This is a genomic window from Ramlibacter pinisoli (genome assembly GCF_009758015.1).
GTDB lineage: Bacteria > Pseudomonadota > Gammaproteobacteria > Burkholderiales > Burkholderiaceae_C > Ramlibacter > Ramlibacter pinisoli.
The window spans coordinates 1,784,926-1,839,076 of sequence record NZ_WSEL01000009.1 but is presented as its reverse complement, the minus strand read 5'-3'; the positions used below and the strand labels follow the sequence as shown (position 1 = coordinate 1,839,076).

58 protein-coding genes and 2 tRNA genes (2 of these 60 running past the window's edge) are annotated in these 54,151 nt (G+C 68.8%); 24 read left to right on the top strand and 36 right to left on the bottom strand.

The window, feature by feature from the left end:
* Both GON04_RS23200 and GON04_RS23195 read right to left on the bottom strand, forming a co-directional pair.
* Positions 1-396, bottom strand: the 5' portion of a protein-coding gene (locus GON04_RS23200) for a TRAP transporter small permease subunit (protein ID WP_157400334.1). Its footprint begins 231 nt before the window's first position; the window shows 396 of its 627 coding nt (coding positions 1-396); its start codon is at positions 394-396; its stop codon lies off the left edge, out of view.
* A gap of 102 nt (positions 397-498) precedes the next feature.
* On the bottom strand, positions 499-1,614 hold the full coding sequence (locus GON04_RS23195) for a TRAP transporter substrate-binding protein (RefSeq protein WP_157400333.1): 1,116 nt from the start codon (positions 1,612-1,614) through the stop codon (positions 499-501).
* A 158-nt stretch (positions 1,615-1,772) separates the two neighbouring features.
* Here GON04_RS23195 and GON04_RS23190 point away from each other — a divergent pair, with 158 nt between their 5' ends.
* From GON04_RS23190 to GON04_RS23170, 5 genes are read left to right on the top strand one after another with little or no spacing between them, the layout of a single operon-like run.
* Positions 1,773-2,561 carry a fumarylacetoacetate hydrolase family protein gene (locus tag GON04_RS23190; protein ID WP_157400332.1) on the top strand — a complete coding sequence of 263 codons (789 nt, stop codon included), beginning with the start codon at positions 1,773-1,775 and terminating at the stop codon, positions 2,559-2,561.
* 31 nt (positions 2,562-2,592) lie between these two features.
* The gene (locus GON04_RS23185; protein ID WP_157400331.1) at positions 2,593-3,033 is read left to right on the top strand and encodes a rhodanese-like domain-containing protein; all 441 of its coding nucleotides are present in this window, start codon (positions 2,593-2,595) and stop codon (positions 3,031-3,033) included.
* Positions 3,034-3,057: 24 nt separating this feature from the next.
* Positions 3,058-4,284: a bifunctional glutamate N-acetyltransferase/amino-acid acetyltransferase ArgJ gene (gene argJ, locus GON04_RS23180; RefSeq protein ID WP_157400330.1), complete on the top strand. Its 1,227-nt coding sequence runs from the start codon at positions 3,058-3,060 to the stop codon at positions 4,282-4,284.
* A 5-nt stretch (positions 4,285-4,289) separates the two neighbouring features.
* Positions 4,290-5,177 carry an ATP-binding protein gene (locus GON04_RS23175; protein WP_157400846.1) on the top strand — a complete coding sequence of 296 codons (888 nt, stop codon included), beginning with the start codon at positions 4,290-4,292 and terminating at the stop codon, positions 5,175-5,177.
* Positions 5,178-5,182: 5 nt separating this feature from the next.
* Complete coding sequence (locus GON04_RS23170) at positions 5,183-5,644, top strand: NUDIX domain-containing protein (RefSeq protein WP_157400845.1); 462 nt, start codon at positions 5,183-5,185, stop codon at positions 5,642-5,644.
* A 4-nt stretch (positions 5,645-5,648) separates the two neighbouring features.
* On the opposite strand, the gene GON04_RS23165 is transcribed toward GON04_RS23170, so the two are convergent.
* The 8 genes from GON04_RS23165 to GON04_RS23130 all read right to left on the bottom strand — a co-directional run bounded on the left by GON04_RS23165 (position 5,649) and on the right by GON04_RS23130 (position 12,274).
* On the bottom strand, positions 5,649-5,852 hold the full coding sequence (locus GON04_RS23165; RefSeq protein WP_157400329.1) for a DNA gyrase inhibitor YacG: 204 nt from the start codon (positions 5,850-5,852) through the stop codon (positions 5,649-5,651).
* A gap of 8 nt (positions 5,853-5,860) precedes the next feature.
* Complete coding sequence (gene zapD, locus GON04_RS23160) at positions 5,861-6,616, bottom strand: cell division protein ZapD (protein ID WP_181653789.1); 756 nt, start codon at positions 6,614-6,616, stop codon at positions 5,861-5,863.
* Between the two features lie 37 nt (positions 6,617-6,653).
* The gene (coaE, locus tag GON04_RS23155) at positions 6,654-7,250 is read right to left on the bottom strand and encodes a dephospho-CoA kinase (RefSeq protein WP_157400327.1); all 597 of its coding nucleotides are present in this window, start codon (positions 7,248-7,250) and stop codon (positions 6,654-6,656) included.
* 7 nt (positions 7,251-7,257) lie between these two features.
* Positions 7,258-8,100 (bottom strand): prepilin peptidase, encoded by an 843-nt coding sequence (locus tag GON04_RS23150; protein WP_157400844.1) that lies wholly within the window; start codon positions 8,098-8,100, stop codon positions 7,258-7,260.
* Positions 8,097-9,314 carry a type II secretion system F family protein gene (locus tag GON04_RS23145; RefSeq protein WP_157400326.1) on the bottom strand — a complete coding sequence of 406 codons (1,218 nt, stop codon included), beginning with the start codon at positions 9,312-9,314 and terminating at the stop codon, positions 8,097-8,099. Before GON04_RS23145 ends, GON04_RS23150 begins: the two co-directional genes overlap by 4 nt.
* Positions 9,315-9,345: 31 nt before the next feature.
* Positions 9,346-11,088 (bottom strand): type IV-A pilus assembly ATPase PilB, encoded by a 1,743-nt coding sequence (gene pilB / locus GON04_RS23140; protein ID WP_157400325.1) that lies wholly within the window; start codon positions 11,086-11,088, stop codon positions 9,346-9,348.
* Positions 11,089-11,237: 149 nt separating this feature from the next.
* A tRNA-Pro gene (locus GON04_RS23135) sits at positions 11,238-11,314 on the bottom strand.
* 30 nt (positions 11,315-11,344) lie between these two features.
* Positions 11,345-12,274, bottom strand: a complete 930-nt coding sequence (locus GON04_RS23130; protein ID WP_370530028.1) for a polyprenyl synthetase family protein — start codon at positions 12,272-12,274, stop codon at positions 11,345-11,347.
* A gap of 205 nt (positions 12,275-12,479) precedes the next feature.
* Here GON04_RS23130 and rplU point away from each other — a divergent pair, with 205 nt between their 5' ends.
* The 4 genes from rplU to proB all read left to right on the top strand — a co-directional run bounded on the left by rplU (position 12,480) and on the right by proB (position 15,366).
* Positions 12,480-12,791: a 50S ribosomal protein L21 gene (rplU, locus tag GON04_RS23125; protein WP_157400323.1), complete on the top strand. Its 312-nt coding sequence runs from the start codon at positions 12,480-12,482 to the stop codon at positions 12,789-12,791.
* A 16-nt stretch (positions 12,792-12,807) separates the two neighbouring features.
* Positions 12,808-13,068, top strand: coding sequence for a 50S ribosomal protein L27 (gene rpmA / locus GON04_RS23120; protein WP_157400322.1), 261 nt, complete (start codon positions 12,808-12,810; stop codon positions 13,066-13,068).
* Between the two features lie 64 nt (positions 13,069-13,132).
* Positions 13,133-14,209, top strand: a complete 1,077-nt coding sequence (cgtA, locus tag GON04_RS23115; protein ID WP_157400321.1) for an Obg family GTPase CgtA — start codon at positions 13,133-13,135, stop codon at positions 14,207-14,209.
* Positions 14,209-15,366, top strand: a complete 1,158-nt coding sequence (proB, locus tag GON04_RS23110; RefSeq protein ID WP_157400320.1) for a glutamate 5-kinase — start codon at positions 14,209-14,211, stop codon at positions 15,364-15,366. Before cgtA ends, proB begins: the two co-directional genes overlap by 1 nt.
* 11 nt (positions 15,367-15,377) lie before the next feature.
* Here the strand turns inward: proB and GON04_RS23105 are convergent, their stop codons facing one another.
* Positions 15,378-15,893 (bottom strand): CNP1-like family protein, encoded by a 516-nt coding sequence (locus tag GON04_RS23105; protein ID WP_157400319.1) that lies wholly within the window; start codon positions 15,891-15,893, stop codon positions 15,378-15,380.
* Positions 15,883-16,527 (bottom strand): RNA pyrophosphohydrolase, encoded by a 645-nt coding sequence (locus GON04_RS23100; protein WP_157400318.1) that lies wholly within the window; start codon positions 16,525-16,527, stop codon positions 15,883-15,885. Before GON04_RS23100 ends, GON04_RS23105 begins: the two co-directional genes overlap by 11 nt.
* Before the next feature lie 88 nt (positions 16,528-16,615).
* Between GON04_RS23100 and GON04_RS23095 the strand changes: the two genes are divergently transcribed.
* Both GON04_RS23095 and GON04_RS23090 read left to right on the top strand, forming a co-directional pair.
* Positions 16,616-18,361, top strand: a complete 1,746-nt coding sequence (locus GON04_RS23095; protein ID WP_157400317.1) for a proline--tRNA ligase — start codon at positions 16,616-16,618, stop codon at positions 18,359-18,361.
* On the top strand, positions 18,358-19,017 hold the full coding sequence (locus GON04_RS23090) for a lytic transglycosylase domain-containing protein (protein WP_370530021.1): 660 nt from the start codon (positions 18,358-18,360) through the stop codon (positions 19,015-19,017). Before GON04_RS23095 ends, GON04_RS23090 begins: the two co-directional genes overlap by 4 nt.
* A 3-nt stretch (positions 19,018-19,020) precedes the next feature.
* Here GON04_RS23090 and GON04_RS23085 read toward each other — a convergent pair whose 3' ends face one another.
* The 5 genes from GON04_RS23085 to hemA form a co-directional block, all read right to left on the bottom strand.
* Complete coding sequence (locus tag GON04_RS23085) at positions 19,021-20,019, bottom strand: AAA family ATPase (RefSeq protein ID WP_157400316.1); 999 nt, start codon at positions 20,017-20,019, stop codon at positions 19,021-19,023.
* Between the two features lie 142 nt (positions 20,020-20,161).
* The gene (gene grxD, locus GON04_RS23080) at positions 20,162-20,497 is read right to left on the bottom strand and encodes a Grx4 family monothiol glutaredoxin (protein ID WP_157400315.1); all 336 of its coding nucleotides are present in this window, start codon (positions 20,495-20,497) and stop codon (positions 20,162-20,164) included.
* A 45-nt stretch (positions 20,498-20,542) separates the two neighbouring features.
* On the bottom strand, positions 20,543-21,367 hold the full coding sequence (gene prmC / locus GON04_RS23075; protein ID WP_157400314.1) for a peptide chain release factor N(5)-glutamine methyltransferase: 825 nt from the start codon (positions 21,365-21,367) through the stop codon (positions 20,543-20,545).
* A complete protein-coding gene (gene prfA / locus GON04_RS23070) occupies positions 21,364-22,461 on the bottom strand; it encodes a peptide chain release factor 1 (RefSeq protein WP_157400313.1) in 1,098 nt (365 codons plus the stop codon). The genes prmC and prfA overlap by 4 nt, the downstream gene beginning before the upstream one ends.
* A gap of 96 nt (positions 22,462-22,557) precedes the next feature.
* Positions 22,558-23,832, bottom strand: a complete 1,275-nt coding sequence (gene hemA, locus GON04_RS23065) for a glutamyl-tRNA reductase (protein WP_157400312.1) — start codon at positions 23,830-23,832, stop codon at positions 22,558-22,560.
* 62 nt (positions 23,833-23,894) lie between these two features.
* Between hemA and GON04_RS23060 the strand changes: the two genes are divergently transcribed.
* Genes GON04_RS23060 through queF form a run of 5 tightly spaced genes read left to right on the top strand, consistent with a single transcriptional unit; the run spans position 23,895 to position 27,588 of the window.
* Positions 23,895-24,170 carry a hypothetical protein gene (locus GON04_RS23060; protein WP_157400311.1) on the top strand — a complete coding sequence of 92 codons (276 nt, stop codon included), beginning with the start codon at positions 23,895-23,897 and terminating at the stop codon, positions 24,168-24,170.
* Between the two features lie 26 nt (positions 24,171-24,196).
* Complete coding sequence (gene yaaA, locus GON04_RS23055; protein WP_157400310.1) at positions 24,197-24,976, top strand: peroxide stress protein YaaA; 780 nt, start codon at positions 24,197-24,199, stop codon at positions 24,974-24,976.
* Positions 24,973-25,833 carry a 2OG-Fe(II) oxygenase gene (locus tag GON04_RS23050; protein WP_157400309.1) on the top strand — a complete coding sequence of 287 codons (861 nt, stop codon included), beginning with the start codon at positions 24,973-24,975 and terminating at the stop codon, positions 25,831-25,833. Before yaaA ends, GON04_RS23050 begins: the two co-directional genes overlap by 4 nt.
* A 16-nt stretch (positions 25,834-25,849) precedes the next feature.
* Positions 25,850-26,740 (top strand): alpha/beta fold hydrolase, encoded by an 891-nt coding sequence (locus GON04_RS23045; protein WP_157400308.1) that lies wholly within the window; start codon positions 25,850-25,852, stop codon positions 26,738-26,740.
* Positions 26,737-27,588, top strand: a complete 852-nt coding sequence (queF, locus tag GON04_RS23040) for an NADPH-dependent 7-cyano-7-deazaguanine reductase QueF (RefSeq protein WP_157400307.1) — start codon at positions 26,737-26,739, stop codon at positions 27,586-27,588. Before GON04_RS23045 ends, queF begins: the two co-directional genes overlap by 4 nt.
* Here queF and GON04_RS23035 read toward each other — a convergent pair.
* A complete protein-coding gene (locus GON04_RS23035) occupies positions 27,556-27,855 on the bottom strand; it encodes a hypothetical protein (protein ID WP_157400306.1) in 300 nt (99 codons plus the stop codon). The genes queF and GON04_RS23035 overlap by 33 nt on opposite strands.
* A 294-nt stretch (positions 27,856-28,149) precedes the next feature.
* Entirely contained in the window at positions 28,150-29,337 is a 1,188-nt protein-coding gene (locus GON04_RS23030) for a Y-family DNA polymerase (protein ID WP_157400842.1), read from the bottom strand.
* A 103-nt stretch (positions 29,338-29,440) separates the two neighbouring features.
* On the opposite strand from GON04_RS23030, the gene GON04_RS23025 reads away from it, so the two are divergent.
* Positions 29,441-29,788, top strand: a complete 348-nt coding sequence (locus GON04_RS23025) for a GFA family protein (protein WP_157400305.1) — start codon at positions 29,441-29,443, stop codon at positions 29,786-29,788.
* 21 nt (positions 29,789-29,809) lie between these two features.
* On the opposite strand, the gene GON04_RS23020 is transcribed toward GON04_RS23025, so the two are convergent.
* From GON04_RS23020 to GON04_RS23000, 5 genes are all read right to left on the bottom strand, one after another.
* Positions 29,810-30,982 (bottom strand): alpha-hydroxy acid oxidase, encoded by a 1,173-nt coding sequence (locus tag GON04_RS23020; protein WP_157400304.1) that lies wholly within the window; start codon positions 30,980-30,982, stop codon positions 29,810-29,812.
* Between the two features lie 139 nt (positions 30,983-31,121).
* Positions 31,122-32,117 carry a hypothetical protein gene (locus GON04_RS23015; protein ID WP_157400303.1) on the bottom strand — a complete coding sequence of 332 codons (996 nt, stop codon included), beginning with the start codon at positions 32,115-32,117 and terminating at the stop codon, positions 31,122-31,124.
* 18 nt (positions 32,118-32,135) lie between these two features.
* Positions 32,136-32,333, bottom strand: a complete 198-nt coding sequence (locus GON04_RS23010; RefSeq protein WP_157400302.1) for a hypothetical protein — start codon at positions 32,331-32,333, stop codon at positions 32,136-32,138.
* A 10-nt stretch (positions 32,334-32,343) separates the two neighbouring features.
* The gene (locus GON04_RS23005) at positions 32,344-34,317 is read right to left on the bottom strand and encodes a YcaO-like family protein (protein WP_157400301.1); all 1,974 of its coding nucleotides are present in this window, start codon (positions 34,315-34,317) and stop codon (positions 32,344-32,346) included.
* Positions 34,318-34,470: 153 nt separating this feature from the next.
* Positions 34,471-34,881: a VOC family protein gene (locus GON04_RS23000; RefSeq protein ID WP_157400300.1), complete on the bottom strand. Its 411-nt coding sequence runs from the start codon at positions 34,879-34,881 to the stop codon at positions 34,471-34,473.
* Positions 34,882-34,944: 63 nt separating this feature from the next.
* Here GON04_RS23000 and serS point away from each other — a divergent pair, with 63 nt between their 5' ends.
* Both serS and GON04_RS22990 read left to right on the top strand, forming a co-directional pair.
* Positions 34,945-36,255, top strand: a complete 1,311-nt coding sequence (gene serS, locus GON04_RS22995; RefSeq protein WP_157400299.1) for a serine--tRNA ligase — start codon at positions 34,945-34,947, stop codon at positions 36,253-36,255.
* A gap of 53 nt (positions 36,256-36,308) precedes the next feature.
* A tRNA-Ser gene (locus GON04_RS22990) sits at positions 36,309-36,399 on the top strand.
* A gap of 202 nt (positions 36,400-36,601) precedes the next feature.
* On the opposite strand, the gene GON04_RS22985 is transcribed toward GON04_RS22990, so the two are convergent.
* The 4 genes from GON04_RS22985 to GON04_RS22970 are packed head-to-tail and all read right to left on the bottom strand — an operon-like array spanning position 36,602 to position 40,492.
* Complete coding sequence (locus GON04_RS22985) at positions 36,602-37,444, bottom strand: amidohydrolase family protein (protein WP_157400298.1); 843 nt, start codon at positions 37,442-37,444, stop codon at positions 36,602-36,604.
* On the bottom strand, positions 37,441-38,415 hold the full coding sequence (locus GON04_RS22980) for a Bug family tripartite tricarboxylate transporter substrate binding protein (RefSeq protein WP_157400297.1): 975 nt from the start codon (positions 38,413-38,415) through the stop codon (positions 37,441-37,443). Before GON04_RS22980 ends, GON04_RS22985 begins: the two co-directional genes overlap by 4 nt.
* An 11-nt stretch (positions 38,416-38,426) precedes the next feature.
* Complete coding sequence (locus GON04_RS22975) at positions 38,427-39,512, bottom strand: mandelate racemase/muconate lactonizing enzyme family protein (RefSeq protein WP_157400296.1); 1,086 nt, start codon at positions 39,510-39,512, stop codon at positions 38,427-38,429.
* An 11-nt stretch (positions 39,513-39,523) separates the two neighbouring features.
* Positions 39,524-40,492 (bottom strand): tripartite tricarboxylate transporter substrate binding protein, encoded by a 969-nt coding sequence (locus tag GON04_RS22970; protein WP_157400295.1) that lies wholly within the window; start codon positions 40,490-40,492, stop codon positions 39,524-39,526.
* 88 nt (positions 40,493-40,580) lie between these two features.
* Between GON04_RS22970 and GON04_RS22965 the strand changes: the two genes are divergently transcribed.
* On the top strand, positions 40,581-41,486 hold the full coding sequence (locus GON04_RS22965) for a LysR family transcriptional regulator (protein ID WP_181653729.1): 906 nt from the start codon (positions 40,581-40,583) through the stop codon (positions 41,484-41,486).
* Positions 41,487-41,584: 98 nt separating this feature from the next.
* Here the strand turns inward: GON04_RS22965 and GON04_RS22960 are convergent, their stop codons facing one another.
* The 5 genes from GON04_RS22960 to GON04_RS22940 are packed head-to-tail and all read right to left on the bottom strand — an operon-like array spanning position 41,585 to position 46,791.
* Positions 41,585-42,568, bottom strand: coding sequence for a Bug family tripartite tricarboxylate transporter substrate binding protein (locus tag GON04_RS22960; protein ID WP_157400293.1), 984 nt, complete (start codon positions 42,566-42,568; stop codon positions 41,585-41,587).
* Between the two features lie 51 nt (positions 42,569-42,619).
* Positions 42,620-43,588, bottom strand: coding sequence for a Bug family tripartite tricarboxylate transporter substrate binding protein (locus GON04_RS22955; RefSeq protein WP_157400292.1), 969 nt, complete (start codon positions 43,586-43,588; stop codon positions 42,620-42,622).
* Positions 43,589-43,613: 25 nt separating this feature from the next.
* Complete coding sequence (locus tag GON04_RS22950) at positions 43,614-44,117, bottom strand: LeuD/DmdB family oxidoreductase small subunit (RefSeq protein ID WP_157400291.1); 504 nt, start codon at positions 44,115-44,117, stop codon at positions 43,614-43,616.
* Between the two features lie 12 nt (positions 44,118-44,129).
* The gene (locus tag GON04_RS22945; RefSeq protein WP_198349394.1) at positions 44,130-45,377 is read right to left on the bottom strand and encodes a 3-isopropylmalate dehydratase large subunit; all 1,248 of its coding nucleotides are present in this window, start codon (positions 45,375-45,377) and stop codon (positions 44,130-44,132) included.
* A 16-nt stretch (positions 45,378-45,393) separates the two neighbouring features.
* Positions 45,394-46,791, bottom strand: coding sequence for an MmgE/PrpD family protein (locus tag GON04_RS22940; protein ID WP_157400289.1), 1,398 nt, complete (start codon positions 46,789-46,791; stop codon positions 45,394-45,396).
* Positions 46,792-46,888: 97 nt separating this feature from the next.
* Here GON04_RS22940 and GON04_RS22935 point away from each other — a divergent pair, with 97 nt between their 5' ends.
* Positions 46,889-47,623 carry a GntR family transcriptional regulator gene (locus GON04_RS22935; protein ID WP_157400288.1) on the top strand — a complete coding sequence of 245 codons (735 nt, stop codon included), beginning with the start codon at positions 46,889-46,891 and terminating at the stop codon, positions 47,621-47,623.
* Positions 47,624-47,669: 46 nt separating this feature from the next.
* Here the strand turns inward: GON04_RS22935 and acuI are convergent, their stop codons facing one another.
* The 3 genes from acuI to GON04_RS22920 are packed head-to-tail and all read right to left on the bottom strand — an operon-like array spanning position 47,670 to position 50,792.
* On the bottom strand, positions 47,670-48,656 hold the full coding sequence (gene acuI, locus GON04_RS22930; protein WP_157400287.1) for an acrylyl-CoA reductase (NADPH): 987 nt from the start codon (positions 48,654-48,656) through the stop codon (positions 47,670-47,672).
* A gap of 29 nt (positions 48,657-48,685) precedes the next feature.
* On the bottom strand, positions 48,686-49,528 hold the full coding sequence (locus GON04_RS22925; protein ID WP_157400286.1) for a FadR/GntR family transcriptional regulator: 843 nt from the start codon (positions 49,526-49,528) through the stop codon (positions 48,686-48,688).
* Positions 49,529-49,559: 31 nt separating this feature from the next.
* Positions 49,560-50,792 carry an NUDIX hydrolase gene (locus tag GON04_RS22920; RefSeq protein WP_157400285.1) on the bottom strand — a complete coding sequence of 411 codons (1,233 nt, stop codon included), beginning with the start codon at positions 50,790-50,792 and terminating at the stop codon, positions 49,560-49,562.
* A gap of 84 nt (positions 50,793-50,876) precedes the next feature.
* Here GON04_RS22920 and GON04_RS22915 point away from each other — a divergent pair, with 84 nt between their 5' ends.
* The 3 genes from GON04_RS22915 to GON04_RS22905 all read left to right on the top strand — a co-directional run.
* A complete protein-coding gene (locus tag GON04_RS22915; protein WP_157400284.1) occupies positions 50,877-52,109 on the top strand; it encodes a CaiB/BaiF CoA transferase family protein in 1,233 nt (410 codons plus the stop codon).
* Positions 52,110-52,193: 84 nt separating this feature from the next.
* Complete coding sequence (locus GON04_RS22910; RefSeq protein WP_157400283.1) at positions 52,194-53,315, top strand: beta/alpha barrel domain-containing protein; 1,122 nt, start codon at positions 52,194-52,196, stop codon at positions 53,313-53,315.
* A gap of 11 nt (positions 53,316-53,326) precedes the next feature.
* Positions 53,327-54,151, top strand: partial view of an acyl-CoA dehydrogenase family protein gene (locus GON04_RS22905; RefSeq protein WP_181653727.1) — the 5' portion only. 321 nt of this gene lie beyond the right edge of the window; the window shows 825 of its 1,146 coding nt (coding positions 1-825); its start codon is at positions 53,327-53,329; the stop codon falls past the right edge of the window.

The window sequence follows — 54,151 nt, the reverse complement described above, 5'->3', positions numbered from 1 at the left end:
CAGCGGAGTGGCGTTGAAGGTGGTCTCCTTCATCGCCAGCGAATCGCCGAAGTAGCGCCAGCCGGCCCAGGTGAGCGCGACGATGCCGGGCAGGAAGAAGCCGATGTACAGCACCAGGTCGAGCGCCGCCTGGACGCGGGGGCGGAAGTTGCCGTACAGGAAGTCGCCCCGCACATGGCCGTCCTGCGCCAGGGCATAGGCCCCGCACATCATGAACAGCGCCCCGTAGAGCATGTTGCTGACGTCGAACACCCATGCCGTTGGCATGTTGATGATGTAACGCTTGAATACCTCGACCACCACGAGGACCATCAGCGCAATGATCAGCCAGGCGAACGCCTTGCCGATCCATGTGCTGGCGGTGTCCACGCCGTGCAACAGTTTCTGGATTGCCATGTTCTTCGTCTTCTCCTCATCGCTGTCGCGAACGGCTGATAAAAAGCCGGCCAGCCATCGGGGAACCCGGATGGCTGGCCGGCCGCCGGGGCGGTGCGGTCGTCAGGCCTTCTTGGTGCCGAAGTACCGGTTGTAGGCCATCTTGAAGTCCACCATGTAATCGTTCTGCCACTGACCGGCGCGCTGGGCGAACGCCTTCTGCGAATCCAGGACCTTGCTGAAGAAGGGGTTTTCCTTGGACTTGGCCGCGATGACCTTGTCCCACGCCTCGAGCTGCGCCTTCAGGATGGAATCGGGCGTCTTGTAGAAGTTGACCTTGTCCTTGGTCTTGAGCTCGATGTAGTCCTTGGAATTACGGTCGATCGCCTTCCAGCTCATGTCGGCGCTGGCGGCCTGCACGGCGTAGTCGATGATGGACTTGAGCTCCTGCGGCAGCGCGTTGTACTTGCCCTTGTTGAACAGGATCTCGAACTGCTCGCCGCTCTGGTGGAAGCTTTGCAGCATGCAGTTCTTGGCCACGTCCTGGAAGCCCAGCGCGCGGTCGGACGAGGCGTTGTTGAACTCGGCCGCGTCGATCAGGCCGCGGTCGAGGGCGGGCACGATCTCGCCGCCCGGCAGCGGGTTGACCGCCGAGCCCAGTTCGGTGAACACGTCGACGGCGAGGCCGACCGTGCGGAACTTCAGGCCCTTCATCTGGGAGACGTTGGACACCGGCTTCTTGAACCAGCCGAGCGGCTGGGTGGGCATGGGGCCGTACAGATACGAGACCACGTCCATGTTGATGGACTTGTAGATGTCCTCGAGCAGCGCCTTGCCGCCACCGTAGTAGTGCCAGGACAGCACCATGTTGGGGTCCATGCCGAACGCCGGGCCGGAGCCCCACAGCGCCAGCGCCGAGTTCTTGCCGTAGTGGTAGGCCACCACGCCGTGGCCGCCGTCGAGAGTGCCCTTGTTCACCGCTTCCAGCAGCTGGAAGGCGGGGACCACGGCGCCGGACGGCAGCACCTCGATCTTGAGCCGTCCGCCAGCCATGTCGTTCACCTTCTTGGCGAAGTCGTTGGCGAACTCGTGGAAGATGTCCTTGGCCGGCCAGGTGCTCTGGAAGCGGAACGAGGTGGTCTGCTGCGCGTTGGACACCATCGGCGCCGACATGGCGCCGGCGGCGACGGCCGCGCCCTTGAGCAGGCTGCGGCGGCGAGGGGTCTTGGGGGTGGTCATGGAATCTCCTTGTACCCGGCTGGTTGATCCGAATTTGTTAGCACGCTATCTTTGATAGGCCCTCGCGCGCACGGTAAGAGGGTTTACACCGAGGGTCGGACCTTCCGGGACGGCCGTGATACTTGCGGGGTTCGGATCACCCCAAGGAGAGAGAAAGAATGGATCGCAGGCATTTCTTCGGCACATCGGCAGCCGTGGCAGGCACGTCCCTGGCGGGCTGCGCGTCGGCCACGATGGGCAACAGCGCGGCAGGACGGACGCCGTTCGTCGTGCCCACCGTCGGCATTCCCATCGTGGGCAGCGACGAGGTGTTTCCGGTGCGCCGCATCTACTGCATCGGCAGAAACTATCGTGCCCACTCCATCGAGATGGGCTCGAACCCGGACCGTGAGCCGCCGTTCTTCTTCCAGAAGCCGACCGACGCCATCCAGTTCGTCGCCACGGGAACCGTCGCGGACCACCCCTACCCGAGCCTGACCAAGAACTACCACTACGAGGCCGAGCTGGTGGCCGTGCTGGGCAAGGGCGGGCGCAACATCCCCGTCGACAAGGCGCTGGACCTGGTCTACGGCTACACGCTGGGCCTGGACATGACGCGCCGCGACCTGCAGCGCGCCATGGGCGACGAGAAGAAGCCCTGGGAGATCGGCAAGAGCTTCGACCGTTCCGCCCCCATCGGCCCGGTTCACCGGCTGGCGCAGACCGGGCACTTCCGGCAGGGCGCGATCTGGCTCAAGGTCAACGGCCAGACCAAGCAGAACGCCAACCTGAACCAGATGATCTGGTCGGTGGCTGAGCAGATCAGCAAGCTGTCCGAGGCCAACGAGCTGTTCCCCGGCGACATCATCTATTCCGGCACGCCCGAGAACGTCGGGCCGGTGGTGCGCGGCGACGTCATCGAGATGCACATCGACGGCCTGCCCAACCTGAGCGTGCGCATCGTCTGATCGCCGGCCGGCGGGCTGGCAAAATCGTGGCATGTCCACGCTTGTCCCGCCCGCAGCCGTTCCCGCCGGCGTCCGTCCCGCCGCCGGCTATGCCGGCGACGTCTCGCCCGAAACCGCCCACGCCTGGTGGCAGGCCGGCGATGCCGTGCTCGTCGACGTCCGCTCCGATGCCGAGCGCGAGTGGGTCGGCTTCGTTCCCGGTGCGGTCGCCGTCACCTGGAAGCAGTGGCCCGGGATGGCCATGAACCCCGCGTTCGACCAGGAACTGCGCGCCGCCGTCCCGCCCGGCAAGAAGGCCGTGCTGTTCTGTCGCAGCGGGGTGCGTTCGATGAACGCCGCCCGCCGCGCGACCGAACTGGGCCTGGAGGCCTACAACATCCTCGAAGGCTTCGAAGGCGACGCCGATGCCCAGGGGCACCGCGGCCACAAGGGCGGCTGGCGCCTGCGCGGCCTGCCCTGGCGCCAGAACTGATCTCCACTTCCCCGACCTGACTCCATGGCCGTGAATCTCCAGCCGCCGCGTGCCGGCGACCTCCGACCCGTGCGCGGGCTCACCATCGGCGTGGCCGAGGCCGGCATCCGCAAGGCAGCCCGCAAGGACCTGACCGTGATGCTGCTCGAGCCCGGCGCCAGCGTCGGCGGCGTGTTCACCCGCAACCGGTTCTGCGCCGCGCCGGTGCAGGTCTGCCGCGAGCACCTGGCCTCGCCCGACATCCGCGCGCTGGTGATCAACACCGGCAATGCGAACGCCGGCACCGGCGACGAGGGGCTGGTGCGCGCGCGCGCCACCTGCATCGCGCTGGCCCGCCACCTGGAGGTGGCGCCGGAGCAGGTGCTGCCGTTCTCCACCGGCGTGATCATGGAGCCGCTGCCGCTGGATCGCATCGAGGCCGGGCTGCCGGCGGCGATCGGCGATGCCAGGCCCGATCACTGGCTGCGGGCGGCCGAGGGCATCATGACCACGGACACGGTGCCCAAGGCCTTCAGCACCAGCGTGCGCATCGGCGGCGAAGAGGTGGCCATCACGGGCATCAGCAAGGGCGCCGGCATGATCCGGCCCAACATGGCCACCATGCTCGGCTTCCTGGCCACGGACGCCTGCGTGGCGCAGCCGCTGATGCAGCAGCTCGCGTTCGAACTGGCGGAAGCCTCCTTCAACCGCGCCACCGTCGACGGCGACACGTCGACCAACGATTCCTTCGTCGTCATCGCGACCAACCGGGCGCGGCACGCACCGATCACTTCGCTGGACAGCGAGGAAGGACGGGCGCTGAAGGCGGCGCTGCTGGATGTGGCCCGCCGGCTGGCGCAGGCCATCGTGCGCGACGGCGAGGGCGCCACCAAGTTCATCACCGTGCGGGTCGAAGGCGGCCGCAGCGGCGCTGAATGCCGGCAAGTGGCCTACGCCATCGCCCATTCGCCGCTGGTCAAGACCGCGTTCTTCGCCAGCGACCCCAATCTCGGGCGGATCCTGGCGGCGGTCGGCTATGCCGGCATCGACGATCTCGACCAGGGCACCATCGACCTGTGGCTGGACGACGTGCACGTGGCGGTGCGCGGCGGCCGCAATCCGGCCTACCGGGAAGAGGACGGCCAGCGCGTGATGAAGCAGCAGGAGATCACGGTGCGGGTCGGCCTCGGCCGGGGAGCCGCGGCGGACACGGTCTGGACCTGCGACTTCAGCCACGAGTACGTGAGCATCAACGCGGACTACCGCTCATGAGCCGCATGGAGACCAACCCGGTGAGCGACCGCTTCGACACCCTCATCGTGCGCGCCATGCGCCTGATCGACCGCCTGGAGGCGGTGCTGCCGCAACCGCTCGGCGCACCCGACTGGGGTAGCGCCATCGCCTGGCGCTACCGCAAGCGCTCGAGCGGCCACGGTTCGCTCGAACCGGTGCGCCATGTCGCCGCCATCCGGCTCGGCGACCTGAAGGAAATCGAACCGCAGAAGGAGCGCATCCAGCGCAACACCGAGCAGTTCGTGGCCGGGCAGCCGGCCAACAACGTGCTGCTGACCGGCGCCCGCGGCACCGGCAAGAGCTCCCTGATCAAGGCCTGCCTGAACGAATACGCGGGCCGCGGGCTGCGGCTGATCGAGGTCGACAAGGCCGACCTCACCGACCTGCCGGACATCGTCGACGTGGTCTCCGGCCGGCCGGAGAAGTTCGTGGTGTTCTGCGACGACCTCAGCTTCGAGGAGGGGGAGGCCGGCTACAAGGCGCTGAAGTCCATTCTGGACGGCTCGGTGGCGGCGTCGACGCCCAACGTGCTGATCTACGCCACCAGCAACCGCCGGCACCTCCTTCCCGAGTACATGAAGGACAACCTCACCTACACCCACACCGAGGACGGCGAGGTCCACCCGGGCGAGGTGATCGAGGAGAAGATCTCGCTGTCCGAGCGGTTCGGTCTGTGGGTGAGCTTCTATCCGTTCAGCCAGGACGAGTACCTGGCCATCACGGCGCAATGGCTGTCGTCGTTCGGCGTGCCGCGCGACAGCATCGAGTCCGCGCGCGCGGAAGCGCTGGTCTGGGCGCTGGAGCGCGGTTCGCGCAGCGGGCGGGTGGCCTACCAGTTCGCGCGCGACTGGGCCGGCCGGCACGCGGCGTGAGCGGACTGCTCGTCGCCGACGGCGACCGGCCGCGCGAGGGCGGCCCCGACCGCAAGGAAGTGGAAGTCGCCGTGGGCGTGCTGGTGCGCGCCGACGGCCGCTTCCTGCTCACCAGCCGGCCCGAGGGCAAGGTCTACGCCGGCTACTGGGAGTTCCCCGGCGGCAAGGTCGAGCCCGGCGAGAGCGTGGAGGACGCGCTGCGCCGCGAGCTGGTCGAGGAGATCGGGGTGCGCATCGGCGCCGTGCATCCCTGGCGCGTCGAGCGGGTCGACTATCCGCACGCGCTGGTTCGGCTGAACTTCTGCAAGGTCTATGAGTGGGACGGCGAGCTGCACATGCACGAGGGCCAGCAGTTCGCCTGGGAAGAACTGCCGGTCGCCGTGGCGCCGGTCCTGCCCGGGACGGTGCCCGTGCTGCAGTGGTTCGCGCAGGAGCGCAGCTTCACCGGCGCCACGCACGCCGGCTAGCCGGCTACTGGAGCTTGGGATCGCCGAACGGCTGGTCGTCGGGCGGCGTTTCGTCCGGCACGCGGAAGCTCTCGCTGGCCCAGGCGCCGAGGTCCAGGTTCTTGCAGCGCTCGCTGCAGAACGGCCGGTAGGGGTTGGCCGGTGAATAGATGCTGTCGCCGCCGCAGGTGGGGCAGGCGACGATCCGGGGCCGGGGATCGTCGGGCATGGCCTTCCTCAGGAACACAGGGTGAGCTCGAAGCCCGCGTCCTCGTTGCTGCTGTGCAGCTTGTCGCTGCCTTCCTGGCGCATCAGGCGGACCGAGACCATCAGCCGGTTGCCGCTGATCTCGGGCACGAGGCGTTGGGCAGGGTCGATGCGCAGGCGCAGCAGCTGGAAGGTGCGCCCCTGCGGCAGGGTCTGCTGGAACTGGCCGCCGATCGCCATCACCTTTTGCGCCGTGCCCGAGTCGCGCAGCAGCTTCAGCAGCCGGTGGATGGACTCGGCGAAGGGGCCGAGCGGACGCGCCCAGCGCCCCAGGTCGGCCTGGCGGGTGGCGGCGTCGAGGTGTTGCCAGGCGTAGTAGCCCGGCAGGTCGAACTCGCAGGTGCCGCCCGGGATGCCGATGCGGCTGCGGATGCTCATGAGCCACTCGTTGTCGGTGAGCGACTGCCCGGCCTTGCCCGGCAGGTTGTTCAACGCGGTGAAGTTCGCATCGAGCTGCGACACCACCTCGTCGAGCACCGATTCCGCGACGCCGGGGTTGCCACGGTAGCTGTTGAGCACGCCCTTCTGCTTCTCGAGGTCCTTCATCACGTCCGACTTCAGGTCGGCGCGGGCCGCGACGTCCATGATCTCGAAGATGGTCGCGAGCGCGTAGTGGTGGTCGAGCGGATGCTCGCGCGGGACCAGTTCCCCGAGGCGCCGGAACAGGTGCTCCAGGCGGAGGTAGGTGCGGATGCGTTCGTTGAACGGGTATTCGTAGAGGATCACGCTCAAGGCTGCTGCGCGGCGTTCCGCGAACACACCATCATAGCCCGAACCCCCGCGCGACCTGTTCCACCTCGGCCCTCAGTTGGTCGAGCGTCAGGTCGTCGTTGACGATCACCACGTCGGCGGCACCCAGCCGCTGCCCGCGCGGCGCCTGGGCCGCGATGATGGCCTGCACCTGGGCTTCGGCCAGCCCGCTGCGGGCCTGCACCCGCGCGATCTGGGTGGCCGGCTGGCAGTCGACCACGAGCACGCGGTCGACCAGGGCGCGCCAGCGGCCGGATTCGACCAGCAGCGGGATGTCGAACACCACGCAGCGTGCGCCGGCCGCCTCGGCCATGGCGGCCTGGCGAGCAGTTTCGGCACCCACCAGGGGATGGATGATGGCCTCGAGGTCGCGCCGCGCCGCCGGGTCGGCGTAGACCTGGGCGCGCATCCGGTCGCGGTCGAGTGCGCCGTCGGGCGTGATGAAGTCGTTGCCGAAACGCGTCGCGATGGCCGGGATGGCGGCGCCGCCCGCTGCCGTGGTGGCCCGCGAGATGGCGTCGGCGTCGATCGCGGCGGCACCCAGCTCGCGCAGCATGTGCAGCACGGTGCTCTTGCCGCTCCCGATGCCGCCGGTCAGGCCGACTCTCATGGCACGCCTAGAGGCCGATGGTCCGCAGGATGGACTCGGGGCCGAACAGCAGGGCCGCGAAGCCGGCGCCGGCCAGGAACGGGCCGAACGGCACGTAGCCGCCAGGGCGCAGGCCACTCGCGAACTTCATGCCGATGCCGATCACGGCGCCGATGACCGAGGCCATCAGGATCATGGGCACCAGCGCCTCGGGCCCGAACCATGCGCCCAGTGCCGCGAAGAGCTTGAAATCGCCGTAGCCCATGCCTTCCTTGCCGGTGAGCAGCTTGAAGCCCTTGTACACCGCCCACAGGGACAGGTAGCCGGCGACCGCGCCCCAGAGCGACTGGCTGAGGGGCAGGGTGTTCCAGCGCAGCGCCGACGCGATGAGCCCGGCCCAGACCAGCGGCAACGTGATGTCGTCGGGCAGCAGCGTGGTGTCCCAGTCGATCAGCGCCAGCGCCAGCAGGGCGGCGCAGAAACCGCACCAGGCCAGGCCCTTCCAGGTCGCACCGTACTGCCAGACGCAGAAGGCGAAGAGGGCGGCCGTCGCCAGTTCGACCACGGGGTAGCGCCAGCCGATCGGCGTGCCGCACGACGAGCACTTGCCGCGCAGGGCAATGAAGCTCAGGACCGGGATGTTCTCGTACCAGCGGATGACGTGGCCGCACTGGCGGCAGCGCGAGCGTGGGCGCATCAGGTTGAACGGCTCCGACGGCTCCGGGTCCTTGCCCGCGAGGTCGGCGCATTCGGCCGCCCACTGCCTTTCCAGGATCCTGGGCAGCCGGAAGATGACAACGTTGAGGAAGCTGCCGACCAGCAGCCCGAGGACGCCGGCGAGCGCGGCGTCCACGACGGGCGAGACCATCAGACGACGGCGCCGAGCTTGAAGATCGGCAGGTACATCGAGACCACGATGCCGCCGATCAGGCCGCCGAGGAAGACGATGATGATGGGCTCCATCAGGCTGGACAGGCCGGCCACCATGTCGTCGACCTCGGCCTCGTAGAAGTCGGCGGCCTTGCTCAGCATGTGGTCGATGGAGCCGGACTCCTCGCCGATGGCGCACATCTGCAGCACCATGGTCGGGAACACGTTGGCGTTGGTCATCGCCGAGGTGAGGCTGGTGCCGGTGGACACCTCCTGCTGGATCTTGACGGTGGCCGATGCGTAGACCGAGTTGCCGGCCGCACCACCCACGGAGTCGAGCGCCTCCACCAGCGGCACGCCGGCGGCGAACATGGTGGCGAGCGTGCGGGTCCAGCGGGCGATGACGGACTTGTAGACCAGGTCGCCGAACACGGGGACCTTGAGCATCAGGCGGTCCATGAAGGACTGGACCTTCTCGTTGCGCTTCCAGGCCTGCATGAAGAAGTAGAGGCCGCCGCCGATGATGCCGAAGATCAGGTACCAGTACTTCACGAAGTACTCGCTGATGCCCATGACGAACAGGGTGGGCGCCGGCAGGTCGGCGCCGAACGACGTGAACACCTGCTTGAACGCCGGGATCACGAAGATCATGATGACCGTGACCACCACGAAGGCGACCACGACGACCGAGATCGGGTACATGAGCGCCGACTTGATCTTGGACTTGATCGCCTCGGTCTTCTCCATGTAGACGGCCAGGCGGTCGAGCAGCGCTTCCAGGATACCGGCGGCCTCGCCAGCTTCCACCAGGTTGCAGTACAGGCTGTTGAAGTACAGCGGGTACTTGCGGAAGGCGGCCGACAGCGACGTGCCGGTCTCGACGTCGGTGCGGATGTCGTTGAGCAGCTTGGTGACGCTGGCGTTGGCGTTGCCGCGGCCGACGATGTCGAACGCCTGCAGCAGCGGCACGCCGGCCTTCATCATGGTGGCGAGCTGGCGCGTGAAGATCGCGATGTCCTTGGGCTTGATCTTCTGGCCCGAGCGCATGCGGCGCTTCTTGATCTTGGTGGGGGAGACTCCCTGGCGCCGCAGCGCGGCCTGCACCTGGTTCTCGCCCGCCGCCCGGGTCTCGCCCTTGACCTGCTTGCCGTTGCGGTCGCGGCCTTCCCACTCGAAGACGAATTCCGTGATCTTGGTTGCTGTTGCCGTCGCCATGAAGCGCTTCTCCTCTGGTCCTTCCCGATGCCTACTCGTTGGTGCAGCCGAGCACTTCTTCGAGGGAAGTGACGCCCAGCTTCACCTTGTGAAGCCCCGATTCGCGCAGGCTCCTGACTCCTTCGCTGCGCGCTTGCGCTGCGATGTCCATCGAACTGCCGTCGCGCAGGATGATGCGCTGGATCTCGTCGCTGATCGGCATCACCTGGTAGATGCCGACACGGCCCTTGTAGCCGTTGTTGCACATGCTGCAGCCGACCGGGCGGTAGGGAGTCCAGCTGCCGTCGACCTCTTCCTCCTGGAAGCCCGCATCGAGCAGGGCCTCGTGCGGGATGTCGGCCGGCTGCTTGCAATTGGGACACAGCCGGCGCGCCAGGCGCTGGGCGGTGATGAGGATGACGCTCGAGGCGATGTTGAACGGCGCGATGCCCATGTTGCGCATGCGCGTGAGGGTGGTCGGCGCGTCGTTCGTGTGCAGCGTGGACAGCACCATGTGGCCGGTCTGGGCGGCCTTGATCGCGATGTCAGCCGTTTCCAGGTCGCGGATTTCGCCGACCATGATGACGTCCGGGTCCTGGCGCAGGAACGACTTCAGGGCGGCGGCGAACGTCAGCCCCGCCTTGTCGTTGACGTTGACCTGGTTGACGCCCGGCAGGTTGATTTCCGACGGGTCTTCGGCCGTGGAGATGTTGACACCCGGCTTGTTCAGGATGTTCAGGCAGGTGTAGAGCGACACCGTCTTGCCCGAACCGGTGGGGCCGGTGACCAGCACCATGCCGTAGGGGCGGGCGACGGCGCTGAGCAGGCGCTCCTTCTCCTGCGGCTCGTAGCCCAGGGCCTCGATGCCCAGCTTGGCGCTGCTCGGGTCCAGGATCCGGATCACGATCTTCTCGCCGAACAGGGTGGGCAGCGTGCTGACGCGGAAGTCGATCACCCGGTCGGGGCCGACCTTGAGTTTCATCCGGCCGTCCTGCGGCACCCGCTTCTCGGAGATGTCCATCCGCGAGATGACCTTGATGCGCGAGGCCAGCTTGTCCTTGATGGCCACCGGGGGGGTGGCGATCTCGCGCAGCTCGCCGTCGATGCGGAACCGCACCCGGTAGGTGTGCTCGTAGGGTTCGAAGTGGAGGTCCGACGCCCGCATGCTGAACGCGTCGAGCAGCATCTTGTGCAGGAACTTGACGACTGGGGCGTCCTCGACCTCGGAGCCCGAGCCGGACTTGTCCTCCTCGTCGACGACCGAGTCTTCCATCGTCGACTCGTCGAACTCGAAGTCGTCGCCGACGATGCTCTCCATGGCCTGCGTCGCGCTCGTCGCGTTCGCCTCGACCATCTTGGTCAGCTTGTCGTACTCCGCGATGATCCAGTCGACGCCCATCTGGGTCGCGAACTTGATCTTCTCGGCGGCCTCCTGGTCGGACGGGTCGGCGGTGGCGACGATCAGCCGGTTGTTGCGCTTGGCAAGCACCACCACCCGGTAGGCCTGGCAGATCTTGGCGTCGAGCAGCGCCTTGGGCAGCCGCTGCACGTCGACGGCCTCGAGGTCCAGCAGGGGAGCCCCGAACGCGGTGGACATGGTGTGGGCCAGGTCGGCCGCCGAGACCGAACCCGACCCGGTGAGTTCGGCAATGAAGCTGCTGCGGCTGGCCTGTGCCTTGCGATAGAGGTCCTCGGCGGACTTCTGGCCCAGCTTGCCGGCGGACACCAGTGCACGCGCCAGGCCCGGCAAGGCGAGCGATGGAGCTTCGGAAACTGCAGGATCGACGGCGGCCATCGTTGTGTGAGCAATCAGCTGCTTCCGGACGGGCCGGAAGAAAGCCAGCTGATCATCGCCGAAAGCCCATCCGGTGTAAATCGAGGTGTGGTAAGCAGCGCGAAGGCCGGGTGTCCGGCGTGCGCAGGAAGTCACGTGAGAAGGAAACCTGGTCGGGGTGAGAGGATTCGAACCTCCGGCCTCTACGTCCCGAACGTAGCGCTCTACCAGGCTAAGCTACACCCCGATGTGCCGCAACGGCGGCGTCGTGACTGGGTCAGTTGCGACGCTGCAGCAGTTGAGCCGCCAATTGTACCAAACCTTCGGCGTGCTGATTCGCCGGCAGGCGTTGCGCGTGGTCGATGGCCCGCTGCGCCTCCGCCGCAGCCGCCGAGCGCGTGACATCCAGCGCGCCCGTTTCGCGCACGATGCGGATGATGGAATCGAGTTCGTCCACGGCCCCGTGCTCGATCGCGTGGCGGATCAAGTCGCGTTGCGACGCGGAGCCGCGCTGCATGGCGGCAATCAGCGGCAGCGTGGCCTTGCCTTCGCGCAGATCGTCGCCGAGGTTCTTGCCCATCTCCTGCGCATCGCCGTCGTAGTCCAGCACGTCGTCGATCACCTGGAACGCCGTGCCCAGCGCCTGGCCGTAGCTGGCGCAGGCTTCCTCGATCGCCGGCGAGGCGCCCGCGAGCACCGCGCCCAGGCGGGCGCTGGCCTCGAACAGCTTGGCCGTCTTGGAGCGGATCACGCGCAGGTAGCCCGCCTCGTCGAGCGAGGCGTCGTGCATGTTCATCAGCTGCAGCACCTCGCCCTCGGCGATGACGTTGGTGGCGTCGGCCAGGATGGCCATGATGCGCATGTCGTTCGCGTCCAGCATCATCTGGAAGGCGCGCGAGTAGAGGAAGTCGCCCACCAGCACGCTGGCCGGATTGCCGAAGTTCTCGTTGGCGGTGGCGCGGCCGCGCCGCAGGGTCGATTCGTCCACCACGTCGTCGTGCAGCAGGGTGGCCGTATGGATGAATTCCACGACGGCGGCCAGCGTGAAGCGGTGCGGGCCGTGGTATCCCAGGGCCGCGCTCACCAGCAGGAGCAGCGCGGGGCGCAGCCGCTTGCCGCCGGCGGAGATGATGTACTGGGAGACTTGCCCGACCAGCGGGACACTGGAGCCGAGGCGGTGGGCGATGACCGCGTCCACCTCGAGCATGTCATCGGCGATCAAGGAGAGCACCGAGGCGGTGCTGGCGGAGGAGGCTGTCAAGGCGGGTACGGCAGTTCAGCCGATTATAGGAAGAGCCCCTACCCGGCTGGGCGCCTGCCGGCCAAGCCTTGTTAGTGACCGCATACCATGCTATGATCTTGGGCTCTCTGGGAAATCCGTCCCAGGGAGCTTCTCATTTCAGAGGTCTCACATGTACGCGGTCATAAAAACCGGCGGCAAGCAGTATCGCGTTGCCTCCGGCGAGAAAATCAAAGTAGAACAGATTGCTGCGGACGTAGGCCAGGAAATCGTGATCGACCAGGTGCTCGCAGTCGGCAACGGCGGCGACCTAAAGGTCGGCACTCCCCTGGTGTCCGGTGCAACGGTCAAGGCCACGGTCGTGGCCCATGGCAAGCACGACAAGGTTCGCATCTTCAAGATGCGCCGTCGCAAGCACTACCAGAAGCGCCAGGGGCATCGCCAGCAGTTCACCGAACTGCAGATCGGCGCCATCGCGGCCTGAACCAGGAGCAGATGACATGGCACAGAAAAAAGGCGGCGGCTCGACGCGCAACGGGCGGGATTCCCAGCCCAAGATGCTGGGCGTGAAGGCGTTCGGCGGCGAACTCATCACGGCTGGCTCGATCATCGTGCGCCAGCGCGGCACCAAGTTCCACCCCGGCACCAACGTCGGCGTGGGCAAGGACCACACGCTGTTCGCGCTGGTGGACGGCCACGTGTCGTTCAAGGTCCAGGGTTCGCTCAACAAGCACACCGTGAACGTCACCCCCGCAGCGTGAGGTAACCTCGCGCCGCAGGTCCGAAGCCCCGACTTGCTCGGGGCTTCGTTCTTTTTGACACACCATGAAATTCGTCGACGAAGCCTTCATCGATGTCGCCGCGGGCGACGGGGGGAACGGCTGCGTCTCGTTCCGGCACGAGAAGTACAAGGAGTTCGGCGGCCCCAACGGCGGTGACGGCGGCCGCGGTGGCCACGTCTTCGCCGTGGCGGATCCGGCCCTGAACACGCTGGTCGACTTCCGCTTCTCGCGTCGCCACGAGGCCAAGCGCGGCGAGCACGGCATGGGGTCGGACATGTTCGGTGCGGCCGGCTCCGACATCACGCTGAAGATGCCGGTCGGCACCATCATCACGGACGCCGAGACCGGCGAGGTGCTGCACGAGCTGCTCACCCCCGGCGAGACCATCGTCCTGGCCAAGGGGGGCGATGGCGGTTTCGGCAACATGCGCTTCAAGAGTTCCATCAACCGCGCGCCCCGGCAAAAGACGCCCGGCTGGCCGGGCGAGAAGAAGAACCTGAAGCTCGAACTCAAGGTGCTGGCAGACGTCGGGCTGCTGGGCATGCCGAACGCCGGCAAGTCGACGCTCATCGCGGCCATCTCCAATGCCCGCCCCAAGATCGCCGACTACCCGTTCACGACCCTGCACCCCAATCTCGGGGTGGTGCGCGTCGGTCCGGAGCAGAGCTTTGTCGTCGCCGACGTGCCCGGCCTGATCGAGGGTGCGGCCGAAGGCGCCGGGCTGGGGCACCAGTTCCTGCGCCACCTGCAACGCACCCGGCTGTTGCTGCACCTCGTGGACATCGCGCCATTCGACGACGCTGATCCGGTCGCGCAGGCCAAGGCCATCGTCGCCGAGCTGAAGAAGTACGACAAGGCGCTGCACGACAAGCCGCGCTGGCTGGTGTTGAACAAGCTGGACATGGTGCCCGCCGACGAACGCGAGGCACGGGTCAAGGACTTCATCAAGCGCATGCGCTACAAGGGGCCGGTGTTCCAGATCTCGGCGCTCACGCGCGAAGGCTGCGAGGAACTGGTCAAGTCGGTCTTCCAGCACGTGCACGCGCAACACGCGCGGGAGCAGGAGCCCAAGGACGTCGATCCGCGCTTCGCCGATGCGGCCGGCCAGGGAGAGGGCTGATGGCAACGCCGAGCGGTGAGGGCCTCGGGCCCGAGCAGCGCGACCTGCTGCGCGGTGCGCGGCGCATCGTCGTCAAGGTCGGCTCCAGCCTCGTCACCAACGAGGGCAGGGGCCTCGACGAAGGCGCGATCGGCGAGTGGTGCCGCCAGCTGGCACTGCTTGCGCGCGACGGCCGCGAAGTCATCATGGTGTCCAGCGGTGCCATCGCCGAAGGCATGAAGCGCCTGGGCTGGACCACGCGGCCACACGAGCTCAACGAACTGCAGGCCGCCGCGGCGGTCGGGCAGATGGGCCTGGCGCAGATGTACGAAAGCAAGCTGCGCGAGAACGGGCTGCGCTCGGCGCAGGTGCTGCTCACGCACGCCGACCTCGCCGACCGCGAGCGCTACTTGAATGCCCGGTCGACGCTGCTCACGCTGCTCTCGCTCGCGGTGCTGCCGGTCATCAACGAGAACGACACCGTCGTCAACGACGAGATCAAGTTCGGTGACAACGACACGCTCGGTGCGCTGGTGGCCAACCTGGTCGAGGCCGACCTGCTGGTCATCCTCACCGACCAGCGCGGCCTGTACACGGCCGACCCGCGCAAGGACCCCGCCGCCACCTTCGTCCACGTGGGGCGCGCCGGCGACGACGCGCTGGAGGCGATGGCCGGCGGGGCCGGTTCCAGCCTCGGCAGGGGCGGGATGATCACCAAGATCCTGGCGGCGCGCCGGGCCGCGCGGTCGGGCGCCTCGACCGTCATCGCTTGGGGTCGCGAGCGCGATGCGCTGCTGCGCCTGTGCGGCGGCGAAGGCATCGGCACGCTGCTGGTGGCACCCACGCAGAAGAGCCAGGCGCGCAAGCGCTGGATGGCCGACCACCTGCAGCTGCGCGGCGCCGTGCTGGTCGACGAGGGCGCCGTGGCCAAGCTGGTGGGGGAGGGCAAGAGCCTGTTGCCGATCGGCATGACCGCCGTCGACGGCGAGTTCTCGCGCGGCGACGTCATCGCGGTGCGGGACGCCGCGGGCCGCGAAGTGGCGCGGGGGCTGGCCAACTACGCCAGTGCCGAGGCCCGGCTGCTATGCCGCAAGCCGTCGGCCGAGATCGAGCGCTTGCTCGGCTACATGGCCGAGCCCGAGATGATCCATCGCACCAATCTGGTGGTCACGCGCTAAGAGGCGCGGCCTCAGCGCGAGTCGTTCAGGTGGCGGCCCTTGCTGGCGCTGGCCAGGTCGCGCTGGATCTGGGCGGCCGACACGTTGGCCACCTTGCCGGTGCAGGCGCCGTTTCTGGCGATGACCAGGCTGTGGCGCACCGGCGGGTTGTTGAACACTGTCTGCCAGTCGCTGGCGGCGGCCGGCACCCAGCCACCGTCGCTGCTCCGGCGCGCATAGACCTTCACCTCGCCACTGCTGCAGCGCAGGCCCTCGTAGAACGCGTTCAGTGCGCTGCCCTCGCCGCGTGCCACCACGACGTAACGCACGATCCCGTCGGCACCGACGGCGATGCTGTCCGGATCGATGCCCCAGCGAAGCTGCGACGGCTCGACGTCGATCGGCACCAGCCCCTGCGTGCGCAGCGAGGCGGGTGGTGCCGGCGCCGTCAGTTCCTTCCAGTCGGGATCGACCGGGACCAGCTGGGCGTGCGCCAGCGAGGCGGACAGGGCCAACACCAGGGCCGGCCCGCGCAGCTCACGACGCACGATTGCCTTCCGTCTGCTTGAGCGCCACCTGCGGGTCGGGTTCGAAGGTCGCGCCCGGCGGCAGCTCGAACCCCGGACCCGGGCCCGCTTCGGCCGAGGGGTCATGCGGGCCGCTGTCGCGCGACCGCATGCCGCTGCGCAGGTAGCGGTTGCGGTGGTCGTGGCGGGGCACGAAGCGCGCGAGTTCGGTCAGGGCCATCTCGTACACGCCGCGCTTGAATTCGACCACCACGTCCAGCGGGACCCAGTAGTCGTTCCAGCGCCAGGCGTCGAACTCGGGATGGTTGGTGGCGCGCAGGTTGAGGTTCCAGTCCTGGCCGGTCAGTTGCAGCAGGTACCAGATCTGCTTCTGGCCCTTGTAGTGGCCGCGGGCGTCGCGCCGGATGTAGCGGTCGGGCACTTCGTAGCGCAGCCAGTCGCGCGTGCGCGCGATGATGCGCACGTGCTCCGGCATGAGGCCGACTTCTTCATGCAGTTCGCGGTACATCGCCTGTTCCGGCGTTTCACCGCGGTCGATCCCGCCTTGCGGAAATTGCCAGCTGTGGGTGCGAATCCGCTTGCCCCAGAACACCTGGTTTTTCTGGTTGAGCAGGATGATGCCGACGTTGGGCCTGAAGCCGTCCCGGTCAAGCATAATCAAACCCCAATTTTTGAACTGAGACCATTATGCATGCCGCCTTGCCGGCACGCCAAGAGCTCAGCCGCCTTCCCCCTCCCCCCGCATGAAAGCCTCCCAGTTCCTCATTTCCACGCTCAAGGAAGCGCCTGCCGATGCGGAGGTGGTGAGTCACCAGTTGATGATGCGAGCCGGCATGATCAAGCGGCTCGGTGCCGGCATCTATTCATGGATGCCGATGGGGCTGCGCGTGCTGCGCAAGATCGAGGCGATCGTGCGCCAGGAAATGAACCGCGCCGGCGCCGTCGAACTGCTGATGCCGGTGGTGCAGCCGGCGGAATACTGGCAGGAGACCGGCCGCTGGTCGAAGATGGGGCCCGAGCTGATGCGGGTCAAGGATCGCCACGAGCGCGATTTCATCATCCAGCCCACCAGCGAGGAAGTGGTCACCGACATCGCCCGCCAGGAGCTGCGCAGCTACAAGCAGTTGCCGCGCAACCTGTACCACATCCAGACCAAGTTCCGTGACGAGCGGCGGCCGCGCTTCGGCGTGATGCGCAGCCGCGAGTTCATCATGAAGGACGCCTACAGCTTCGACCGCGACGCCGCCGGCGCCAAGGCGAGCTACCAGTCCATGGCCAAGGCCTACCGCGCGATCTTCGACCGCTTCGGCCTGCGTTACCGCGCCGTGGCCGCCGACAGCGGCGCCATCGGCGGCGACCTGTCCGAGGAGTTCCAGGTCATCGCGGCGACCGGCGAGGACGCCATCGTCTACTGCCCCGACAGCGAGTACGCGGCCAACATGGAGAAGGCCGAGGCGCTGGCGCCGCGCGAGCCGCGACCCGCGCCGCGCCAGGCGCTGGAGAAGGTGCCGACGCCGGGCAAGGCCACCTGCGCCGACGTCGCCACCTTCCTCGACCTGCCGCTGCAGCGCACGGTCAAGTCGCTCGTGCTCGCCACCGACCGCACCGACGATGCCGGGCAGGTGGTCGAGACCCAGGTCTGGCTGCTGCTGCTGCGCGGCGACCACGACATGAACGAGATCAAGGTCGGCAAGGTGCCGGGCCTGGACACCGGGTTCCGCTTCGCCACCGCCGGCGAGATCGTCGACCACTTCGGCACCAAGCCGGGCTACCTCGGGCCGCTCGACGTGCGCAAGCCGGTCCGGGTGGTCGCCGACCGCGAAGTGGCCGTCATGGCCGACTGGATCTGTGGATCCAACGAGGAAGACTTCCACACCGTCGGCGTCAACTGGGGCCGCGACCTGCCCGAGCCGCATGCCGTCGCCGACCTGCGCAACGTGGTCGAGGGCGATCCCTCCCCGGACGGCAAGGGCCGGCTGGTCATCGAGCGCGGCATCGAGGTCGGCCACATCTTCTACCTCGGCACCAAGTACAGCGCGCCGATGAACGCCAGCTTCCTCGACGAGGGCGGCAAGCCGCAACTCATGGAGATGGGCTGCTACGGCATCGGCGTCACGCGCCTGCCCGCCGCCGGCATCGAGCAGAACCACGATGCGCGCGGCATCATCTGGCCCGACGCGATCGCGCCGTTCACGGTGGTGGTGTGCCCGATCGGCATGGATCGCAGCGCCGAGGTCAAGGCGGCCGCCGAGAAGCTGCACGACGACCTGGCCGCGTCCGGCGTCGACGTCTTGCTGGACGACCGCGGCGAGCGCCCGGGCGCCATGTTCGCCGACTGGGAATTGATCGGCGTGCCGCACCGCGTCGTCATCTCCGACCGCGGCCTGAAGGAAGGGCAGCTCGAGTACCAGCACCGCCGCGACGCGGCCGCCACCAAGGTGCCGGCGGGCGAGGTGCTGTCTTTCCTGCGCGGCCGCCTGCAGGCGTGATCACCCGCCGGGCCTGCTGGCCGCCGCTGCTGGCAGCGCTCGGTGTCCTGGGGGCCGGGCCGGCACGGGCCGGAGGGCAGATCGAGGAGCCGCTGGCTGACTCGGTGCGCAGCGCCCTCGGGTCGGCCATCGCCAACGCCGCCCCGCCCGTTCCCGAGTTCCGCGACAGCGCCTCCTACCTGGCCTACCTGCGCTGGCTGGGTGCCATGAGCCCCCGGCTGGCGCGCCGCAAGCTCGAACTGCAGGACCGCAAGGAGTTCCTGCAGACGGTCTGGTACGAGAGCAGGCGCGCCGGCCTCGACACCGGATTGGTGCTGGGCCTGGTGCAGGTGGAAAGCGGCTTTCGCAAGCACGCCGTCAGCGCGGTCGGAGCGCGCGGCTACATGCAGGTGATGCCGTTCTGGAGCCGCCTGATCGGCGATGGCGACGCCAGCAAGCTGTTTCACATGCAGACCAATCTGCGCTTCGGTTGCGTCATCCTGCGCCACTACCTGGAGCGCGAGCGCGGTGACCTCTTCATGGCGCTCGGCCGCTACAACGGCAGCCGCGGCCAGGCCCCGTACCCCAATGCAGTGCTGTCGGCCAGCCGTAACTGGCAGTGGGTCGACCCCGGGCCGCCGCAGGCAGCGCCGCCCGCCCGCAGCGCCTCGACCTGACCGCTACTGGATGAAGCCCATGCGGCCCTTGGCGGAGCCGGCCTTGGGCAAGTCGTCCGCGGTGATCTGGCCCCGCTGGTCGAGGCGCGCATTGCCGAATCCGGTCATGAGGGCGCGCCGCATCTCGCGCGGGGCCAGTTCGGCGAGCTGGTCGAGCAGCTCTTGGGCCGGTTCCGGATCGAAGCGCTCGCCCCAGCCGTGCTCGTTGCGGATCGAGCAGTAGAGGTTGCGGGCGATCTGCCGCGCGGCCTCCGGCGAGGGCGGCTCGATCTCGAACACGTTCATGCGGTTCAGGATGGGCTCGGGGATGCAGCGCTCGTCGTTGGCGGTCATGATCCAGATCACCTGGCTGGCATCGATGGCCACCTCGGCGAACTCGTCCACGAACGACACGGCCGTGTCGTGCTCGAGCAAGCCGTAGAGCGCACCGAGCGGGTCGTACTGCGCGTCGGCGGCGGCCTTGTCGATCTCGTCGACCACCAGCACCGGATTGGCGTACTGGCCATCGACGATGGCCTCGAACACCTTGCCCGGCTTGGCACCTTTCCATTGCGAGGACGCGCCGGACAGCAGCCAGCCCGCCGTCATGGAGCTCATGGGAACCAGGTTCATGCCGGTACCCAGCAGTTCGGCCAGCTTGCGCGCGAAATGCGTCTTGCCGATGCCCGGGGGCCCGAGCAGCAGCATCGGTGTCACCTCGAGGCCGTCGCGGCAGTCCTGTGACAGCGCGACATGGCGCTTCACGTCGTCGAGCGCATCGGTGAAGTTGGGCAGTTCGTGGTACAGGGCAGCCATGTTCGGCACGCCGCTGGGCTTGACCTGGAAGCGCTCGGGGCCGCGCTCGAGCATGCGCTCGTAGGTGGAGCGCAGGTTCTCGTGGTCCTTGTTGGGCAGCTTGGCCAGCTTGCGCTCGACATCGTGCGGACGGAAGACGCTCCGCAGGTTGGCGATGGGAAGCTGGAACGAAGAGGATGGGTGGGGTACCAGACTGCGGCTGTCCATGCCTGCAACTCCTTCATCGACTGCTGTGTTGATTGCAGCATATGCCGTGCCAGAGCGCAACGGAAGCGGCCCGCTGCCGCGAGCCGCTGTCAGTCGAATACCGGTGAGGTTGGCAGCCGCGGCGCGCGACTGCTGACGCAGGTCAGCCCTGCGTGCCGGCCGTGGAACCCAGGACCTGCTGCAGTTCGCCGCTCTGGTACATCTCCATCATGATGTCCGAGCCGCCGATGAACTCGCCGCGCACGTACAGCTGCGGAATGGTCGGCCAGTTGCTGTAGTCCTTGATGGCCTGCCGGATCTCGTCGTCCTCGAGCACGTTGACCGTGGCCACCGCGCGCGGGTCGACGCCGCAAGCCTTCAGGATCTGGATCGCGCGGCCGGAAAAGCCGCACATGGGGAAACTGGCGCTGCCCTTCATGAACAGCAGGACGTCGTTGCTCTTGACCAGCTGGTCGATGCGTTGCTGAACGTCGCTCATCTCGAATTCTCCTTGCGGTGCGCCGTCCGCGCACATGAGACCCGATTATCCCCGTTCAAGCCAGCGGCCGCCCGAGCAGCGCTCGACACCCGCAAGGTCGCGCCGGGATCCGATGTCGGTAAAGCCGGCGTCGGCCAGCAGTTGCCGCACCGCTGCCGCCTGGTCCCAACCATGCTCCAGCAGCAGCCAGCCGCCCGGCTGCAGGTGCCCCGGGGCATCCGCCGCGATGCGGCGCAGGTCCGACAAGCCGTCGGTGCCGGCCACCAGGGCGCTGACCGGTTCATGGGCCAGGGCGGGAAGGTGCGGATCGCCCTGCGCGACGTAGGGCGGGTTGCTCACCACCAGGTCGTAGCGGCCCGCGCCCTGCAACCAGTCGGCCTGGACGAACCGGACGGGCAACTGCAGCCGCTGGGCGTTGGCGGCGGCCACTGCCAGCGCGTCGGCGCTGCGATCGACCGCGGTGACGTGGGCGTCGGGGCGGCGCGACTGGATGGCCAGGGCGATCGCGCCGCTGCCCGTGCCCAGGTCGATGACCGGCGGGGCCTGCCGGCCCGCCAGGGCCTCGAGCGCCCACTCGACGATGGTTTCGGTGTCGGGACGGGGAACCAGCACCCGATGGTCGACCTGCAGGGGCAGGCCGAAGAACTCCTTCTGCCCCACCAGGTAGGCCAGCGGCTCGCCAGCCAGGCGACGGCCGCAGGCGGCTTCGAATGCGGCGTGCGTCGTCGGCTCCAGGGCGTCGGCATCGTGGGTGATGAGCCAGGCCCGGTCGCCCTGCGGCCGGCCGAGGGCCTGCAGCAGCAGCAACTGGGCATCCAGCCGGGCCACGCCGGCGCCCATCGCCCACGCGAGGGCCTGGGCGACAGTCATGCCGCCGGGGCGCCCAGCCCCAGCTCCAGGTCTTCCAGCTGCTCGGCCTTGCGGGCCAGCAGCAGTCCGTCGATGAGCTCGTCGAGGTCGCCTTCCATCACGAACGACAGCTTGTACAGCGTGAGGTTGATGCGGTGGTCGGTCACCCGGCCCTGGGGAAAGTTGTAGGTCCGGATGCGGTCGCTGCGGTCGCCGCTGCCGATCAGGCCCTTGCGCGTGGCGGCTTCCTTGGCGGCCCGCTCGGTGCGCTCCTTGTCCTGGATGCGCGCGGCCAGCACCTGCAGCGCCTTGGCCTTGTTGCGGTGCTGGCTGCGGTCGTCCTGGCACTCGGCGACGATGCCGGTCGGGATGTGGGTGACGCGCACCGCCGAGTCGGTCTTGTTGATGTGCTGGCCGCCCGCCCCGCTGGCGCGGAAGGTGTCGATGCGCAGGTCGGCCGGATTGATCTGCACGGCCTGCGCCTCGTCCGGTTCGGCCAGTGCGGCCACCGTGCAGGCGCTGGTGTGGATGCGGCCCTGCGTTTCGGTGGCCGGCACCCGCTGCACCCGGTGGCCGCCCGATTCGAACTTGAGCTTGCCGTAGCTGCCGTCGCCCACCACCCGCACCACCACTTCCTTGTAGCCGCCGACCTCGCCCGGGCTCTCGCTCACCAGCTCGCAGCGCCAGCCCTGGCGCTCGGCGTACCGCGTGTACATGCGCAGCAGGTCACCGGCGAACAGGGCCGACTCGTCGCCGCCCGTGCCGGCCCGGATCTCCAGGAAGGTGTTGCGCACGTCGTCCGGGTCCTTGGGCAGCAGCAGCTTCTGCAGCTCGTCCTCCAGCTCCGGCAGTTCGGCCTCGAGCGTCGCGATCTCGTCGCGGGCCATCTCGGCCATGTCGGGGTCGTCCAGCAGTTCGCGGGTCGAGGCGAGCTGGGCCTCGCGGTCGCGCAGGTGCTGGAAGCGGCCGGCCACCTCGCTGACCTCGGCGTGTTCGCGGGTGAGGGCGCGAAAGCGCGCCATGTCCTGCACCACTTCGGGCTGCTGCAGGAAGAAATCGAGCTCCTGCAGGCGCACCGGGTAGCGCTCGAGTTGCTGGCGGAGGAAGGGCTTCAAGGGGTTGGGGAGTGTCGGCGTGGGGCGTTCAGGGGGCGGGACGTGTCCCGCGCAACGCTGAACGCTCAACGCTGGGCGGGCGCGGCACGGGCGCCGCTAACGGCCCTTGTTGCGCAGGAAGAAGTGCTGGATCGCCGTGCCGGCGCGTTCGCGCGCGGCCGCGTCGCCGGCGTGCAGCTCGGCCATGGCACCGTGCAGCATCTTCTGGGTCAGGCCGCGCGACAGCGCCTCCAGCACGTCATCGACGTTGTCGCCCCGCGCCAGCAACTTGCGCGCACGCGCCAGTTCGGCCGTGCGCCATTCGTCGGCCTGGGCGTTCAGCTGCCGGATGAGCGGAACGGCGCCGCGCTGGTCCATCCAGTGCAGGAAGCTCTGGACGCCGGCGTCGATGATGGCTTCGGCCTGGGCGACGGCGGCCTGGCGGTTGGCCTGACCGGTCTGCACCACATGGGCGAGGTCGTCGACGGTGTAGAGGTAGACGTCCTCGAGGGCCTTCACCTCGGGCTCGATGTCGCGCGGCACCGCCAGGTCGACCATGAACATGGGGCGGTGCCTGCGCGCCTTGACCGCCCGTTCGACCGCGCCGAGGCCGATGATGGGCAGCTGGCTGGCGGTCGAGCTCACCACGATGTCGAACTCGTGCAACCGGCCCGGCAGGTCGGCCAGGCGCATGACTTCGCCGCCGAAGCGGCTGGCCAGCTTCTCGCCGCGCTCGAGCGTGCGGTTGGCGATGGCGATGCCGGCCGGGTTGCGCGCGGCGAAGTGCGTGGCCGCCAGCTCGATCATCTCGCCGGCGCCGACGAAAAGCACCCGCACCTTGGTCAGGTCCTCGAACAGGCGGCCGGCCAGGCGCACGGCGGCGGCGGCCATGCTGATGGAATGCGCGCCGATCTCGGTGGCGCTGCGCACCTCCTTGGCCACCGCGAACGAGCGCTGGAACAGCTGGTTCAGCGTGGTGCCCAGGGCACCGGCCTGCTCGGCCGCGCGCACCGCGTCCTTCATCTGGCCCAGGATCTGGGCCTCGCCCAGCACCATCGAGTCGAGCCCGCTGGCGACCCGGAAGGCATGGCGCGCCGCCATGCCGTCGCGCAGCATGTAGGCGTGCGACCGCAGCAGGCCCGGCGGCACCCCGCCCGACTGGGCGAGCCAGTCGATGGTGGGCTCGAGGTCGTGCTCGGGCCCGGCGCAGTAGATCTCGGTGCGGTTGCAGGTGGACAGGATGGCCGCCTCGGGCTGGCGGGCCAGCCGGCCATGCAGGTTCGTGCGCAGGCCGTGCAGCGTCGGCTCGATCTGGTCGAGGGCGAACGCAAAACGACCGCGCAGGTCCAACGGCGCGGTCGTGTGGTTGATGCCCAATGCCCAGACAGCCATGTCAGCGATTATAAAATCCCGCGTCCTGTCAAGCACTTACGCTGGATCAAGACCCACCACGCATGGGCCCGTTCTACATCCTGTTGCATCTCATGAGCTTCCTGGCGCCGGCGGCCTTCCTGGCCCTGCTGTTGCCGCTCGCCGCTCGCGCCACCTTGCGCGCCACCGCAGGCCGCAGCCGTTTGATGCTGCAGGCCGGGCTGGTGTTCCTGGCCGGGGCCGGCGTGCTCGGCGCCGGGCTGTGGTGGTTCGGCGCCGACGGCCGGATGGCCACCTATGGCGCCCTCGTCCTGGTCGCGGCTGCCGTGCAATGGCTGACCCTGCGCGCGTGGCGCTGAGCCGAAACCCCCTGTTTCCAGTTTCCATGCTGTTCCTGCTGTCGCCCGCCAAGACGCTCGATTACGAGTCCCCCCTGCCGCCGGTGCGTCCCACCGAGCCGCTGTTCAGCGAGCGGTCGGCCCAGCTGATCGCCACCTTGCGCAAGAAGTCCGCCCGCCAGGTCGCCGGCCTGATGGACATCAGCCCGGCGCTCGCGACCCTGAACGTCGAGCGCTACCAGGCCTGGTCACCGCAGTTCACCGAGGCCAACTCGCGCCCCGCCGCGCTGGCCTTCGACGGCGACGTCTACGACGGGCTGCAGGCCCGCCGCCTGTCGCCCACCGACCTCGACTGGGCGCAGCAGCACCTGTGCATCCTGAGCGGCCTGTACGGCGTGCTGCGGCCCCTTGACCGCATGCAGCCGTACCGGCTCGAGATGGGCACGGCGCTCACCGTGGGCAAGGCCCGGAACCTGTACCAGTTCTGGGGGACCGGCATCGCCGACTACCTGAACGAGCGGCTGGCCGGCGACGCCTCGCCGGTGGTCGTGAACCTGGCCTCGCAGGAATACTTCCGCTCGGTCGACCTGCAACGGCTCAAGGCCCGGGTGGTGGAGTGCGTGTTCGAAGACGCCAAGGGCGACGGTCCGCACAAGGTGGTCAGCTTCTATGCCAAGAAGGCCCGCGGCCTGATGGCCCGCTACGCCATCCTCAACCGCCTGCAGACCCCGCGCCAGCTCGAGTCTTTCGACCTCGACGGCTACCGTTTCGCCGCCGCCGCCTCGGGCCCCGACCGGCTGGTGTTCCGTCGCACAATCCGGCCATGACGACCAAGACCCAGCAACACATCACGCCCGAGCTGCGGCAATGGATCGTGGCGCAGGCACAGGCCGGACACCCCGCCGAGGCCGCGCTCCAGTCGATGCTCGCGTCGGGCTGGCAGGAGGACGTGGCGATCGAGGCCATGGAGAGCACGCTGCGCACCCACCTGGAGGCGCAGGCGGTCGCCCAGGGGCTGCCGGCGGCCACCAAGGTGCCCGATCCCGGCCTGGAGGAGTCGCCGCTGTACGTCGACACCGGCGATCGCCGGGTGCACGTCCTGCAGAACATGTTCAACCCGCGCGTCGTGGTGTTCGGCAACCTGCTGTCCGACGAGGAGTGCGACGCCCTGATCGCGCTGGCCAAGCCGCGGCTGGCGCGCTCGCTGACCGTGGCCACCAAGACCGGCGGCGAGGAGGTCAACGCCGACCGCACCAGCAGCGGCATGTTCTTCGCCCGCGGTGAGACCGAGGTGGTGCGCCGCATCGAGGAGCGCATCGCACGCCTGCTGAACTGGCCGGTCGAGAACGGCGAGGGGCTGCAGGTGCTGCACTACCGTCCGGGTGCCGAGTACAAGCCGCACTACGACTACTTCGACCCCAACGAGCCCGGCACGCCCACCATCCTGCGCCGCGGCGGCCAGCGCGTGGGCACGCTGGTGATGTACCTGGCCGAGCCGGAGAAGGGCGGCGGCACCACCTTCCCGGACGTGCACCTGGAGGTCTATCCCAAGCGGGGACACGGCGTGTTCTTCAGCTACGACCGTCCGCATCCCTCCACCCGCACCCTGCACGGCGGCGCGCCGGTGCTGGCGGGCGAGAAGTGGATCGCCACCAAGTGGCTGCGCGAGGGCCGTTTCGAGTGAGCCCGGCGGCCTGCGCATGAAGGTCCAGGCCAACGGCATCCCCATCGAGGTCGAGGACACCGGCGAGGCCGACCGGCCCGCCGTGCTGCTGGTCATGGGCCTGGGGATGCAGCTGATCGCCTGGCCCGAACCGTTCGTGCAGGGCCTGCAGGCCGCCGGCTTCCGCGTGCTGCGCTTCGACAACCGCGACGCCGGCCTGTCGCAGCACTTCCCCCAGCTCGGCGTTCCCAACCTGCTGCTGGCGTCGCTGAAGCACCGCCTGGGCCTGCGCGTGCGCGCGCCCTACACGCTGCAGGCCATGGCCGCCGACAGCCTGGGCGTGCTGGCCGCGCTGGGGATCCGGGCCGCGCACGTGGTGGGCGTCAGCATGGGCGGCATGATCGCCCAGCGCATGGCGCTGGCGGCGCCCGAGAGCGTGCTGTCGCTCACCAGCATCATGAGCTCCAGCGGGGCGCGCCGCCTGCCCGGCCCGAAGCCGCAGGTGCTCAAGTTGCTGCTGGGCCGGCCCACCGGTCCCGGCGAGGACGCGCAGGTCGAGCACACCCTGCGGCTGCTGCGTGCCATCGGCAGTCCGGCCTTCCCGGCCGACGAGGACCAGGTACGGCAACGGGTGCGCGCGGCCGTGCGCCGCAGCAGCGATCCGCCGGGCGTGCTGCGGCAGATGGTGGCGGTGGCGGCCGACGGAACGCGCGCCAGGGAGTTGGCCGGCCTGCGGGTGCCGACGCTCGTCGTGCACGGCAAGGACGATCCGCTGGTTCCGTTCGCCTGCGGCCACGACACGGCGCGGCGCATCCGTGGCGCCCGGCTGGTGGCCATCGCGGGCATGGGCCATGACCTTCCGCCAGGGGTGGTCGATCTGCTGCTGCAGGCGGTGGTGCCGCACCTGCGGCAGACTGGTGGCCGATGACGCCCAACTCTCCCGAGCAATCCCTGCTCGGCAAGCCCGCCGCCTACCAGGACCAGTACGACGCAGGCCTGCTCTACCCTTTCTCGCGGGCGCCCAAGCGCGAGGAGCTCGGCATCGGCGCGCAGCCGCCGTTCTTCGGCGCCGACCTCTGGACCGCCTATGAGCTGAGCTGGCTCACCCCGCGCGGCAAGCCCGTGGTGGCGATCGCCCACGTCACCGTGCCCTGCGAGACGCCCAACATCGTCGAGAGCAAGTCGTTCAAGCTGTACCTGAACAGCTTCAGCAATTCGCGGTTCGCCACCCCCGAGGAGGTGCAGGCTCGGCTGCGCGCCGACCTGGCGGAGGCGCTGTGGCGCGGCAGTGGCGCGGCTGGCTCGATCGGCGTGCGGCTGCTGGCGCCCGACCAGTTCGAGCGCGAGCGGGTGCACGAACTGGATGGCGTGCTGCTGGACCGCCTGGACATCGAGTGCACCGACTACACGCCCCAGCCGGCGCTGCTGTCGGCCGCCTTCGACGAGCAGCCGGTCGACGAGGTGCTGGTGAGCAACCTGCTCAAGAGCAATTGCCTGGTGACGGGCCAGCCCGACTGGGGCAGCGTGCAGATCCGCTACGTGGGGCCGCAGATCGACCAGGGCGGGCTGCTGCGCTACCTGGTGAGCTTTCGCAACCACAACGAGTTCCACGAGCAGTGCGTGGAGCGCATCTTCACCGACATCCGCCGGCAGTGCCGGCCGACCAAGCTGGCCGTGTACGCCCGTTACACGCGCCGCGGCGGGCTGGACATCAACCCGTTCCGCACCAGCCACCCGCTCGCGCTACCCCCGAACGTCCGGACCGCGCGGCAGTGAGCGCGGCGCGGCGCACAGCCAGTCGCAGCGCAGGCGCTGCCGCCGGTGCGCCCGGGCCCGCCACGCGGTGTACACGTCGGGCGCCGAGATGGCGAACACGCACAGCGGCACGGTCCAGAGCTCGTCGAACGCGAATGCTGGCAGCCAGCCGATCCAGCCGGCCAGCCAGAGCATGAGCATGGTGTCCCAGAGGTGGTATTCGACCGGGTGCGAGGCACGGTGACCCACGTGCCATTGCTTGATGTGCTGCAGTTCGATCAGCGTCATGGTGTTCGTCGCTTCGTCGATGACTCCCGGGCCGGCGCGCCAGAGCTGGCGGTTCCATGAAATGTAGAAAGATCCGTGCCCGGTTCAAGAAGGGATTGGCGGCGCGGGGGCCGAAGCTGTAACGCGGCCTGCGCGAATGCTTCAAGGTAAGCGCGCGGCCCGCCGGCAGGTGTAGGCGCGCGGCGGACCGCGCGGTCAGGAGGCCCCTCGATCCGCCGCCGGGACGACGCACGCCCCAGGTGCGCCGGCACCGACCCTGGGCCGCCCTGGCCCGACGAGGAGAGTGTTTGCGGCTCAGCCGGCCTGGAACAGGTCGGGCGTGTATTCCTCGACCCGGTGCGCAGACGGCGGAATGTCGGCTGCCTCCGTCTCGCCGGCGCGCGCCAGCTTGCTCACCCGCACGCCCAGCAGCCGCAGCTTGCGATCCAGCGGCACGCGCTTGAGGCACTGGCCGGCCACCTGGCGGATGGTGCGGGCGTCGTCGGTGAAGTGCTCCACCGTCTGGTCGCGCGTGGCGATGCGGAAATCGTCGTAGCGCAGCTTGATGCCGATGGTCTTGCCGACATAGCCCTTGCGGCGCAGGTCGCCGGCCACGCGCACGCACAGGTCCGTGAAGATGGAGCCCAGCTCGGCGCGGTCGCGCACGGCGTGCAGGTCGCGTTCGAAGGTCGTCTCGCGGCTCATGGAGACCGGCTCGCTCTCCATGACCACCGGCCGGTCGTCGCGGCCCCAGGCGACTGCGTGCATCCAGGCGCCGGTGGAGCGGCCGAAGTTGTCCATCAGCCACTCGGGATCCTGGGCGGCCAGCTCGCCGATCGTGAACACGTGCAGTTGGTGCAGCTTGGCCTCCGCCTTGGGACCGATGCCGTTGATCTTGCGCACCGCCAGCGGCCAGATGCGCTTCTGCAGGTCGGCTTCGTGCACGATCGAGATGCCGTTGGGCTTGTCGAACTCGCTCGCCATCTTGGCGATGAGCTTGTTGGGCGCCACGCCGATCGAGCAGGTCAGGCCCGTCGCCTCCAGGATGGATTTCTGGATCAGCCGCGCCAGCACGCGGCCGCCTTCGCGCTGGCCGCCGGGCACCTCGGTGAAGTCGATGTACACCTCGTCGATGCCGCGGTCCTCGACCAGCGGGGCGATCTCGCGGATCACGCCCTTGAAGGTGCGCGAGTAGCGGCGCACCTCGTCGAAATCGACCGGCAGCACGATGGCCTGGGGGCACAGCTTGGCCGCCTTCATCATGCCCATGGCGGAGCCGACGCCGAACTGGCGCGCCGGGTAGGTGGCGGTGGTGATGACGCCGCGCCCCGTGTAGTCCTTCAGCAGCGGGAAGGCCTCGGGCGGGATGGCCGACAGGGGCTGGTCGGCATACCTCGCCCGCACCATCTCGTCGACCCGGCGCCGGCCGCCGCCGATGACCACCGGCAAGCCCTTGAGCTGCGGATAGCGCAGCAGTTCGACCGACGCGAAGAACGCGTCCATGTCGAGATGGGCGATGCGGCGCTGTGCTGTCACGCCCCGATTGTGGCGTCAGGCCGTCGCCCGCTTGCCACAATGGCGCCTCACCGCCCAGGAGATCGTCACGATGAAATACCGGGGAAGTTGCCATTGCGGCCGGGTGGCCTTCGAGGTCGAGGGCACGCTGGAAAGCGCCATGGCCTGCAACTGCTCGATGTGCCAGCGCAAGGGGTCGCTGCTGTGGTTCGTGCCGCATCAGCAACTGACGCTGCTGACGCCGGAGGCCGATGCCGCGACCTACCTGTTCAACAAGCACGTGGTCCGGCACCGGTTCTGCCCCGCCTGCGGCATCCATCCGTACGGCGAGGGGCCGGGCCCGGGCGGCGGCGCGATGGCCGCCGTCAACATCCGCTGCCTGGAAGGCATCGACCTGGAGTCGGTGCCGGTGACCCACTTCGACGGCCGCTCGCGCTAGCCGCGCGGTGGCCGCGAGCGCTCAGTAGCCGGCGGCGCGCCCGGTCGGGTAGGTGCCGGGCAGCAGGATCGACTTGTCGACCTGGGTGATGTCGGTGCGGCCGCAGAAGGCCATCGACAGGTCGAGCTCGTTGCGGATGATCTCCAGCGCCTTCTCCACCCCGGCCTGTCCCATGGCGCCCAGCCCGTAGAGCATGGCGCGGCCGATGTAGGTACCCCGGGCGCCCAGCGCCACCGCCTTGAGCACGTGCTGGCCGGAGCGGATGCCGCCGTCCATGTGCACCTCGATGCGGCGCCCCACGGCCTCGACGATCTCGGGCAGGGCCGAGATGGAGGAGGGCGCGCCATCGAGCTGGCGTCCGCCGTGGTTGGACACGATCAGGGCGTCGGCGCCCGAATCGACCGCCAGGCGGGCGTCCTCGACGTCCTGGATGCCCTTGAGGATGAGCTTGCCGCCCCAGCGCTGCTTGATCCATTCGACGTCGGCCCACGACAGCCGGGGGTCGAACTGCTTGGCGGTCCACTCCGACAGCGAGCCCATGTTCTCGACGCCCTTGACGTGGCCGACGATGTTGCCGAACTGGCGCCGCGGCGTGCCCAGCATGCCCAGGCACCACTGGGGCTTGGTCATGAGGTTCAGCATGTTGGCGACCGTGAGCTTGGGCGGCGCCGACAGGCCGTTCTTGATGTCCTTGTGGCGCTGGCCGAGGATCTGCAGGTCCAGCGTGACCACCAGGGCCGAACAGTTGGCCGCCTTGGCGCGGTCGATCAGGCGCTCGATGAAGCCGCGGTCGCGCATCACGTACAGCTGGAACCAGAACGGGTGGTTGTCGGTGCCCTTGGCCACGTCCTCGATCGAGCAGATGCTCATGGTCGAGAGCGTGAACGGGATGCCGAAGGCCTTGGCCGCGCGCGCCGCCAGGATCTCGCCGTCGGCGTGCTGCATGCCCGTGAGGCCGGTCGGCGCGATGGCCACCGGCATGTTGGTCGGCTGGCCGACCATGGTGGTCCGGGTGCTGCGGCCCTCCATGTTCACCGCCACCCGCTGGCGGAACAGGATGCGGTTGAAGTCGTCCTCGTTGGCGCGGTAGGTGCTCTCGGTCCAGGAGCCGGAGTCGGCGTAGTCGTAGAACATGCGCGGCACGCGCCGTTTCGCGAGCACGCGCAGGTCTTCGATGTTGGTGATGGCGGGCAAGATGGTCTCCTCGTCGGCGTCGATGCTAGGGCGCGCAGCCAGGACGGAGTTGAATCCTTTGGTGCAGCCCTGCAATTTTTCTCATCTTGCCATGGCGGGCACCCGGCGCCGCAACGGCGCGGGGCTGGGAGACCGGTTCTCAGGCCACTGCAAGCACCGCGGCGGGTGCCGGCTGCGCGCCGAACACCGTGGCCAGCAGGGCTTCGTAGGCGTGCGGATGCACGGTGGGGTTGCAATTCATCTCGAGGAACCAGGCCTGCCCCTGGGCATCGACGACGGCGTCGAGGGTGTACAGCGTGGGTGCCGGGTCGTCGAATGCGGGCACATGCGCCTGCAGCCGGCGCGCCGCATCGTGGAACTGGCCTGCCAGGCCGTCGGCCCGGGCTTCGTCGAGCGCGTTGATGCTGGGCTCCAGCGGATCGCGGTAGACCGACCCGTAGCGGTATTCGACCGCCACCTCGCGTTGCGCCGGCACGATGGCGTCGACGTGGTCGAGGCCCGCGAAGAGCGCCAGGTGGGCCACCAGCGACCAGTCGTGGCGGCCCTTCGCATGCGGCAGCGCCTGCACCAGCTGCCGCAAGGTGGCCGTGCCGTCGCCCGTGACGATGGCCGGACGCACCAGCTCCAGCGCCAGGCAGCGGCCGGCCCAGCACCACGCCTTGGCACTCACGCCGAGCAGGAAGTTCTCGTAGTACTCGTCGGCCCGCAGCTGCTGGTCGGGATCGGCCGGGTCGTGCGCGGGCCAGGGCCCGCGCAGGCCCTGGCCGAAGGATGAGTGGATGGCCTTGGCGAGGTAGGGTCCGCCGATCTGCCCGGCGTCGTGGCAGGCGGCGGGCGTGCGCAGCCCGAGCGCCTGGGCTTCGTGCTTGAAGCGGGCCTTGTCGGTGGCCAGCGGCCAGCGCCGCAGCGGGTAGGGGAACCAGCCGGCAAAGCCGGTGGAAGCGGGGGTGAGCTGGTCGGTGTAGGCCTGGCCGCTGCCGGTGGTTGTGATGAAGCTGGGACGCCAGCGCAGGCTGGTGCCCTCGCGCCGCAGGTGCAGCGAGAAGTCGGCCATGCGGGTCCAGGCGTCGATGCCCAGGCGGGCCGCGGCGCGCTGCACGGCTGCAGCATGGCTGAGGTAGGAGGCGAGCAGCATCGGCGCGCGGCGGCAGATTCAGCGCTTGCCGCGGCGCGCCGGCCGACGGCGCGCCGGGGCCACCATGGGCGCCGGGCAGCCGTCGCAGGAGGTGCAGCCGTCGAGCACGCCGGCGAAGGACGCGGGACGCAGCGGTTCGACGTGGAGCGAAGACACGCTCCAGCGGAACGAGCGGGGGCCGGTGCGGCGGGCGCGGGACGTGGCGGGTGCGGGCATGGTCTTCTCCTCAGGCGAACGGGTGGATGGGGACGGGGCGGCCGGCGCGGCTGCCGGCCGCCGCACTGAAGGCCGGCAGGCCGGCCGGTTCGAGCCCGTGGCCGAACCAGAGCGGCAGCAGGCCGGGCACGACGGCGCGCACCACGCGTAGCGGCGTGCGCCCCTGCTCGATGGCGGCCCCGGCCGGCGTGAGGTCGAACGCCAGTGCCGGGCAACCGGCCTGCGCCAGCGCGGCGATCAGCGTTGCACCGTCGTGGCACGTGTCGGGCGGGGCGAAGGCGGCCGTGGGCGGCCCCGCGGCCAGGAAGTCGGCCTGCCGGACTTGCCCCGGTGACTGCCAGTGCCGCTGGAGATCGCCGATCGACCGCACCGCGCGTGGGCTGGCCAGCGGGGGCAGGGGATGGGCGGCGGCGTGGGCGGCCCGGCCCTCGGCTTCGTCGAACGCCTTGAGCAGGGCCTGCACGGGATCGAAATGCGCGCCCGCCGTGACGGCGGTGAACGGCCGCTGCAGCGCCTGCACGAACACACCGTACACCGGGGCCGGTGCCGGCAGTCGCAGCACGGCCACACGGTGGCCGGCCGCCTGCAGCGCGCGCAGGCGCCGCCGGGCCTCGCCCGGCAGCGTCGCCGGCGACACCACCGGCGCGGACTTGCCGGCCAGCCAGGCGCGCAGGAAGGCATCGCGTTCGACCAGTTCGAGCAGCGCCCAGGCCAGGGCCGTTGCGCTGTCGGGACCGGCGGCGACGCCCGAGGTGCTGGTCGTCGTGCAGGACCGGCGACGCCAGTGGGCCGGCAGGGCGTCCAGGGCGTGTACGCACTCGGCCGGCAGCAGGACTGCCGCCCCGGTGGCGACGTCCTGGCCCCGGCACCAGAGCGCGAGCCGGCGCGGATCGAAGGGCATGAAGGGAAAGCCCGGGCGGCGGTGCTGCCAGTCGGCATATGCCACCACCGTTCGCGGATCGCGTGCGGCCACGAAGTCGTGCAGCGTGCCCTCCACCGTTGGGCCCAGCCGCGCCCAGCCGAGCCTTTCCCAGGCCTCGGCCTCCGCCTTGCGCAGCGCGCTGCGCGGATCGCTGGAGCGGCCGACCGTGAACAGCGTGAGCCGGCCCTCGCGCACCGGCCCGGCGCTGAAGGAGAAGCCGCAGGGAGCCGCATCGGCATGGAGCCGGGCGGGCGCGGCGCCGAGGTGCAACCAGTTGTCTACCTGCTGCACCGCGGCCTCGGCCGGTGAGCATGGAACGCCCAAGACAAGCGCCGCCACCGGGCGGACAGCCGGTGCGCCGCGGCGGGACGCCGGGGCCGTCGCGAGGACTTGGTGCAAGGCGTGGCCAAGACCCAGTTCCAACGCGCAGCGCTGGGCCGCGCACAAGCTCTGGATGCCGCGCCCCTGGACCTCGCCGGTCGACGGCCGGGCGGCGCGCGGCAGCACCACCGCGGAGGCGAACTGCAGCAGCCGGGGATCGGGCAGCAGGTGCCAGGAGACACCCGCGCCGCGCGATAGGCGGTGCATGGCCACGCCGCCTGCCGGCGACTGGGTGACTTCGTACAGCTCCACGGGCAGGCCCTGACCGTCGGGATCGGGCAGGCAGCGCAGCACATCGACCTGCCAGCGCAGGCTGCGCCCGCCAACCCCTGCCAACGTCCGCTCCAGAAGAAGACGCAGCTGCGGCGCCGGCAGCGGGCGATCGCCGAAGGTGCGGTGGGCCGGCACCTGCAACAGGGCGGCGTCTTGCCGGTCGAGCAGCAGGCCGTGCTGCGTGAGGCTGGTCAGGAAGCGGACGACCGCGCCGGCAGGCCAGCGGACTGCCAGGCCCGCGGCCACCGCCCGCCAGCCGAGATGGCCATCGCACAGCGCCTGCACTGCCCGCAGCAGCGGCCCGGGCGCCTGGACGGTGACCGCCCGGCCCGGTTGGCGGCAGCGCAGGGTGCCGCCCCGGATGTGCCACTGGCCCTGGGTGGTGGGGTATGCGATGGTCTCCTGCATGCTCGACGGCGCCCAACCCGCACACCGGTGCGGGGCCCTTGTCTCGGGCAGCGGCCTCCCTTCGAGCAGTACATCCCGGCCGCGGCAGCGCGGTTTAGCCGGCGGCGGGGCCGCCCGGCGCAGGAACGACAGCCCGCGCCCGGCGCGCGGCGTTCAGTGCTCGGTCGAGACCATCCAGGGGATGCCGAAGCGGTCGGTCAGCATGCCGAAATGGCCACCCCAGAACGGCGGGCCGTACGGCATCGTGACCTTGCCGCCTTCGGCCAGCGCATCGAATGCACGCCGGCCCTTGTCGGCATCGCCGGGAACATAGAGCGACAGGGAGAAGCCGCTGTAGCCCGGGTGCTGGCCGGGCGGGGTGTCGCTGGCCATGAAGCGCGCGCCTTCGCACTCGAAGGTGGAGTGCATCACCTTCTGTTTCCAGTTCGCGGGCAGTTCCGGGGTGTCCATCGGCGAGCCTTCGTAGCGCATCAGTGCCACGGTCTTGCCGCCGAGGGCGCGCGCGTAGAAGGCCAGTGCCTCCTCGCAGGTGCCGTTGAAGAACACGTAGGTCTCGATCTGCATCGCAGGACTCCTTGGTGCCGGGAAGCCCCCGGATGCTACGAGCCCCGCGAATAAAATCCAGCGATGCTCGACATCACCCTGCTTCGCAAGGACCTGGACGCCGTCATTGCCCGGCTGGAGGCGCGCAAGTCGCCCCAGCCCTACCTGGACGTCGACGCGTTCAAGGCGCTGGAAGCCGAGCGCAAGACCATCCAGACCCGCACCGAAGAGCTGCAGGCCCGGCGCAACCAGCTCTCCAAGCAGATCGGGCAGCTCAAGGCCAAGGGCGAGTCGGCCGACGCCGTGATGGGCGAGGTGGCGGCGCTCAAGACCGAACTGGACCAGTCGGCCCAGCGGCTGGAGCAGATCCAGCCCGACCTACAGGCCCTGCTGCTCGCCATCCCCAACCTGCCGCACGAGAGCGTGCCAACCGGTGCCGACGAGCACGGCAACCAGCAGGTGCGCCAGTGGGGCACGCCGCGCACGTTCGACTTCGCGGCCCGGGACCATGTCGATGTCGGCGGCCCGCTCGGCCTGGACTTCGACACCGGCATCAAGCTCAGCGGCTCCCGGTTCACCGTGATGCGCGGCCCCATCGCCCGGCTGCATCGCGCCATCGCGCAGTTCATGCTCGACGTGCAGACGCAGGAGCACGGCTACACCGAGTGCTACACGCCCTACATCGTGAACGCGGCCACGCTGCGGGGCACCGGCCAGCTGCCCAAGTTCGAAGCCGACCTGTTCGCGGTCAGCAAGGGCGGCCAGGAAGGCCTGGCCGACGACGACCAGCAGGCGCTGTACCTCATCCCGACCAGCGAGGTCACGCTCACCAACTTCGTCCGCGACGAGGTGCTGGCCGAAGCGCAGCTGCCGATCCAGCTCACCGCCCACACGCCCTGTTTCCGGTCGGAGGCTGGCAGTGCCGGCCGCGACACGCGCGGCATGATCCGGCAGCACCAGTTCGACAAGGTCGAGATGGTGCAGATCGTCCATCCGGAGCGCAGCTACGAGGCCCTGGAGCAGATGACCGGCCACGCCGAAGCCGTGCTGCAGAAGCTCGGCCTGCCCTACCGCGTCATGCTGCTGTGCACCGGCGACATGGGCTTCGGCGCCGCCAAGACCTACGACCTCGAGGTCTGGCTGCCGGCGCAGAACACCTACCGCGAGATCAGCTCGGTGTCGAACTGCGAAGCCTTCCAGGCCCGCCGCCTGCAGGCCCGCTACAAGACGGCGCAGGGCAAGAACGAACTCGTCCACACCCTCAACGGATCGGGCCTGGCCGTGGGCCGCACCCTGGTCGCCGTGCTGGAGAACTACCAGAACGCCGATGGCAGCGTCACCGTCCCCGAGGCCCTGCGCCCCTACCTGGGTGGGACGGCCCTGCTGCGTTCCTGAGCCGCGCCGGGTCGGTTAGAATCTGGGGCTTCGCACCACGCGAACCGAATTCAGGAGCGGTGGCAGAGTGGTCGAATGCGCCGGACTCGAAATCCGGTGTACGGTTATGCCGTACCGTGGGTTCGAATCCCACCTGCTCCGCCAATCACGTAGACAAAAAGCGGCCTCTGGCCGCTTTTTTGCTTCTACCCATCAAAGCAGCCATCCAGCGCCAGTCCTCTGCTGACGGGTGACTTCTCCGGATCCCCGGCCAGTCCATGGGCCGCCTCGACGAGGAACTCAGGACAAATGGCGGCAGGTCATGCAGGTCTTGCCCGACCAGGCCCGGAGACTGCGCTCGCTGGCCTCAGAACCCGTACAGCCGGGTCGGGTTGTCCACCATCAGCCGCTGCAGGGCCGCGGCATCGCCAAACTGCGGCAGCAGGTCCAGGAGCAGCGCCTCGTCCTCGACCGGATGGCGCGACAGCGGGTGCGGAAAGTCGGTGCCCCATAGCACCCGGTCCGGTGCGGCGTCGATCAGCGCGCGTGCGAAGGGCACCACGTCCTCGAAGGGGGCGCCGATGGCAGAGACCCGGTTGGCCCCGGACAACTTGATCCAGCGCTCGTCACGGCGCACCAGGTCCAGCAGCAACTGGAAGGCGGGCTGCTCCAGGCCCAGCGCGGCATCGACGCGACCCATGTGGTCGATGACCACCGGTAGCCGCAGGCTGCGGATGGCGTCGCCCAGTTCGTCCAGCTGGTCGGCGTCCAGGTGCAGTTGCACGTGCCAACCCAGCGGAGCGATGCGCTCGGCCGTGCGGCGCAGGAACGCGAGATCGGGCCGGCGCTTGAGGTGCTTGACGAAGCCGAAGCGCACGCCGCGGATGCCCGCCTCGTGCAGGCGCAGCAGCTGCGCATCGGTGTCGTCGGGGCCCAGCAAGGCGATGCCGCGGCGATTCCGTGGGTCGTCGGCGATGGCATCGAGCATCGCGGCGTTGTCGCTGCCGTACACGATGGGTTGCACGATGACGGTCCGCTGCAGTCCCAGCCGGCGGTGCAGCGCCGTGAGCACGTGCTTGTCCCGGTCCGGCGGCGTGTAGGGCCGCCCGGCCGCGAAGGGAAAGCGGTCGGTCGGCCCCCAGATGTGGCAGTGGCTGTCGCACGCGCCGGCCGGCGGCGCGTAGACGGGCTGGTACGCCGCGGCGGTCATTGCGGCTGGATGCCGGCCACTTTCATGGCCTGGCGGGTGCGGGCAATCTCGCGCTCCAGGAAGGCCCGGGCGCCCGCCGGCGTGGCCTGCGCCTCGTTGGCCAGCAGCGCGCCGCGGGCGACGACGTCGGCCAGTACGCCCCGGTCGCGCAAGGCGCCCAGCAATCCGCGGTTGAGGGCGGAGATCACGTCCGGCTGCGTGCCGGCCGGCGCCCACAGTCCGTTGAAGGTGTAGGCGGTGAAGTCGCGCAGGCCGTTCTCGATGAAGGTCTGCACGTCCGACAGCAGCGACAGGCGCTGCTCGGAGGCGATCGCCAGGATGCGCGCGCGACCCTCGCGGTGGAAACCCAGCACGGTGGAGATTTCGGTGAACAGGCCCTGGGTGGTGCCGCCCAGGAAATCCGGCAACGCCGAGCCGCCACCCTTGTACGGCACATGCAGGATGTTGGCGCCGGTGGCAGCCTTGAACACTTCGAGCGGAACGTGGTTGGCGCCACCCAGACCGGAGGTGCCGATGGACACGCCGCCAGGCTGCGCCCTGGCATACGCCAGGAATTCCTTCAGGCTGCGCGCCGGCACTTCCGGCCGCACGACCAGGCCCATGGGCACCAGGCTCATCAGGCCGATGGCGCTGAAATCCTTCAGCGGGTCGTAGCGCGGCTGGGGCGACATCAGCACGCTGTTCACCAGTGGCCCGTTGGCGCCCCACAGCAAGGTATGGCCGTCTGGCTTGGCACGCGCCACGATCTCTGCCCCGAGGCCGCCGCCAGCCCCACCGCGGTTGTCCGGCACCACGCCTTGCGGCGCCCCGGGCACCAGGTATGGCGCCGTCACCCGCGCCATGATGTCGCCGTTGCCGCCGGCAGCGAAAGGAATCACCAGCCGGATCGGCCGCTCCGGGTAGGCGGCCCGCGCCAGGCCGGGTGCCAGGGCGCCGGCCGCAGCCAGCGCCAGCCATTCGCGTCGTTGCATCGCTGTCCCCTTCACGCGCTGTAACGCTCGACCGCGGCGCGATCGAACGAGAAACCCCAGCCAGGCGCCGTGGGCACCACCGCGCGCCCTTGCGCGTCCAACTCGATCGCGGCGCCGTACAGGGGCTCGAACCAGGGCATGACTTCCACGTGGGTCACGCCGGGCAACGCCGCCGCCAGCGACAGGTTCATCTCCACGAACAGGTGCGGCGCGAGCGGCACGTTCATCAATTCGGCCGCATGCGCCACCTTGAGGAACTCCGTCGGCCCGCCCATGCGCTGCAGGTCGGGCATCAGCAGATCGACGGCGCCGGCGCGCAGCATGTCCATCATGCCCAGCCGCGTGTACTCGGTCTCGCCACCCGCCACGGGCGTGTCCAGCGCGCGCGCCACCGCCGCCGTGCCCGCGTGATCGTGGTAGGGCAATGGCTCCTCGATCCAGCGCAGGCCATGAGGCTCCAGCCGGCGGCCCAGGCGAATCGCCTGGTCGACCGTGAACTGCTGGTTGCAGTCGGCCATCAACTCGACGCCGGGGCCGATGGCCTCGCGCACTGCGCGCACCCGTGCCACGTCGTCGTCCGCCGAGGGCATGCCCAGCGACATCTTGACGGCGCGAAAACCCTCGGCCACCAGGTCGGCGGCCTCGCGCTGCAGCGCGTCGACCGAGGCGGAGAGGCGCAACGCGCCACTGCGATAAGCCGGCACGGCGGTGCGGTGCCCGCCGAGCAGGCCGCCGACGTTGACGCCGGCCGCCTTGCCGCGCAGGTCCCACATCGCCATGTCGATCGGGGCGGCGGCCACCGCGTTGGCGCCCCGGTGGCCCAGGAAGCCCATGTCGCGCCAGGCGGCGTCCCAGAAGGCGCCACCGTGCAGGGGGTCGAGGCCCACCGCGTGCGGCGCGAAGCTTTCCACCAGCTCGCGCAGCGCGCCCAGGCGGCGGCTGTTGAGCGTGAAGACCATGCCCTCGCCGACCAGGCCCTGGTCGGTCTGGATTTCCACCAGGAGGCACCCGATCGCCTCGATCAGGGTGCGCGCGCTGGGAATGGGCACCTGCAGCGGCAGGCGGATGGTGCGGATGTCGACTCGCGTGACTTTCATGCTGACGCCCCTCAATCGGCCTGGATGCCGGCGTCGCGGATGAAGCGGCCCCAGCGCGCCACGTCGGCCTGGTAGAAGGTCGCGAAGGCGGCGCCGTAGCGTGTGTCCGGGAAGAGTCCCAGCTCCTGCATGCGCTGTTGCACGGCCGGGGTGGCCACGACCTCGGCGACGGCCCGTCCGAGCCGTTCCACCACCGCCGGCGGCGTGCCCGCCGGGGCGAAGATGCCCTTCCAGGTCTCGAGCTCAAAATTGGGCACGCCCAGTTCGGCGATCGGCTTGATGCCCGGCAACGCCGGCATCGGCGCGCGGCTGGTAACGCCCAGCGCGCGCAGGCGCCCCGCCTTGATCAGCGGCACGGCGACCGGGATGACCTCGAAGGCCAGGTCCAGCTGGCCCCCCAGCAGGTCGTTCATCACGCCCGGACCGCCCTTGTAGGGGATCTGGCGCATGCGTGCGCCGGTCGCGCTGGCGAAGGACTCGGCCGAGAGGTGGTGCGAGCTGCCATTGCCGCTCGAGCCGTAGGTGAGCGCGTCGGGCGCGGCCTTCGCGGCGGCGATCAGGTCCTGCACGTTCTGGAAGCGGCTGTCGGCGCGCACCACCAGCACCGTGGGGCCGTGGTCCAGGCCGGCCACCGGCACGAAGTCCCTGGTGGCGTAGCCGGGGTTCTTCAGCAGGAAGAAGTTGGTGGCATGGGTCGTGGTGTTGCCAGCCACCAGGGTGTACCCGTCGGCCGGCGCACGCGCCACCAGCTGGGAGCCGATGACGCCGGACACGCCGGGCCGGTTGTCGATGACCACCGCCTGGCCCAGCCGTTCGGAGAGGCCGGGCGCGATCAGGCGGGCGATGGTGTCCACGCCGCCCCCGGCCGAGTAGGGCACCACCATCGTGATGGCGCGGGAGGGAAAGGCGGCCTGGGCGGCCGCTGCGGCGGCTGCGAGTGACAGTGCCAGCGCAGCCAGGATGCGGGAAAGCGGGATCATCGAGTCTCCTTGGGAGTGCGGATTGTTGACAGCCGCTTCACGCGCGTCCAATCTCTTCTTTCCAAGTTTTCATGAATTCGATTCATCCATGGACCTGCGCGACTTCCGCTACTTCGAGGCCGTGGCCGACTTCGGGCACCTGGGCCGCGCTGCCGAGGCGATGCACCGGACGCAGCCGGCATTGAGCAAGTCGTTGCGGCGCCTGGAGGAGGCGCTGGGCGCCACGCTGTTCGAGCGGGAAGGCCGCCGCCTGAAGCTCACCGAAGTCGGCCGGGTGGTCCTGGAACGCACGCGCTTCATGCGCCGCACCATGGATGACACCCTGCAGGAAGTGACGGACCTCGCGCGCGGCGCGGCCGGCCACCTGCGCCTGGGTGGTGCGCCGACGGCAGCCGACCGGCTGCTGCCGCAGCTGGTCCACGCGCTGCTGGAACGTGCGCCCGGCCTGACCCTGCACCTGGCCGTGGACGTCAGTGCCTCGCTGCTCCAGGCGCTGCGCGCCGGGACGCTGGACGCGGTGGTGGGGCCGTTGGCGTCCGCCAAGCGAGAGTTCGAGCGCCATGTCCTGTTCGACGATCCGGTCGTGGTGGCGGCCAGCAAGCGCCACCCCCTGCTGCGCCGGACGGCGCCGGCGCCACAGATCGGCGACCTGGCGGGCTACGCCTGGGTTCTGCCTTCGCCGGACGTGAGCCTGCGCGTCTGGCTGGAGAACACCTTCGAGCGCAACGGACTGGCGCCGCCGCGGGTGCAGGTGGAATCAGCCTCCATCTCGCTGATGCCGCGCCTGATCGCGCACAACCAGCTGCTCACCCTCATCTCGCGCAAGAGCCTCCAGGCCGGCCCGGTGGGGACGCTGCTGCGCGAGGTGCCGGTGCCGTCGGCAGTGCTCGAACGGCAGTTCGGGGTCCTGCTGCGCCGCGATGGCTACAGGCCGCCACCAGTGCGCACCCTGTTGGCCGTGCTGAAGGAAGGCGGCCAGCGGCTGCTGACTTGAGTCGGCGGGTCGGACGCGAGGCCATCGAATCTTCTCTCGCGCTCCGCCACCAGGCCCTGTTCCGGGATCAGCGTCGGGCCCGCGAGGTTCCGGCTGCCTCACTCGACGGTGATGCCGCCTTTCCTGATCACGTCCCCGAACTTGGCCAGCTCGGTATCGATGTACCGGCCGAACTCCTCGGGGCTGGTGCCCAGCGAGATCATGCCCAGGCGGGCCAGGTTTGCCTTGACGGCATCGTTGGCCAGTGCCGTCTTGAGATCGTCGTTCAGTCGCTTCTGGATCGCCGGGCTCAGTCCCTGGGGCGCAACGATGCCTAGCCAGCCGAGAACGTCGAAATCCGGGAAGCCGCTCTCAGCCATGGTCGGTACGTTGGGCCAGCTTGGCATCCGTTTCGCCGTCGACACGGCGAGCACCCGCACCTTGTCCGACTGCAGGAACGGCACCACGCCCGGAGCGGAGTCGACGAGCACGTCGAGCTGGCCTCCGATCAGGTCTGTATAGGCAGGTGCTGTTCCCTTGTACGGAACGTGCACCATCGAGATTCCTGCATGCTGTTTCAGCATTTCCATCGTCAGGTGCTGGGTCGAACCGTTGCCGCCCGAGCCATAGCTCAGTTTGTCGGGTCGAGCCTTGGCGTCCGCGACCAGATCCCGCACCGACCTGTACTTCGAGCTGGCCGGAACGACCAGTGCCTGTGCCACGCCGGCGATGTTCATGATGGGCGTGAAGTCCTTGCGCGGGTCGTACCCGACATTCTTGACAAGGTTCGGCGCGATGGCCATCGGACCGCTCGAGCCGAGGAGTAGCGTGTACCCATCGCCCGGCGCTTTCGCGACGAACTGGCTGCCGATGGCGCCGCCCGCGCCGACCTTGTTCTCGACGATGAGCGATTTGCCCCACATCTTCCCGAGGGGCTCCGAAAGAATGCGGGCCAGCACGTCGCCCGACTGGCCGGCAGCGAACGGAACGATGATGGTCACCGGTTTGCTGGGATAGGCCTCGGCACGGCCGGGAACGGGGACCAGCATCGGCGATGCACCCAAGATGGCGGCCGAGCGAACGAAAGTCCTGCGATCGATCATGAATGTCTCCTCGATCCACTCGCGGTGGAAGTCATGGTCCGGGTCACGGCGTCATTCGACCGTGATGTTCGCCTTCCTGATGATGTCGCCGAACTTCTCGTACTCTGACGCCAGGTACTTCGCGAAGTCGTCCGGGCTGCCCACCATCGACACGATGCCCAGCTTTGCCATGCTGTTCCTGACCGCCTCGGTCGCGATGACCTGCCTGAGGTCGGCGTTGATCTTGTCCCGGATCGTGGTGTCCAGCTTCGCGGGTGCAGCGATGCCGTACCACCCCAGGATCCGGAAATCGGGAATGCCACTCTCCATGACGGTCGGCACGTCGGGCAGTGCGGGTACCCGTTCCGGCGTGGACACCGCGAGCACCCGGACCTTCCCCGATTGCAGGTGCGGCAGCACGCTGGGCAGGGTGTCGAAGAACACATCGAGCGTGCCGCTGATCAGGTCGGGGTATGCGGGAGCCAGCCCCTTGTACGGAACGTGCGTCATTTCGATGCCGGCGCGCTGCTTGAGCAGTTCCATCATCAGGTGCTGCGTGGAGCCATTGCCCGCCGACGCGTAGTTCAGCCTGCCCGTCGCCTTGGCGCCGGACACCAGGTCGCCCAGGCTGTGGAACTTGGACGTGGCCGGCACCACCAGCGCGTAGCCGACGCCGCCGACGCTCACGATGGGGGTGAAGTCCCGGAGCGGGTCATAGCCCGCCTTCTTGTAGACGTGCGGCGCCACAGCCATGGGGCCGGTGGAGCTGAGAAGGAGCGTGTAGCCATCCGGGCGCGCCTTGGCGACGAAGGCGCTGCCGATGATGCCGGCTGCGCCCGCCTTGTTGTCGATGATCAGCTGCTGGCCCCAGGTCCTGGACAGCGGTTCGCTGAGCACCCGGGCCAGCAGGTCGCCAGCCTGGCCGGCAGGGAACACCACAACCATGGTGACCGGCTTGGCGGGAAACACGGATTGCGCCACGGCGGCCGCCGGCAAGGCACCGAGGGCGGCGCCGGAAAGGAGGAAGTCTCTGCGCTTCATGGTGGGAGCCATTTCTGGAGGATGTTCAGACGGTGGAGACGGCTGCGGACCGGGCCTTGACGTAGGGCATCAGACCGCCATGGGCCAGGATGTCCCTGATGATCCCGGGCGGCTTGGCGCCCTGCAGGACCGGACCTTCGGCGCTGCGCCTGACTTGGCCACTCTCGGAGTCGACCCAGACCGGTTCTCCGCCCGCGCCGGTCTGTACCTCCGGCAGGATCAGCAGCGGCAAGCCGATGTTGATGGCGTTGCGGAAGAAGATGCGCGCGAATGAAGGCGCCACCACGCAGGCGATGCCAGCGCCCTTGAGCCCGCGGGGCGCATGTTCGCGCGAGCTGCCGCAGCCGAAGTTCGCTCCCGCGAACAGGACATCGCCCGGGGCGAAGCGTCCCGGCCACGCCGGGTCATTGCCCGAAAGCACATGGCGACCGAGGTCCTCGTTCGTTCTCAGTGCCAGGTACGGGGTCGGCATGATCTGGTCGGTGTCGATGTCGGCGCCGATGAACCACGCTCTGCCTTGATGCCACATGATGAGGTTTCCTCAGAGGTCGTCGGGGCCGCACAGCTCGCCCTTCACGGCAGTGGCGGCAGCGACGGCTGGGTTGCACAGATACGTTTCGCTCTTCACGTGGCCCTGGCGACCCGGGAAGTTGCGGTTGCTGGTGGACAGGCAACGTTCGCCCTCCGCCAGGATGCCCATGTGGGCCCCGATGCAGGGGCCGCAGGTGGGCATGGAGAAGGCACACCCGGCCTCCAGGAAGACTTGGGCCAATCCTTCCTCGACACACTGGCGGTGGATCTGCGCGGTACTCGGAATGATGATCACGCGCAGGGCGTCGCTCACCTTGCGACCCTTGAGGATCGAGGCGGCGACACGCATGTCGGTCATCCAGCCGTTGGTGCAGGAGCCGATGTAGACCTGGTCGAAGCGAATGCCCTTCACGGCCGTCAGCGGCCGCGTGTTGCTGGGCAACGAGGGCAGGGCGATCACCGGCTCGAGTTCGGAGACGTCGATCACGTGCTCTTCGGATATTTCCGCATCTCGGTCGCCGTAGACCGGCGTGAAGGCCCTTTGGGCAATCTTGTCGACATAGGCCAGTGTCTTTGCATCGGGCTCGATGATCGCGTTCTGGGCGCCCGCCTCGATGGCCATGTTGGTCATGGACAGGCGCTCCTCGACCTCCAGCGTGTCGATCGGCTCGCCGCAGAATTCCATCGCCGCGTTGTCTGCGCCGGAGAAGCCGATCCTGCCGATCACGTGCAGCATCAGGTCCTTGCCTGTGACCCAGGGACGCAGCTTTCCCACGAATCGGAAGCGGATCGTCCGCGGCACCTCCAGCCAGGTCCGCCCGGTAGCAAGGATGGCCGCAATGTCGGTCGATCCCATCCCGGTGGCAAAGCAGCCCAGGCCGCCTGCCATGCAGGCATGTGAGTTGCCTCCGGCGATCAGTTCGCCCGGCAGCGTCTTGCCGATCTCGATTCCCAGCGCGTTGTGGATCGCCGCCTTGCCCATCTCGTAGTGCGGGATTTCCAGCTTGCCCGTGAGACGCCGGATGCTCTTCAGGACGGTCGCCGTCTGGATGCTCTGTGCCGGCGAATTGACCATCGAGGTCACGAACATCCGACTCGGGTCCCAGACCTTCAGCCCGTGTTCCTCCAGCAGGCCCATCGTGAGCGGTGACCCCAGGTCGTCTGACCAGGTCTGGTCCACCCTGGCTTCGACGAAGTCGCCCGGCCGCACGCGGGGCAGATCCGCGTGGCTGGCGATGATCTTTTCGGTGATCGTCATTCCCATGTGCGGCCTCTCAGCGGTACGGATAGCCGTCGAAAATCCGGGAGACGTCGCCCACCTCGGGCAACTGCTGCATGGCGGCCAGAAGGCCGCGTGCCCGGTCTGCACCGACGACCGATCCCATCATGTCGAGCGCCTTCTGCTCGAACAGGGGGATCGGAAGCTCGGTGGCCGGGTCGCCATAGGGCAGGTCACCTTGGGTGGACAGCACCTGCCCGTCCTGCAACTCCACCTCCAGGCTGGCGGTCCACAGTCGCGGATAGTTCCGGGTGTACTCGGGGTTCTCGAGGTAACTCACCTTCTTCATGAAGGCACGCATCGCAGGGTCCCGCAGACGGTCGTCCGTGAAAGCTTCCATGCCCACCTTGCGATGCAGGAAGCAAGTTGCCATGAAGAATGCGAGGCTGAATTTGGCCTTGTAGGGCGAAACCGGATCGCTGTCCCCGAGCGTGTCGCACGAATTCCTGTTCATCTGCACGCGCACGGCCTTGACCTGGTCCGCCCGAATCCCGTGCTGCTGGATGAGACGCAGTGCGTTGTCGATGCTGACGTGGCCGTGGCGACAGCACGCGTGCAACTTGTACCCGTTCTCATCGACCTTGAATTTCTTGCCGAGGTCGCGGGTCATGGCGTCCCAGTTCACCGCGGCCGGGTTGCTGGAGCCCGACATCGTCGCCAGGAATCCGCGCTCGCCCTCGATGCCCGTGTCCGACCCCGTGAAGCCTTCTCTGGCGAGCGAAGCAGCCAGCAGGCCGTTCATTGCTGCCTTGCCGCTATGGAGAAGCTTGGTGTCATCGCCAAACTTCAGATATTCCCAGATGCCCGCTGCCTGGGAGGCGGCGTTGCCCAGGGCCCAGCAGGTCTGGTCTTCATCGAGGCCCATGATCTTGGCCGCGGCAGCAGCTGCGCCGAACGTTGCCACGGTCCCCGTGCTGTGCCACATCAGGTAGTGTGTCTTGGCGATCGCTTCGCCGATCCGATAGGCCACGTCAAAGCCGACCACCAGCCCTTCAATCAGCTTCTTGCCGCTGGCCCTGGACTGCTCGGCGACCGACAGCGCGGTCGGACAGATCACGATGCCTCCGTGAATGATGGAGGCCATATGGACGTCGTCGAGCTCGACGGCATGCGAGGCGCCGTTGGCAAAGGCGGCCCAGTGCGGGCTGGTCCGCTTGCCGTCTGCGAACACCAGTGCACCTCCCTGGGCGCCTTCCGCAGCTGCGACACGCGCCATCTTGGCTGCCTTCTCGGTCTGCCCGCTGACCATCGCGCACCCAACCCAGTCGTACAAGGCCAGTTCGGCTGCCTTGACGGTAACCGGCGAAAGATCCTCGTAGCGGGTGTTGACGATCATCCGGGCCAGCAGGCGGGTCACCGGGGGGGAGTTGCTGGTGTCGAGGTATTGCTGCATTGGAGGTGCGAACGTTGAGAATATGTCATGGCATATTAATAAGTAAGGACATATTGTCAAGGCGCTGCTACACTCGGACATTCCCTGACGTCCCGCCATGGCCAGACCTCTCTACGCCCAAGTCGCCGAGGAACTCTCCGCTGCGATAGCGCGCGGCCGCTTTCCCGTGGGGTCGCTGCTACCGACCGAGGTCGAGCTGTGCGGCCAGTACGGAACCAGTCGGCCAACCGTTCGGCTTGCGTTGCAGGAGTTGCAGGCGATGGGCTTGGTCTCCCGCAAGAAGCGCCTGGGCACGAAGGTGGAATCTGCGACACCGCAGAGGGGCTATTCGCAGGCGGTTGCCTCGCTCGAAGACCTGGTGCAGCTCGCCGAGGACCAGGTGCGCTCTGTGAGGAAGGCGGAAACGGTGGTGCTTGACAGGCCCACTGCCAAGCAGCTCGGCGTCCTGCCCGGGACACGCTGGATCCGGCTCGAACTCCTGCGTCTGCCCGGAGACGGCAACGAGGAAACGCCGGCGGGCTGGACGGAGACGTACATCGATGCCGACTACGCAGATATCCCGAAGCTCTTGCGCAAGCAGCCCAAGATCCTGGTCAGCTCCTTGATCGAAAGCTACTATGGCCGGCGGGTCGCGGAGGTTGAGCAGATCATCCATGCCGTGCCCTTGCCACCCGAGGTGGCGGAGGTGCTGCATGCGAAAGCGGGATCGCCTGCGCTGCGCATCATGCGCCGATACCTGGATCACGCGAACGAAGCATTCGAGATTGCAATCACGATTCATCCGGGCGATCGGATGAGTGTGGCGACTCGGCTGCGGCGGGATCGTTCGTAGTCTCTGCGACGGGCGTCGGCGGTGACCGCGCCTCACGGCGTTTCGCTCACCGATCGACTGCCACCACCGCGCGCCCCTTCCGGCGTCCGTCCAGGAGATCGTGCGAGGCGGCGACGACCTCGGTCAGTCCGACCTCCGTGCTGATGGCTCGCAGCCGGTCCAGCGGGACGTATTGGCCGAGCAATTCGTAGGCGCGTCGCCGGGTGTCGTTGGGAACGAAGACGCAGTTGATGCCGTAGAGGGTGACGCCGCGCAGGATGAACGGCATGACCGTCGCCGGGAAGTCGCTGCCCTGGGCCAGGCCGCAGGCGGCCACTGCGCCGTTCCAGCGCAGCGTCGCACAGACGTTCGCCAGCGTGTGGCTGCCGGCCGTGTCGATCGCGCCTGCCCAGCGTTCGCGCTGGAGCGGCTTGCCGGGCGCCCCCAGCTCGGCGCGGTCGATCACCTCGGCGGCCCCCAGCGAACGCAGCGTTTCCGCCTGCGCCGCGTTGGCCCCGCTGGACGCCGTCACCGTGTAGCCGAGGCCGGCCAGGAGGGAGACCGCAATCGAGCCCACGCCGCCCGAGGCACCCGTGACCAGCACCGGCCCGTCCGACGGGGCCAGGCCGTGCCGCTGCAAGGCCATGACGCAGAGCGCGGCGGTGTAGCCTGCCGTCCCGAATGCCGCGGCGTCCCAGGGCGCGATCTGCGGCGGGAGCGCCAGCAACCAGTCGCCGGACAGCCGGGCCTTTTGCGCAAAGCCACCCCATTCCGTCTCGCCCAGGCCCCAGCCGTTGACGACGACGGCGTCACCGGCTTTCCACCGGGCATCGTCACTGCGCTCGACCGTCCCGACCAGATCGATCCCCGGCACCAGGGGCCAACGCCGGATGACAGGGCCGCGCCCGGTGACCGCGAGGGCATCCTTGTAGTTGAGACTCGAATAGGCGACGCGGACCGTGACGTCGCCAGGCGGCAGGTCGGCGTCATCGAAGTCGCGCAACAGCGCCTCGGTCTTGCCATCGCGCTGCGTGAGGTGGAGAGCCTTGAACATGGGATCGACCGTGTGTGGAGGACTGGCGCTCAGCTGGGCAGGGACGCCTCTCGGCGCACTTTCGAGATCGCGCGCTGCTTGCCGGCGGGCTTGTTCAGCACGTCGATCGTCATGGGGCCGTCGTAGGCGGCCAGGACGAGATCGCGCATGTGCTCGAGGTGCGCGCGCCAGAAGCGCTCGATCTCGGCCACCTTGCCGGCGCGCATCATCCGGATGGCTTCCTCCCGGGTGAGAAGGCTCTCCTCCCGCAAGCGGCCGACGCTGGCCTTTTCGCGCGTGCGCTCGGTCACGTGTTCGTGCTGGCGGCGGATGATGTCGAAGATGAGCGAGGCGAGCAGGTGCAGGGTCTTGTTGCCGCAATGCCGCGTGATCAGGAGCGAGAACTCCGCGCTGAGGTCCGCATAGCGGATCAGGTCCGTGCTGGCGGCCTGCCGCGCCTCCGCGATATTCGCTTCCAGTTCGGCCAGGACCAGCGGGTCGCGCTGCGCGGCGAGCAGCCGGGCCGCGGGCGGCTCGATGATGGTGCGCGCGAACCAGACGTCCGGCAGGGTGGTGCCCTCGACCTGGAGGAAGACGCCGATCTGCCGCGACATGGATCCCAGGTCGATCGAGCTCACCCGCGCGCCGCCATGCTTGCCGCGGCTGATGCTGATGAGGGATTCCGACTCCAGCAGGCGCAGCGCCTCGCGCATGGTGGGCCGCGAGATCGCGAATTCGTCCTTGAGGACGCTCTCCGGCTGCAGCTTGTCGCCGGGCTTGAGCCGGCCGGTCACGATCTGCCGGCGAATCTCGGCCGCGACCACTTCGGCGGCCTTCGGTCGTTTGGCGGGGAGCGCTTTGGCTCCGTTCACGCGGGCGGCGGGAAGTGGCATGGTTCGGAATGATCGAGCTAAGGTGACACGGTCAGCGCAGGGGGACAAGAAAGCCGCGGGCGGGCGCCATCCAGTCGGCCACGGTGCCCAGCGCCGGGGGTAGCTCCGCACGGGGCGGTGCCCAGCGGCCGGTGAACAGCATTCTCTCCTGCCGCAGCAGCCAGGCCGTTCCCCCCGGCGTGTCCAGTGCCTCCAGCGTGAGATCGGGGATAGGTGACGTGGCGCGTACGCCGCGGGCCTCCCCGGTGGAGAGGGCGACCGGCTCGCGGCCACCCGTGAGGGCGAGCAGCCAGTCGCGGTCGGGCGAAGGCGGGGGGTCGATCACCGCCCATCCGCGAGCCCCATCACCGATCAGGTAGCAGTTGCCGTCGCCGTGGGTGAAACGACGCACCAGGGGCGACAGCCGCACCGGCACGCCGGCGCGCAGCTCGCACCAGGCCGTCCCCTCGCCCTCGGGGTCGAGCAGGCCGACTTCCGGCCACGCGGGATGGTCCGGCATGAGCACCTGCGGCCCCTGCGCATCGCGGCAACGTCGTCTGGTGACCGTCTTGACCCCGCGCGGGGACTCGGCCCACCGAAGGAGGCCGTCCACGTCGTCGAAGCCGGCCACGGTCTGGAGCATCGTGCGGGTGACGACCAGCAGCTTGCGCGCGTCGCCGCCCGCGAGCAGGTCGGCCGGCCGGAACCAGCCGTGGTCCAGCGTCTCCACCGCGTCGTGCGCGGCGCGTTGCGAGGGGGGCACCACGGCCAGGAAGAAGCGGGTGTCGAACCGCTTGGCCATGCCCGGCGGCGTGATCCAGTGCGCGATGTAGTGCAGGCGGTCGGTGGCCAGCCGCAGGCCGTGGTCGCGGCAAACGGCGCCGAAGTCGAGCTCGCCTCGTCCGATGGGCTTGCGCAGCGCCGAGAGCGCGTCGCCGGTTGGCCCGTCCAGCGCGGGAAAGGCGCCGCGATCGTCGATGGCCAACAGCAGTCCTGCTTCCTCGAAGCTCTCGCGGATGGCCGTCACGTAGAAGTCCAGGCCGCCCGCGGCCAGGCCCAGCCGCCGGCTTGCCTCGGCGTCGTCCAGGCCGGCGCAACAGGCATGGCAGGCGCGGTCGCCGCGATCCACCAGGCCGCCGGGGAATACCCAGGCGCCACTGTTGTGGTCGCCTTTCTCCGCGCGCAACAGCATCAGCACCTCCGGCCCCTTCAGGCCGGCTCGCACGATGACGACCGTGGCGGCTGGGCGCAACGTGGCCGGGGTCGGGACGGCTGGGGTGGGCATCAGTGCTTTGGTCTGAACGGGTTTACCTGGGGCGGGCACCGTGTTTAAATAGTTATACATTAAAAAGTCGCCCGCGAACATCCCATGAGAACCTCTACCTCTGCAAGTCCTCTCGCCGCGCTTGATGGCATCCGGGTCATCGAGATCGGGACCTTCATTTCCGCGCCGTTCGCCGCGACGTTGCTGGCGGACTTCGGCGCCGAAGTCATCAAGCTCGAGCTGCCCGACGGTGGGGATCCGATGCGCACGCTCGGCGAATATCCGCCCGGCGGCGACAGCAGCTACTGGTGGTCGGCGATGGGGCGCAACAAGCGCTCCGTGGCGCTGGATGTGCGCACGCCGCAGGGGCGCGACATCCTGGGCCGGTTGCTCGAGAAAGCGGACGTGCTGGTCGAGAACTTCCGTCCCGGCACGCTCGACCGCTGGGGCATCACGCGCGAGTGGCTGCGTGAAAAGTCCCCCGATCTCGTCATCGCGCGCATCAGCGGCTACGGCCAGGATGGGCCATGGCGGGACGTGCCGGGCTTCGACCGCAACGCCCAGGCGTTCTCCGGCCTCGTGTACGTCACGGGCGAGCCGGACATGCCGCCCCAGCAGGCCGGCTTGCCGGTGTGCGATTTCAACGCGGGTCTGTGGTCGGCCTTCGGCATCGTGACGGCGCTGCTGGGCCAGTTGCGTCACCGGCAGCCCGGCGGCAACGAGATCGACCTGGCGCTGTACGAGACCATGCTCCCCTTCCTCAAGGACATGCCGCAGCGCTTCCGGCACCAGGGCCGCGTGACCCAGCGCACGGGCAACACCCCCGACTACGTGTCCCCGGGCGGCTCCTACCGGACCGGGAGCGGCGAATGGATCTTCATCAGCGGCACCGGCGACACGGTGTTCCGGCGCCTGATGCACGCGGTGGGCCGTCCCGACATGGCCGAGTCGGAGCAGTTCCGCCAGAACAAGGATCGGGTTGCGCACCGCCCGCTGCTGGACGGGGCCATCAACCAGTGGCTGCTCGCGCGCAACACGGACGACGCCCTCGCGCAACTGCAGGCCGCCGACGTGCCGGCCGTGAAGATCCAGAGCATCGAGGACGTGATGACGCATCCGCAGGTGCTGGCACGCGGCAACTTCCTGGACGTGCCGGACCATGGCGAGGGTGATGTCTGCATGCCCGCGCCACTGCCGCGCATGGCCGGGATGCCGGCCGCCGTCCGCTGGCCGGGCGAGCACCTCGGCGAGTCGACCCGGCGCGTCCTGCGCGAGGAGCTGGGCGTCGGCGAGGAGGAGTTCGCGCGGTTGCAGGCGCTGAAGGTCATCGGCTCCTGATGTGCTTTGGCTTAATTGGTTGACTATTTAGGCGGCCTCGCCATAATAGGTAGACAATTGAAAAACCTGCCCGGAACCACCCCCGTGAACTGGCCGACCGTCATCTACAGCGAAGAGATCGTCCGCGAAGGCTTCGGCATCGCCGACCCGAAGATCCCGCTGTCCGCGCGCGTCGAGCTGATCGAGGCGCTGTCGGCCACCGGCCTCAAGCGCATCAGCGTGGGCGCGTTCGTCAGCCCGCGCTACGTGCCGCAGATGGCGGTGTTCGAGGAACTGCTGCGCTCCTTCCGGCCGGTGCCCGGCGTCAGCTACCTGACGTTCGCCCACACGGCCAAGGCGCGCAAGATCGCCGCCCAGTTCTCGCCGCCGCTGACGGTCGAGGACGAGCTGTGCACCCTGTTCGTCGACATCTGCGACGTGCACCAGCGCCGCAACGTCAACCGGTCCATCGAGCAGGCCATGCAGGCCTGGCCCGAGACCATCGCCGACGCGAAGGCGCGCGGCATCACCCAGGCGCGGGTGGCCATCTACTCGGCCTGGGGGTCCAACTTCCTCGGCAAGTTCAGCCAGGAGTACCGCCTGTCCATGCTGGCGCGCCAGATCGACCTGCTGCGCGCCGCCGGCCTCGAGGTGGCGGAGATCGGCCTGCACGATTCGCAGAGCTGGTGCCTGCCGCACGAGATGGAGCAGGACCTGCAGGAGATCAAGCGCCGCTGGCCGCAGGTCCGGCAGTTCCACCTGCACATGCATGACGCCCGGGGCATGGCGCTGCCGTCGCTGTACGCCGCGCTGCGCACGCTGGACGCGTCGGACACCGTCCTGGTCGACGGCACGCTCGGAGGACTGGGCGGCGGCCAGTACTGCGGCAACGGCATGGCCTCCGGCATGGTGGCGACGGAAGACTTCCTGCACATGCTCGAAGGCATGGGCATTCCGACCGGCGTCGACATGGACAAGCTGGTCGAGTGCGTGTGGCTGCTCGAGCGGCTGCTCGGCGTCACCGCCTTCGGCCACGTGTCCAAGGCCGGCCCGCGCCCGCAGGCGGGCGCCTTCTACGACCCCAACCTGCCTGCCGTCGAGAGCCTGAAGGCGGCCAGGCACTTCAAGCACGGTCCCGCCGCCTACGAGGGCGAGGGCTATTCGCCCTGGAAGCTGCCGATCACCGGCCCATGGTTCCAGGGGACCGACCCACGACGGAATTCCTGAAAGGAGACACCATGGATTTCAGCCTGAGCGACAACCAGATCATGATCCGCGACTCGGTGCGCGACTTCGCCGAGAAGGAGCTGCTGCCCAAGTACCAGCACTGGGACCGCACCGGCGAATGGCTCACGCCCGAGTACATGAAGAAGATCGTCGACATGGGCCTGCTGCGCCTGCGCCTGCCCGAGGAGTACGGCGGCCAGGGCTACTCGTTCGTCGACTGCGGCATCGTCTGCGAAGAGATCGGCCGGGCCGACCACCAGATCCGCTACATCATCTCCAACGCCATCCACCTGGGCGAGATGGCCTCGTCCCTGCACCCGTCGCTGCAAAAGGAATGGATCCCGCGCATCGCCAACGGCGAGATGATGTCGCTGGCCTTCACCGAGCCGCGCGGCGGCGCCGACGCCGGCAACATCGTCACCAAGGCCACCCGCGACGGCGACTACTGGGTGCTCAACGGCGAGAAGACCAGCATCACCTTCACCGGCGTGTCGAAGGTGGTGTTCGTCTCGGCGCGCACCGGGGGCAAGGGGCCGCGTGGCCTGTCGTTCTTCTGCGTCCCGACCGACACGCCCGGCCTGTCGACGACCAACTTCGAGCGCATGGGCCAGAAGCTGGATCGCGGCGGCAGCATGTTCTTCGACAACGTGCGGATCCCCGACATCAACATGGTCGGCAAGGAGAACGAGGGCTTCATCTGGGCCATGACCATCATCGGCTACAACCGCAACTTCGTGCCGCTGGCCTGCATCGGCGCCGCGCAGAAGTCGCTGGAGGAGACGATGGAGTACCTCAAGCAGCGCCAGATCATGGGCAAGTCGGCCAGCAAGTGGCAG

Excerpts from the sequence above, each read along its gene's own strand:
- GON04_RS23195 (WP_157400333.1), bottom strand. The coding sequence starts at position 1,614 with ATGACCACCCCCAAGACCCCTCGCCGCCGCAGCCTGCTCAAGGGCGCG.
- GON04_RS23190 (WP_157400332.1), top strand. The coding sequence starts at position 1,773 with ATGGATCGCAGGCATTTCTTCGGCACATCGGCAGCCGTGGCAGGCACG.
- GON04_RS23185 (WP_157400331.1), top strand. The coding sequence starts at position 2,593 with ATGTCCACGCTTGTCCCGCCCGCAGCCGTTCCCGCCGGCGTCCGTCCC.
- argJ (WP_157400330.1), top strand. The coding sequence starts at position 3,058 with ATGGCCGTGAATCTCCAGCCGCCGCGTGCCGGCGACCTCCGACCCGTG.
- GON04_RS23175 (WP_157400846.1), top strand. The coding sequence starts at position 4,290 with ATGGAGACCAACCCGGTGAGCGACCGCTTCGACACCCTCATCGTGCGC.
- GON04_RS23165 (WP_157400329.1), bottom strand. The coding sequence starts at position 5,852 with ATGCCCGACGATCCCCGGCCCCGGATCGTCGCCTGCCCCACCTGCGGC.
- coaE (WP_157400327.1), bottom strand. The coding sequence starts at position 7,250 with ATGAGAGTCGGCCTGACCGGCGGCATCGGGAGCGGCAAGAGCACCGTG.
- GON04_RS23145 (WP_157400326.1), bottom strand. The coding sequence starts at position 9,314 with ATGGCGACGGCAACAGCAACCAAGATCACGGAATTCGTCTTCGAGTGG.
- pilB (WP_157400325.1), bottom strand. The coding sequence starts at position 11,088 with ATGGCCGCCGTCGATCCTGCAGTTTCCGAAGCTCCATCGCTCGCCTTG.
- GON04_RS23130 (WP_370530028.1), bottom strand. The coding sequence starts at position 12,274 with ATGCTCGAGGTGGACGCGGTCATCGCCCACCGCCTCGGCTCCAGTGTC.
- rplU (WP_157400323.1), top strand. The coding sequence starts at position 12,480 with ATGTACGCGGTCATAAAAACCGGCGGCAAGCAGTATCGCGTTGCCTCC.
- rpmA (WP_157400322.1), top strand. The coding sequence starts at position 12,808 with ATGGCACAGAAAAAAGGCGGCGGCTCGACGCGCAACGGGCGGGATTCC.
- cgtA (WP_157400321.1), top strand. The coding sequence starts at position 13,133 with ATGAAATTCGTCGACGAAGCCTTCATCGATGTCGCCGCGGGCGACGGG.
- proB (WP_157400320.1), top strand. The coding sequence starts at position 14,209 with ATGGCAACGCCGAGCGGTGAGGGCCTCGGGCCCGAGCAGCGCGACCTG.
- GON04_RS23100 (WP_157400318.1), bottom strand. The coding sequence starts at position 16,527 with ATGCTTGACCGGGACGGCTTCAGGCCCAACGTCGGCATCATCCTGCTC.
- GON04_RS23095 (WP_157400317.1), top strand. The coding sequence starts at position 16,616 with ATGAAAGCCTCCCAGTTCCTCATTTCCACGCTCAAGGAAGCGCCTGCC.
- GON04_RS23085 (WP_157400316.1), bottom strand. The coding sequence starts at position 20,019 with ATGGACAGCCGCAGTCTGGTACCCCACCCATCCTCTTCGTTCCAGCTT.
- grxD (WP_157400315.1), bottom strand. The coding sequence starts at position 20,497 with ATGAGCGACGTTCAGCAACGCATCGACCAGCTGGTCAAGAGCAACGAC.
- prmC (WP_157400314.1), bottom strand. The coding sequence starts at position 21,367 with ATGACTGTCGCCCAGGCCCTCGCGTGGGCGATGGGCGCCGGCGTGGCC.
- hemA (WP_157400312.1), bottom strand. The coding sequence starts at position 23,832 with ATGGCTGTCTGGGCATTGGGCATCAACCACACGACCGCGCCGTTGGAC.
- GON04_RS23060 (WP_157400311.1), top strand. The coding sequence starts at position 23,895 with ATGGGCCCGTTCTACATCCTGTTGCATCTCATGAGCTTCCTGGCGCCG.
- yaaA (WP_157400310.1), top strand. The coding sequence starts at position 24,197 with ATGCTGTTCCTGCTGTCGCCCGCCAAGACGCTCGATTACGAGTCCCCC.
- GON04_RS23050 (WP_157400309.1), top strand. The coding sequence starts at position 24,973 with ATGACGACCAAGACCCAGCAACACATCACGCCCGAGCTGCGGCAATGG.
- GON04_RS23045 (WP_157400308.1), top strand. The coding sequence starts at position 25,850 with ATGAAGGTCCAGGCCAACGGCATCCCCATCGAGGTCGAGGACACCGGC.
- queF (WP_157400307.1), top strand. The coding sequence starts at position 26,737 with ATGACGCCCAACTCTCCCGAGCAATCCCTGCTCGGCAAGCCCGCCGCC.
- GON04_RS23035 (WP_157400306.1), bottom strand. The coding sequence starts at position 27,855 with ATGACGCTGATCGAACTGCAGCACATCAAGCAATGGCACGTGGGTCAC.
- GON04_RS23030 (WP_157400842.1), bottom strand. The coding sequence starts at position 29,337 with ATGGACGCGTTCTTCGCGTCGGTCGAACTGCTGCGCTATCCGCAGCTC.
- GON04_RS23025 (WP_157400305.1), top strand. The coding sequence starts at position 29,441 with ATGAAATACCGGGGAAGTTGCCATTGCGGCCGGGTGGCCTTCGAGGTC.
- GON04_RS23015 (WP_157400303.1), bottom strand. The coding sequence starts at position 32,117 with ATGCTGCTCGCCTCCTACCTCAGCCATGCTGCAGCCGTGCAGCGCGCC.
- GON04_RS23010 (WP_157400302.1), bottom strand. The coding sequence starts at position 32,333 with ATGCCCGCACCCGCCACGTCCCGCGCCCGCCGCACCGGCCCCCGCTCG.
- GON04_RS23005 (WP_157400301.1), bottom strand. The coding sequence starts at position 34,317 with ATGCAGGAGACCATCGCATACCCCACCACCCAGGGCCAGTGGCACATC.
- GON04_RS23000 (WP_157400300.1), bottom strand. The coding sequence starts at position 34,881 with ATGCAGATCGAGACCTACGTGTTCTTCAACGGCACCTGCGAGGAGGCA.
- serS (WP_157400299.1), top strand. The coding sequence starts at position 34,945 with ATGCTCGACATCACCCTGCTTCGCAAGGACCTGGACGCCGTCATTGCC.
- GON04_RS22985 (WP_157400298.1), bottom strand. The coding sequence starts at position 37,444 with ATGACCGCCGCGGCGTACCAGCCCGTCTACGCGCCGCCGGCCGGCGCG.
- GON04_RS22980 (WP_157400297.1), bottom strand. The coding sequence starts at position 38,415 with ATGCAACGACGCGAATGGCTGGCGCTGGCTGCGGCCGGCGCCCTGGCA.
- GON04_RS22975 (WP_157400296.1), bottom strand. The coding sequence starts at position 39,512 with ATGAAAGTCACGCGAGTCGACATCCGCACCATCCGCCTGCCGCTGCAG.
- GON04_RS22970 (WP_157400295.1), bottom strand. The coding sequence starts at position 40,492 with ATGATCCCGCTTTCCCGCATCCTGGCTGCGCTGGCACTGTCACTCGCA.
- GON04_RS22965 (WP_181653729.1), top strand. The coding sequence starts at position 40,581 with ATGGACCTGCGCGACTTCCGCTACTTCGAGGCCGTGGCCGACTTCGGG.
- GON04_RS22960 (WP_157400293.1), bottom strand. The coding sequence starts at position 42,568 with ATGATCGATCGCAGGACTTTCGTTCGCTCGGCCGCCATCTTGGGTGCA.
- GON04_RS22955 (WP_157400292.1), bottom strand. The coding sequence starts at position 43,588 with ATGAAGCGCAGAGACTTCCTCCTTTCCGGCGCCGCCCTCGGTGCCTTG.
- GON04_RS22950 (WP_157400291.1), bottom strand. The coding sequence starts at position 44,117 with ATGTGGCATCAAGGCAGAGCGTGGTTCATCGGCGCCGACATCGACACC.
- GON04_RS22945 (WP_198349394.1), bottom strand. The coding sequence starts at position 45,377 with ATGACGATCACCGAAAAGATCATCGCCAGCCACGCGGATCTGCCCCGC.
- GON04_RS22940 (WP_157400289.1), bottom strand. The coding sequence starts at position 46,791 with ATGCAGCAATACCTCGACACCAGCAACTCCCCCCCGGTGACCCGCCTG.
- GON04_RS22935 (WP_157400288.1), top strand. The coding sequence starts at position 46,889 with ATGGCCAGACCTCTCTACGCCCAAGTCGCCGAGGAACTCTCCGCTGCG.
- acuI (WP_157400287.1), bottom strand. The coding sequence starts at position 48,656 with ATGTTCAAGGCTCTCCACCTCACGCAGCGCGATGGCAAGACCGAGGCG.
- GON04_RS22925 (WP_157400286.1), bottom strand. The coding sequence starts at position 49,528 with ATGCCACTTCCCGCCGCCCGCGTGAACGGAGCCAAAGCGCTCCCCGCC.
- GON04_RS22920 (WP_157400285.1), bottom strand. The coding sequence starts at position 50,792 with ATGCCCACCCCAGCCGTCCCGACCCCGGCCACGTTGCGCCCAGCCGCC.
- GON04_RS22915 (WP_157400284.1), top strand. The coding sequence starts at position 50,877 with ATGAGAACCTCTACCTCTGCAAGTCCTCTCGCCGCGCTTGATGGCATC.